The 56543-nt window shown below is 68.4% G+C and carries 53 protein-coding genes and 1 pseudogene (2 of these 54 cut by a window edge); 33 read left to right on the top strand and 21 right to left on the bottom strand.

Features of this window, described 5'->3' with window-relative positions:
• The 7 genes from J2W68_RS03900 to J2W68_RS03870 form a co-directional block, all read left to right on the top strand.
• Positions 1-83 carry the 3' portion of a ferredoxin--NADP reductase gene (locus J2W68_RS03900; protein ID WP_430539663.1) on the top strand. The gene continues 676 nt to the left of window position 1, outside the view, so the window shows 83 of its 759 coding nt (coding positions 677-759); the start codon falls outside the window, past its left edge; the stop codon is at positions 81-83.
• Between the two features lie 144 nt (positions 84-227).
• The gene (locus J2W68_RS03895; protein WP_310232966.1) at positions 228-1379 is read left to right on the top strand and encodes a site-2 protease family protein; all 1152 of its coding nucleotides are present in this window, start codon (positions 228-230) and stop codon (positions 1377-1379) included.
• Positions 1380-1535: 156 nt separating this feature from the next.
• Positions 1536-2102, top strand: coding sequence for a hypothetical protein (locus J2W68_RS03890; RefSeq protein ID WP_310232964.1), 567 nt, complete (start codon positions 1536-1538; stop codon positions 2100-2102).
• Between the two features lie 10 nt (positions 2103-2112).
• On the top strand, positions 2113-2313 hold the full coding sequence (locus J2W68_RS03885) for a helix-turn-helix transcriptional regulator (RefSeq protein ID WP_159681121.1): 201 nt from the start codon (positions 2113-2115) through the stop codon (positions 2311-2313).
• Positions 2310-3836: an alpha/beta hydrolase gene (locus J2W68_RS03880; protein WP_310232962.1), complete on the top strand. Its 1527-nt coding sequence runs from the start codon at positions 2310-2312 to the stop codon at positions 3834-3836. Before J2W68_RS03885 ends, J2W68_RS03880 begins: the two co-directional genes overlap by 4 nt.
• A 151-nt stretch (positions 3837-3987) precedes the next feature.
• Complete coding sequence (locus J2W68_RS03875) at positions 3988-4734, top strand: ATP-binding cassette domain-containing protein (protein ID WP_310232961.1); 747 nt, start codon at positions 3988-3990, stop codon at positions 4732-4734.
• Positions 4731-5912: an ABC transporter permease gene (locus tag J2W68_RS03870; RefSeq protein ID WP_310232958.1), complete on the top strand. Its 1182-nt coding sequence runs from the start codon at positions 4731-4733 to the stop codon at positions 5910-5912. The genes J2W68_RS03875 and J2W68_RS03870 overlap by 4 nt, the downstream gene beginning before the upstream one ends.
• A gap of 130 nt (positions 5913-6042) precedes the next feature.
• Here the strand turns inward: J2W68_RS03870 and J2W68_RS03865 are convergent, their stop codons facing one another.
• The gene (locus tag J2W68_RS03865) at positions 6043-7011 is read right to left on the bottom strand and encodes a LysR family transcriptional regulator (protein WP_310232957.1); all 969 of its coding nucleotides are present in this window, start codon (positions 7009-7011) and stop codon (positions 6043-6045) included.
• 168 nt (positions 7012-7179) lie between these two features.
• Between J2W68_RS03865 and aceB the strand changes: the two genes are divergently transcribed.
• Both aceB and aceA read left to right on the top strand, forming a co-directional pair.
• Entirely contained in the window at positions 7180-8751 is a 1572-nt protein-coding gene (gene aceB / locus J2W68_RS03860) for a malate synthase A (protein ID WP_430539662.1), read from the top strand.
• 120 nt (positions 8752-8871) lie between these two features.
• Positions 8872-10203: an isocitrate lyase gene (aceA, locus tag J2W68_RS03855; protein WP_310232955.1), complete on the top strand. Its 1332-nt coding sequence runs from the start codon at positions 8872-8874 to the stop codon at positions 10201-10203.
• A 75-nt stretch (positions 10204-10278) separates the two neighbouring features.
• On the opposite strand, the gene J2W68_RS03850 is transcribed toward aceA, so the two are convergent.
• Entirely contained in the window at positions 10279-12372 is a 2094-nt protein-coding gene (locus J2W68_RS03850) for a S9 family peptidase (RefSeq protein ID WP_310232953.1), read from the bottom strand.
• A 196-nt stretch (positions 12373-12568) separates the two neighbouring features.
• Between J2W68_RS03850 and J2W68_RS03845 the strand changes: the two genes are divergently transcribed.
• Positions 12569-13537 (top strand): DUF4349 domain-containing protein, encoded by a 969-nt coding sequence (locus J2W68_RS03845; RefSeq protein ID WP_310232952.1) that lies wholly within the window; start codon positions 12569-12571, stop codon positions 13535-13537.
• A 49-nt stretch (positions 13538-13586) separates the two neighbouring features.
• On the opposite strand, the gene J2W68_RS03840 is transcribed toward J2W68_RS03845, so the two are convergent.
• A complete protein-coding gene (locus tag J2W68_RS03840; protein ID WP_310232950.1) occupies positions 13587-15098 on the bottom strand; it encodes a YifB family Mg chelatase-like AAA ATPase in 1512 nt (503 codons plus the stop codon).
• Between the two features lie 10 nt (positions 15099-15108).
• On the bottom strand, positions 15109-15399 hold the full coding sequence (gene ubiK / locus J2W68_RS03835) for a ubiquinone biosynthesis accessory factor UbiK (RefSeq protein WP_310147716.1): 291 nt from the start codon (positions 15397-15399) through the stop codon (positions 15109-15111).
• Positions 15400-15617: 218 nt separating this feature from the next.
• Between ubiK and J2W68_RS03830 the strand changes: the two genes are divergently transcribed.
• Complete coding sequence (locus J2W68_RS03830) at positions 15618-15956, top strand: P-II family nitrogen regulator (RefSeq protein ID WP_310233002.1); 339 nt, start codon at positions 15618-15620, stop codon at positions 15954-15956.
• Positions 15957-16056: 100 nt separating this feature from the next.
• Here the strand turns inward: J2W68_RS03830 and speE are convergent, their stop codons facing one another.
• A complete protein-coding gene (gene speE / locus J2W68_RS03825) occupies positions 16057-16908 on the bottom strand; it encodes a polyamine aminopropyltransferase (RefSeq protein ID WP_310232947.1) in 852 nt (283 codons plus the stop codon).
• A gap of 154 nt (positions 16909-17062) precedes the next feature.
• On the opposite strand from speE, the gene J2W68_RS03820 reads away from it, so the two are divergent.
• On the top strand, positions 17063-18940 hold the full coding sequence (locus J2W68_RS03820; RefSeq protein WP_310232945.1) for a M48 family metalloprotease: 1878 nt from the start codon (positions 17063-17065) through the stop codon (positions 18938-18940).
• 83 nt (positions 18941-19023) lie between these two features.
• A complete protein-coding gene (gene speA, locus J2W68_RS03815; protein WP_310232943.1) occupies positions 19024-20913 on the top strand; it encodes an arginine decarboxylase in 1890 nt (629 codons plus the stop codon).
• 12 nt (positions 20914-20925) lie between these two features.
• On the opposite strand, the gene J2W68_RS03810 is transcribed toward speA, so the two are convergent.
• A complete protein-coding gene (locus J2W68_RS03810) occupies positions 20926-21372 on the bottom strand; it encodes an EF-hand domain-containing protein (protein ID WP_310232941.1) in 447 nt (148 codons plus the stop codon).
• Positions 21373-21591: 219 nt separating this feature from the next.
• Between J2W68_RS03810 and J2W68_RS03805 the strand changes: the two genes are divergently transcribed.
• Entirely contained in the window at positions 21592-22548 is a 957-nt protein-coding gene (locus tag J2W68_RS03805) for an MBL fold metallo-hydrolase (protein WP_310232939.1), read from the top strand.
• 17 nt (positions 22549-22565) lie between these two features.
• Here the strand turns inward: J2W68_RS03805 and J2W68_RS03800 are convergent, their stop codons facing one another.
• The 7 genes from J2W68_RS03800 to argS all read right to left on the bottom strand — a co-directional run bounded on the left by J2W68_RS03800 (position 22566) and on the right by argS (position 28821).
• Complete coding sequence (locus J2W68_RS03800) at positions 22566-23018, bottom strand: EF-hand domain-containing protein (protein ID WP_310232937.1); 453 nt, start codon at positions 23016-23018, stop codon at positions 22566-22568.
• An 83-nt stretch (positions 23019-23101) separates the two neighbouring features.
• Entirely contained in the window at positions 23102-23854 is a 753-nt protein-coding gene (locus tag J2W68_RS03795; protein WP_310232935.1) for an SDR family NAD(P)-dependent oxidoreductase, read from the bottom strand.
• A 97-nt stretch (positions 23855-23951) separates the two neighbouring features.
• Entirely contained in the window at positions 23952-24725 is a 774-nt protein-coding gene (locus J2W68_RS03790) for a UPF0149 family protein (RefSeq protein ID WP_310232933.1), read from the bottom strand.
• Between the two features lie 59 nt (positions 24726-24784).
• Positions 24785-25348: a methyltransferase family protein gene (locus tag J2W68_RS03785; protein ID WP_310232930.1), complete on the bottom strand. Its 564-nt coding sequence runs from the start codon at positions 25346-25348 to the stop codon at positions 24785-24787.
• A 39-nt stretch (positions 25349-25387) separates the two neighbouring features.
• A complete protein-coding gene (locus tag J2W68_RS03780) occupies positions 25388-25759 on the bottom strand; it encodes a hypothetical protein (RefSeq protein WP_310232928.1) in 372 nt (123 codons plus the stop codon).
• 573 nt (positions 25760-26332) lie between these two features.
• A complete protein-coding gene (locus J2W68_RS03775) occupies positions 26333-27121 on the bottom strand; it encodes an SPOR domain-containing protein (RefSeq protein WP_310232926.1) in 789 nt (262 codons plus the stop codon).
• Positions 27121-28821, bottom strand: a complete 1701-nt coding sequence (gene argS, locus J2W68_RS03770; protein WP_310232925.1) for an arginine--tRNA ligase — start codon at positions 28819-28821, stop codon at positions 27121-27123. The genes J2W68_RS03775 and argS overlap by 1 nt, the downstream gene beginning before the upstream one ends.
• Positions 28822-29151: 330 nt before the next feature.
• Here argS and J2W68_RS03765 point away from each other — a divergent pair, with 330 nt between their 5' ends.
• Positions 29152-29928 carry a sulfite exporter TauE/SafE family protein gene (locus J2W68_RS03765; protein WP_310232924.1) on the top strand — a complete coding sequence of 259 codons (777 nt, stop codon included), beginning with the start codon at positions 29152-29154 and terminating at the stop codon, positions 29926-29928.
• A 19-nt stretch (positions 29929-29947) separates the two neighbouring features.
• Here the strand turns inward: J2W68_RS03765 and folE are convergent, their stop codons facing one another.
• The 3 genes from folE to J2W68_RS03750 form a co-directional block, all read right to left on the bottom strand.
• On the bottom strand, positions 29948-30559 hold the full coding sequence (folE, locus tag J2W68_RS03760) for a GTP cyclohydrolase I FolE (RefSeq protein ID WP_310232922.1): 612 nt from the start codon (positions 30557-30559) through the stop codon (positions 29948-29950).
• A gap of 66 nt (positions 30560-30625) precedes the next feature.
• Positions 30626-31003, bottom strand: coding sequence for a hypothetical protein (locus tag J2W68_RS03755; RefSeq protein WP_310232920.1), 378 nt, complete (start codon positions 31001-31003; stop codon positions 30626-30628).
• 130 nt (positions 31004-31133) lie between these two features.
• Complete coding sequence (locus J2W68_RS03750) at positions 31134-32531, bottom strand: serine hydrolase domain-containing protein (protein ID WP_310232918.1); 1398 nt, start codon at positions 32529-32531, stop codon at positions 31134-31136.
• A gap of 136 nt (positions 32532-32667) precedes the next feature.
• Between J2W68_RS03750 and J2W68_RS03745 the strand changes: the two genes are divergently transcribed.
• The 3 genes and pseudogenes from J2W68_RS03745 to J2W68_RS03735 all read left to right on the top strand — a co-directional run bounded on the left by J2W68_RS03745 (position 32668) and on the right by J2W68_RS03735 (position 35174).
• Positions 32668-33201: a DUF1190 domain-containing protein gene (locus J2W68_RS03745; RefSeq protein ID WP_310148796.1), complete on the top strand. Its 534-nt coding sequence runs from the start codon at positions 32668-32670 to the stop codon at positions 33199-33201.
• 1 nt (position 33202) lies between these two features.
• Entirely contained in the window at positions 33203-34384 is a 1182-nt protein-coding gene (locus tag J2W68_RS03740) for a glutathionylspermidine synthase family protein (RefSeq protein ID WP_310232917.1), read from the top strand.
• A gap of 3 nt (positions 34385-34387) precedes the next feature.
• Positions 34388-35174: pseudogene (locus J2W68_RS03735) on the top strand (aminoglycoside adenylyltransferase family protein).
• Positions 35175-35243: 69 nt separating this feature from the next.
• Here J2W68_RS03735 and J2W68_RS03730 read toward each other — a convergent pair.
• Entirely contained in the window at positions 35244-35600 is a 357-nt protein-coding gene (locus tag J2W68_RS03730; protein WP_310232914.1) for an endonuclease domain-containing protein, read from the bottom strand.
• Between the two features lie 399 nt (positions 35601-35999).
• Here J2W68_RS03730 and dbpA point away from each other — a divergent pair, with 399 nt between their 5' ends.
• Positions 36000-37382 (top strand): ATP-dependent RNA helicase DbpA, encoded by a 1383-nt coding sequence (gene dbpA, locus J2W68_RS03725; protein ID WP_310232912.1) that lies wholly within the window; start codon positions 36000-36002, stop codon positions 37380-37382.
• Positions 37383-37514: 132 nt separating this feature from the next.
• Here dbpA and J2W68_RS03720 read toward each other — a convergent pair whose 3' ends face one another.
• Positions 37515-38498: a DUF3800 domain-containing protein gene (locus tag J2W68_RS03720; protein WP_310232910.1), complete on the bottom strand. Its 984-nt coding sequence runs from the start codon at positions 38496-38498 to the stop codon at positions 37515-37517.
• On the opposite strand from J2W68_RS03720, the gene J2W68_RS03715 reads away from it, so the two are divergent.
• Both J2W68_RS03715 and J2W68_RS03710 read left to right on the top strand, forming a co-directional pair.
• Entirely contained in the window at positions 38476-39693 is a 1218-nt protein-coding gene (locus tag J2W68_RS03715) for a glycosyltransferase (RefSeq protein WP_310232908.1), read from the top strand. The two genes, J2W68_RS03720 and J2W68_RS03715, sit on opposite strands and share 23 nt — an antisense overlap.
• Before the next feature lie 118 nt (positions 39694-39811).
• Positions 39812-40285, top strand: coding sequence for a hypothetical protein (locus J2W68_RS03710; protein ID WP_310232906.1), 474 nt, complete (start codon positions 39812-39814; stop codon positions 40283-40285).
• A gap of 683 nt (positions 40286-40968) precedes the next feature.
• Here J2W68_RS03710 and J2W68_RS03705 read toward each other — a convergent pair.
• On the bottom strand, positions 40969-41865 hold the full coding sequence (locus tag J2W68_RS03705; RefSeq protein ID WP_310232904.1) for a LysR family transcriptional regulator: 897 nt from the start codon (positions 41863-41865) through the stop codon (positions 40969-40971).
• 109 nt (positions 41866-41974) lie between these two features.
• On the opposite strand from J2W68_RS03705, the gene J2W68_RS03700 reads away from it, so the two are divergent.
• Together J2W68_RS03700 and J2W68_RS03695 are read left to right on the top strand one after the other, a co-directional pair.
• A complete protein-coding gene (locus J2W68_RS03700; protein ID WP_310232902.1) occupies positions 41975-42712 on the top strand; it encodes an SDR family oxidoreductase in 738 nt (245 codons plus the stop codon).
• Positions 42712-43218, top strand: a complete 507-nt coding sequence (locus J2W68_RS03695; protein ID WP_310232899.1) for a nuclear transport factor 2 family protein — start codon at positions 42712-42714, stop codon at positions 43216-43218. The genes J2W68_RS03700 and J2W68_RS03695 overlap by 1 nt, the downstream gene beginning before the upstream one ends.
• 144 nt (positions 43219-43362) lie before the next feature.
• Here the strand turns inward: J2W68_RS03695 and J2W68_RS03690 are convergent, their stop codons facing one another.
• The gene (locus tag J2W68_RS03690) at positions 43363-43755 is read right to left on the bottom strand and encodes a barstar family protein (RefSeq protein ID WP_310232897.1); all 393 of its coding nucleotides are present in this window, start codon (positions 43753-43755) and stop codon (positions 43363-43365) included.
• Positions 43756-43982: 227 nt separating this feature from the next.
• Positions 43983-44285: a hypothetical protein gene (locus tag J2W68_RS03685; RefSeq protein WP_310232896.1), complete on the bottom strand. Its 303-nt coding sequence runs from the start codon at positions 44283-44285 to the stop codon at positions 43983-43985.
• A gap of 179 nt (positions 44286-44464) precedes the next feature.
• On the opposite strand from J2W68_RS03685, the gene J2W68_RS03680 reads away from it, so the two are divergent.
• The 10 genes from J2W68_RS03680 to J2W68_RS03635 all read left to right on the top strand — a co-directional run.
• Positions 44465-44905, top strand: a complete 441-nt coding sequence (locus J2W68_RS03680) for a DUF3597 domain-containing protein (RefSeq protein ID WP_310232894.1) — start codon at positions 44465-44467, stop codon at positions 44903-44905.
• Positions 44906-45143: 238 nt separating this feature from the next.
• On the top strand, positions 45144-46013 hold the full coding sequence (locus J2W68_RS03675; protein ID WP_310232892.1) for a type II toxin-antitoxin system RelE/ParE family toxin: 870 nt from the start codon (positions 45144-45146) through the stop codon (positions 46011-46013).
• A gap of 218 nt (positions 46014-46231) precedes the next feature.
• Entirely contained in the window at positions 46232-47239 is a 1008-nt protein-coding gene (locus tag J2W68_RS03670; RefSeq protein WP_310232891.1) for an aldo/keto reductase, read from the top strand.
• A 297-nt stretch (positions 47240-47536) separates the two neighbouring features.
• Positions 47537-50368 (top strand): response regulator, encoded by a 2832-nt coding sequence (locus J2W68_RS03665; protein ID WP_310232889.1) that lies wholly within the window; start codon positions 47537-47539, stop codon positions 50366-50368.
• Positions 50365-50751 (top strand): response regulator transcription factor, encoded by a 387-nt coding sequence (locus tag J2W68_RS03660; protein WP_310232887.1) that lies wholly within the window; start codon positions 50365-50367, stop codon positions 50749-50751. Before J2W68_RS03665 ends, J2W68_RS03660 begins: the two co-directional genes overlap by 4 nt.
• Positions 50748-51878: a YaiO family outer membrane beta-barrel protein gene (locus J2W68_RS03655; RefSeq protein WP_310232885.1), complete on the top strand. Its 1131-nt coding sequence runs from the start codon at positions 50748-50750 to the stop codon at positions 51876-51878. Before J2W68_RS03660 ends, J2W68_RS03655 begins: the two co-directional genes overlap by 4 nt.
• Positions 51879-51881: 3 nt before the next feature.
• Complete coding sequence (locus tag J2W68_RS03650) at positions 51882-52955, top strand: HEAT repeat domain-containing protein (protein ID WP_310232883.1); 1074 nt, start codon at positions 51882-51884, stop codon at positions 52953-52955.
• Positions 52952-54352, top strand: a complete 1401-nt coding sequence (locus J2W68_RS03645) for a glycosyltransferase family 2 protein (protein WP_310232881.1) — start codon at positions 52952-52954, stop codon at positions 54350-54352. The genes J2W68_RS03650 and J2W68_RS03645 overlap by 4 nt, the downstream gene beginning before the upstream one ends.
• Positions 54353-54468: 116 nt before the next feature.
• Positions 54469-56211 (top strand): hypothetical protein, encoded by a 1743-nt coding sequence (locus J2W68_RS03640; RefSeq protein WP_310232879.1) that lies wholly within the window; start codon positions 54469-54471, stop codon positions 56209-56211.
• Positions 56212-56411: 200 nt separating this feature from the next.
• Positions 56412-56543, top strand: the 5' end (the start) of a protein-coding gene (locus J2W68_RS03635) for an ankyrin repeat domain-containing protein (RefSeq protein ID WP_310232877.1). It continues 513 nt past the right edge of the window; 132 of the gene's 645 nt are visible here — the first part of the coding sequence; it begins with the start codon at positions 56412-56414; its stop codon lies off the right edge, out of view.

Below are 56543 nucleotides of genomic sequence, written 5' to 3'. Positions count from 1 at the left end.
TCGACGCGACGTTCGAGGCACTGAAGGGCTTCGGTCTGCCGGTGCCGCTGATCCGTCGCGAGAAGTACGTCAGCAGCAAGTAGCCGTCGCGCCGGCCTCCGGCCACACGCGGGAGGCCGTTGCAGGCGCCCTGTTCGCACGGGCGCCGCCGAGCGCGATCCGGTCTCCAGGCGTGACGCCGGCAATCGGGAGTGGAGATGGAGACAGGGATGGAGACTGCGGTTCCCGTGACACAGGCCCCGGACATCGCCGCGCTGATGCCGCCCGCATCCGGCGCGGCACCGGCCAAGCGCCCCTGGTGGCGTCGCCTGTTGCCGGTGCTCGGCGGATTCGTCGGCGGTGGGGTGGTCGGTGCGGGCGTCGCGGCCATCGGCCTGCCACTGCTTGAAACGCTGCCGCCATCGACGGGGTTCGCGGTGCTGGCCGGCTTCTTCCTGTCGCTGTGGCCGCACATCGTCGTGCACGAGGCCGGTCATGCACTGGCCGGGCTGTTGCGGGGCATGCATGCGATCGCGTTCGGCGTGGGCCCGCTGCGCTGTGAGCGGGGTGGCGACGACCGTTGGCGCTGGCGCAACGGCGGCGGCATCCGCGGGGTCGGCGGATTCGCGGCGCTGGTGCCGCGGGGCACGCGCGGCCTGTCGCGGGTCGACCAGATGATGTTTCTGATCGGCGGGCCGCTGGCGAACCTGCTCACCGCTGCCGTTCTGGCCGCACTGGTCGCGTGGTTGCCGATGCCGGCCTGGCTGACCGGCACGCTGGCCGGCGTGGCGCTGGGCGCGGCGGCGCTGGGCCTGGGCAATCTCATCCCCCTGCAGGTGCAGGGCTGGCGCTCGGACGGGCGCGGCCTGCTCGACCTGCTGCGGCGCACGCCCGATGCGGCACTGCATTTACAGATCAACCAGCTGATGGCGTTGAGCCTGGCCGGCGTGCGTCCGCGCGACTGGCCGGAGGCCGCACTGCCAGCCGGCGACGCCGTCATCGCCAGCAGCAGCCTGCAGCAGACCGCACAGATATTGCGGCTGTCGCACGCGATCGATCGTCGCGATGCCGGGGCCGCCCGACCCGATGCCCTGGCACTGACCAGCACGTTCGCCACCGCGCCGCCGGTGTTCCAGAGCGCCATCGCGGTCGCGCTCGCCAGCCACGCCGCTTTGCTGATCGGGGATCGCAGGCTGGTGTCGGCCTGGCGCCTGCGCTGCGAGGGCGGATTGATGGATCTGTCGCCGTACCGCGCCTGGCTGGATGCGGAAATCGCCCGGCTGGACGGTGACGGCGCGGCGGCAAGCATGCACGTCGAGCGCGCGCGCGGACTGATTTCGCGGATTCCCGATGCGGCCAGCCGTCTCGTGTTCGAGGAACGGCTGGCCGCGCTGGCGTAGCGCGCGTCTGGCGGCAGGGGCGGTGACGCGACACGCAGGGTTCGCCAAGGTCTTCCTCACATCGACAACCACCGATCGTTGTGTCAAGGGTGCTTGACAGACTCCAAGTCAATCCAGGATGCTCCCTGTCAAGCTCACTTGACATACGGACACGCCATGCCGCGCTCCCGTCTCTTCTTCGGTCTTGCCCTGGGATTGGTCGGCGCCGCCATCGGTCTGCGGTTCGGCCTGCCCCAGCTGCCGCGCTGGCTGCCGTTGCTGGTCCTGCTCGGCGGCATGGGCCTCATCGCCGCGGCGGTGCTCGACGCGGAGCGGGACTGCTTGACCGCTTCCCCACAGGTGCAGCGCCGCTACACACGGGAGCTGCTGATCGGCATGGGCGCCTACGTGGGGCTGCTGATCGTCTCCCTGTTGCTGCTGCGGCACATCGAGGCACCGGCGCTGCGCGCGGTCATCGCCCTGCTGCCCATCCTGCCGATCGCGCTGGTGCTGCGGGCGATGGTGCGCTTCATCCGCGGCGTCGACGAGCTCCAGCAGCGCATCGAACTCGAAGCGGTCTGCATCGCGGCCGCGCTGGTGTCCTTCGGTTACATGACCGCCGGCTTCCTGCAGGCCGCGCGGGTCATCGACGTGCCGGCCAGCGCGGCGATGCTGTGGGTGTTCCCGCTGGTGTGCGGCACCTATGGCCTCGCGAAATCCGTCGTCGCGCGGCGGTACGGATGAGGCCGCCGGCATGAGGAGCCGGGTGCGCGAACTGCGCGAGGCCTGCGGTTGGTCACAAGCACAGCTGGGCGAACGTCTGGATGTATCGAGACAGACGATCAACGCGATCGAAACCGGGAAGTACGACCCCAGCCTGCCGCTGGCATTCCGGATCGCACGCGAGTTCGCCGAGCCCATCGAATCCATTTTCCTGTTCGAGGACGTTCCATGAGAGCAATCAGGTTTTCCCTGCTGGCGCTGGCCGCGAGCGCGATGCTCGCCGGCTGCAGTGGCGGTGCACCCGCGGCCACCGAAGGCGACGACGCACGACCGGCGCGCATGTTCGGGCAGATCCCGTTCCACGCCTGCACGCTCGACGGCGGCAATGCCGCCACGCGTGTCGAGGCGCAGTGCGCGACCTTCGAAGTGCCGGAGAACCCGGAGGCAGCGGATGGCCGCAAGATCGGCCTCAACATCGCCTGGCTGCCGGCAGACGCAAGCGACGGCGGCACCGCCGATCCGGTGTTCTTCCTCGCCGGCGGACCCGGCCAGGCAGCGGCCGAACTGGCCGCGCAGATCAACGCCGGCCTGCGCGAAGTGCGGCGCCAGCGCGACATCGTGCTCATCGACCAGCGCGGCACCGGCAGCTCGAACCCGCTCGACTGCGTGGATGCTTCCGGCGAGCCGTTGGAACTCGATGCACTCACGGCCCCGTCGGACGCCGACCTCGACGGCTACGTCGCCCGCTGCCTCGCCGGCCTCGAAGGCCGCGCCGATCCGCGCTTCTACACGACCGCGAATGCGATCCGCGATCTCGACACCGTGCGCGCCGCGCTCGGTGCGGACCAGGTGAATCTGGTCGGCGGCTCCTACGGCACCCGCGTCGCGCAGCAGTACGCGCTGGCGTATCCGCAGCACACGCGCAGCCTCGTGCTCGACGGCGTCGCGCCGAACGACCTGGTCGTCGGCGGCGAGTTCGCCCACACCTTCGAAGACGCACTCGCGCTGCAGTCGAAGCAGTGCGCGCAGGACGCTACTTGCCGCACGCGCTTCCCGGCCGATCTGCAGGCGCAACTGCGCAGCGTGCTGTCGACGCTGCAGGCCGCGTCGGTGCCGGTGACCTATGCCGACCCGACCACCGGCGCGCAGCGCGACGGCATGGTCACGCCGGACACGGTGACCGGTCTGGCGTTCATGTTCTCGTATGCACCGCAGACCGCCTCGCTGCTGCCGCTGATCCTCGACGAAGCGGCGCAGGGTCGCTACGCCCCGCTGATGTCGCTGTCGCAACTGATGGTCAGCAACGTCGGCGGGCAGATGACGCGCGGCATGCAGTGGTCGGTGATCTGCGCAGAAGACGCAGGCCGCTACCAGGAAGACGGTCGCGTCGCGGAGACGATCCTGGGCCCGGAGGTCGCGCGCATGTTCTTCGGTGCCTGCCGCACCTGGCCGACCGGCACACCGCCGGCCAACCACACCGCGGCGCTGCAGTCCGACGTGCCCGCGCTACTGCTGTCGGGCGAACTCGATCCGGTTACCCCGCCCGCATATGCGGAGCGCGTCGCCGCCGGCTTGAGCAACGGCCGTCATCTCGTGCTCAAGGGCCAGGGCCACGGCACGTTCGCCCTCGGCTGCGCGCCCAAGCTGCTCGCGCAGTTCATCGAATCGACGGATGCACAGGCACTCGACGTGACGTGCCTGGACGCGATGCGCCCGGTACCGCCGTTCACCAGTTTCAATGGGTGGGAGCCGTGAGGCGCGGGATTCGGGAATGGGGATTCGGGATTCGGCGTAGCCGGATTTCCAGGTCTTCCACCATTCACCCGAAGGCAGCCGCTCTTTCGAATCCCGACTCCCGGTTTTCAACGGACGAATGTCCGATCCTTCCCAATCCCGGATCGCACCCATGATCACTGCCCAGCAACTCCACAAGGCGTTCAAGACGAAGACCGGCACGGTCAACGCCGTCGATGGCGTCGATTTCATCGCCGAGGACGGCCGCATCACCGGCCTGCTCGGTCCCAACGGCGCCGGCAAGACGACGACGCTGCGCATGCTCTACACGCTGATGAAGCCCGACAGCGGCCGCGTACTGGTCGACGGCATCGATGCCGCGCAGGATCCGGCCGCAGTGCGCCGCGTGCTCGGCGTGCTGCCGGATGCGCGCGGCGTCTACAAGCGGCTGACCGCGCGCGAGAACATCCGCTACTTCGGCGAGCTGCATGGCCTCACGAAGGCGGAGATTCTTGAGCGCACCCGCGTGCTCAGCGAACAGCTCGACATGGGCGAGATTCTCGACCGTCAGACCGAAGGTTTCAGCCAGGGCCAGCGCACCAAGACCGCGATCGCCCGCGCGCTGGTGCACGACCCGCGCAACGTGATTCTCGACGAGCCGACCAACGGGCTGGACGTGATGACCACGCGCGCGATGCGCGAGTTCCTGTTCAAGCTGCGCGACGACGGCCGCTGCGTGATCTTCTCCAGCCACATCATGCAGGAGGTCGCTGCCCTGTGTGACCGCATCGTCATCATCGCCAAGGGCCGCGTGGTGGCCGACGGCACCGCCGACGAACTGCGCGAGCGTTTCGGCAAGCCGAATCTGGAAGACGCATTCGTCAGTGCGATCGGTTCCGAGGAGGGCCTGCTGGCATGAGCAACCTGAAATGGATGTGGTGCGTGGTGCGCAAGGAGCTGCTCGACATCGCGCGCGACCGGCGCACGTTGTTCATGGCGCTGCTGCTCGGCCCGCTGATGTATCCGCTGTTGATGCTGGGCATGAACTTCATGGCCGAGAAGCGCATGAAGACCGAGATGGACCGGGTGCTGGAAGTGCCGGTGATCGGCGCCGAACATGCGCCCAATCTCGTCGCGCACCTGGCGACGCTTGGCATCCAGGCGGTCGACGCACCGGCGGATCTCGACGCCGCAATCGCCGGGCAGGACATCGATGTCGCGATCGAGATTCCGTCGAGTTTCGCCGAGGACTGGCATGCCGGTCGCCCGGCGACGGTCGAGATCATCAGCGACAGCACGCGCCGCAACGCCGAGACGCCTACGCGCCGCGTACGCACCGCAATCGCGGCCTACGGTCAGCAGGTCGGCGCGCTGCGCCTGCTCGCCCGCGGTATCGATCCGGCGGTGGTGCAACCGGTCGCGGTCGGCACGCGTGACACGGCGAGCGAGGAAGCCAAACGCGGCATCATGCTGGCGATCCTGCTGCCCTACCTGCTGATCCTGTCGAGCTTCATCGGCGGCTCCTACCTGATCCTCGACGCGACTGCCGGCGAGCGCGAGCGCCAGTCGCTGGAACCGCTGCTGGCTACGCCGGCCTCGCGCGGTGCGATCGTCAGCGGCAAGATCGCCGCGGCCTGCATCATCGGCATGTGTTCGCTGCTGCTCACCCTGCTCGCGTTCAAGATCAGCGCGCAGATGGGCGGCGGTTCGGCGCGGCTGCTCGACGTCAGCTTCGGCGCGATCGGCAAGATGCTGCTGGTGCTGCTGCCGATGCTGTTCGTGGGCACTTCGCTGCTGACGTTCCTCGCCGCGACCGCCAAGAGCATGAAGGAGGCGCAGAGCCACATCGTCTGGCTGATGCTGCTGCCGATGGTTCCGAGCTTCGTGTTGATGGTCAACCCGATCAAGACCGAGCTGTGGCAGTTCGCGGTGCCGTTCCTTGCGCAGAACCAGCTGCTGCTGAAGATCATCCGCGCCGAACCGATCGCACCGGAGGTGTGGGGTGTGTATCTGGGCGCGAGCCTGGCGCTGGCTGCCGCGCTGTGGATGCTGGCGGTGTGGCGGTATGGGCAGGAGAAGCTGGCGGTTGCCGGCTGATCCGCTTCGTCTTTTCGATACATCGAAAGCCCGGCTTCGGCCGGGCTTTCCTGTCTTGGAGCGTCCAAGGCATCGCGACACGCAATTGCACTGTCAGGCGGCGCCGCGGAACGCACGGCCCAGGTAATCGTTACCGCTCCGAATGCCCCGCATCCTCATGATCCCGCCGCACGAACAGATCCGGCCGAATCAGTTCGATGAATGCCCGCGCCTGCGGTGACAGCACCTTGCCCTTGCGGACGACGACGCCATACGTGCGCGGGGGAAACCATTCCGAGACCGATCGCGTCGCCAGTCGGGCGCCGTCGCTGTCGTCGAGACAGATCGAGCTGACGATCGAAATGCCCATGCCCATCGCGACGTATTGCTTGATGACCTCCCAGCCGCCGACTTCCAGCGCCACGGTGTACGGCACGCGCGCCTGCTGGAAGACCTGGTCGACGAGGCGGTAGGTGATCTGGCGCTTGGGCGGGAGGATCAACCCGTAGCGGCCGATCTCTTCCAGCGTGAGTGTTTTCGCCCGGGCGAGGGCGTGGTCGGGCGGGGTCAGCAGGATCGGATCGAAGCGATAGACCGGCGCGTAGCTGAGGTCGCCGGGCACATCGACCATCGAACCCACCACGAGATCGACCGCATCGCTGCGCAGCAGGTCGGTGCCGTCCGCGGTGATCGCGTCCTGCAGCGTCAGGCGGACGTCCGGATGCTGGCGACGGAACAGGTCGACGATGCGCGGCAGCAGGTAGAGGATCGTCGAGCTGTTCGCTGCGACCGTCAGTTCGCCGGCATCGAGCCCACCGATCTCGCGGCGGAACGCTGCCGGCAGGCCGTCGAGGCCTTCCACCAGCGGCGTCGCCAGTGCATAGAGCACTTCACCCTCGCGGGTTGGCACCAGGCGCCGGCCGCTGCGCTCCAGCAACTTGACCCCCAGTTCGCGCTCCAACGCCTGCAGCTGCAGCGAAATCGCCGGCTGGCTGACGTAAAGCGCCTCTGCGGCCCGTGAGACTGAACCCAATCGCGTGGTCTGACAGAACGCACGCAGCGGTTTGAGGCGGTCGCTCTTGTACGGAAACCTGAGGTCTGACGGGGACTTGGCGGACATCGAAATGCTCGTATAAGCGCAGCTGATGATAGGCATTGACAGAACTCGGTTGTCAAATACACGGCTTGGGAGGACGGTCTGCTGCACCGCAATACCATCGCTGCCCGCGAAAGGACCACCCTCGTGAATGCCGTCATCAAGACCGCTCCGCCCGCCGAAGATCCACGCATCACCGTGCCCGCCGGCACCCCGGTCGACCTCCTGGACACGAATGCCCTCGCGTTCCTGACCGAGCTGCACGACTGCTTCGACGCCCGCAGACTCGACCTGCTGGCCGCGCGGGGGCACCGCCAGGAAGCGTTCGATGGCGGCGCGCTGCCGGACTTCCGGCGTGACACCCGGTCGATCCGCGAATCCGAGTGGCACGTGGCGAAGCTGCCGCCCGCGCTACGCGACCGCCGGGTCGAGATCACCGGCCCGGTCGATCCGAAGATGGTCATCAACGCGCTGAACTCGGGTGCGAACTGCTACATGGCCGACTTCGAGGATTCGACGTCGCCCACATGGGACAACCTGCTGACCGGCCAGCGCGCGCTGCGCGATGCGATCAGAGGCACGCTGGCATTCACCTCGCCCGCCGGCAAGCGCTATGCGCTCAAGCCGGAGGACCAGCGCGCGGTGCTGATCGTGCGTCCGCGCGGCTGGCATCTGGACGAGAAGCACGTCCGCATCGACGGCGCGCCGATGTCGGGCGCCCTGTTCGATGCCGGCCTGTTCGCTTTCCACAACGCGCATGCGCTGGCGGCGAAGGACCGCGGCCCCTACTTCTACATCCCCAAGCTGCAGTCGATGGAGGAAGCGCAGCTATGGGACGAGGTGCTGGCCCACATCGAACGCACGCTGGGCCTGCCGGCCGGGCAGATACGGGTGACGGTGCTGATCGAAACCTTGCCCGCGGTGTTCGAGATGGACGAGATCCTGTACGCGCTGCGGGACCGCATCGCCGGGCTCAACTGCGGCCGTTGGGACTACATCTTTTCCTACCTCAAGACCTTCCGCCGGCATCGCGACCGCGTGCTGCCCGAACGCGCACAGGTCACGATGACCCAGCCGTTCCTCAAGGCGTATTCGGAACTGCTGGTGCAGACCTGCCACCGCCGCGGCGCGCATGCGATGGGCGGCATGGCGGCGCAGATTCCAATCGCCGGCGACGCCGCCGCGAACGACGCGGCGATGGCGCGCGTGCGCGCCGACAAACTGCGCGAGGTCACCGCCGGTCACGACGGTACCTGGGTCGCGCATCCGGCGCTGATTCCGCTGGCGAAGCAGATCTTCGACGAGCGCATGCGGGGCCCGCACCAGCACGCGATGACGCGCGACGACGTGCTGGTCGACCGCGACGACCTGATCGAGCCGTCGATCGGCACGATCAGCCGCGCGGGTTTCGACGGCAATGTCGAAGTTTGCGTGCGCTACATCGCCGCCTGGCTCGACGGCAACGGCTGCGTGCCGATCCATCACATGATGGAAGACGCCGCGACCGCCGAGATCGCCCGCGCGCAACTCTGGCAGTGGATCCACTACGCCGACGACGGCCACGCGCCGCTGCATCTCGACGACGGCACCGCGATCGACGGCGCACTGCTCGACCGCGTGCTGCTGTCACTGCCGTCGAAGCTGGCCGGTCAGGACATCCCGGGCGCGACGCGCGTCGCCGAGGCCATCGCCCTGCTCGAAGACCTCACGCATCGCGACACGCTCGAGGACTTTCTGACACTGCCTGCGTACGGCCGTCTCTGACGGCGGGATTCGGGATTCGGAATTGGGGATTCGAAGCCGGATCCCTGGTCCTTCCCGATCACGCTGTCGCATCGAATCCCCAATCCCGAATTCCCAGTTCCGCTCCGAAGGAGATCCGCCATGACCACCCGCCAGCAACAGATCGACGCGTTGCAACAGGACTGGACCAACAACCCGCGCTGGAACGGCGTCCAGCGGCCGTATTCCGCTGCCGATGTCGTGCGCCTGCGCGGCAGCGTGCAGCCCGAGCACACGCTTGCAAAACGCGGCGCCGAGAAACTGTGGGCGCTGGTCAACGGCGACGCGAAGAAGGGCTACGTCAACGCCTTCGGCGCGATCAGTGCGGGTCAGGCGATGCAACAGGCCAAGGCCGGTCTGGAAGCGGTGTACCTGTCCGGCTGGCAGGTCGCGGCCGACGGCAACAGTTCCGAGACCATGTACCCGGACCAGTCGCTGTACGCCTACGACTCGGTGCCGACGATGGTCCGCCGGATCAACAACACCTTCCAGCGCGCCGACGAGATCCAGTGGAAGAACATCGCCGACGGCAAGCTCGACGAGCGTGATGCGATCGACTTCTTCCTGCCGATCGTCGCCGACGGCGAGGCCGGGTTCGGCGGCGTGCTCAATGCCTACGAGCTGATGAAGAACATGCTCGTCGCCGGCGCCGCGGGCGTGCATTTCGAAGACCAGCTGGCCGCGGTCAAGAAGTGCGGCCACATGGGCGGCAAGGTGCTGGTGCCCACGCAGGAGGCCGTGCAGAAGCTGGTCGCCGCACGCCTGGCGGCCGACGTGCTCGGCGTGCCGGCGATCGTGCTCGCGCGCACCGATGCCGAGGCTGCGAACCTGCTGACCTCCGACTTCGACGCCAACGACGCGCCTTTCGTCACCGGCGAGCGCACCGCAGAAGGGTTCTACAAGGTGCGCAACGGCCTGGAGCAGGCGATCAGCCGCGGCGTGGCCTATGCGCCGTACGCGGACCTGGTGTGGTGCGAGACCGGCACGCCTGACATCGGCTTCGCCCGCGAGTTCGCCCAGGCCGTGCATGCCAAGCACCCCGGCAAACTGCTGAGCTACAACTGCTCGCCGAGCTTCAACTGGAAGAAGAACCTCGACGACCGCCAGATCGCGAGCTTCCAGGAGGACCTGGCGTCGCTGGGCTACAAGTTCCAGTTCATCACCCTGGCCGGCATCCACATCAACTGGTTCAACAGCTTCCAGTTCGCTCACGACTACGCCCGCGGCGAAGGCATGAAGCACTACGTCGAACAGGTGCAGGAGCGAGAGTTCGCCGCGCGCGACAAGGGCTACACCTTCGTCTCGCACCAGCAGGAAGTCGGCGCGGGCTATTTCGACGACGTGACGACCGTGATCCAGGGCGGTGCGTCGAGCGTGACCGCGCTGACGGGCTCGACGGAGGAAGCGCAGTTCTACGGGACGAAGGCGGCCTGAGAACCGAGACTGCGGAAACGAAGAGGCCGGGCAATGCCCGGCCTCTTCATTCGCACGCGGGGTGACGATCCTCGGTTACTTGCGCACCTCCTGCGTATGCGACTTCAGCGCATCCGCCAGCCCCGGCACGCCGTCCGCGCCGGTGGGCACGGTGATGCTCGAGCCCTTGAACTCTTCGCCGATCGGCTGCGAACGCCCGCCGAGGCAGGTTTCGAGGAAGCCTTCGGCGACGGCGTTGAACGCCTTGCTGTTCTCGGGTCGCGCGAAACCGTGGCCTTCGTCGGGGAACAGCACATAGGTGACGGGAATGTTCTTCGCCGTCATCGCTTCGACGATCTGGTCGCTTTCGGCCTGCTTCACGCGCGGGTCGTTGGCGCCCTGGCCGATCAGCAGCGGCTTGGTGATCGCATCGGCGCGGCTCAGTGGTGAGCGCTCGGTCAGCCAGGCCTTGCCTTCCTCTGTACGCGGGTCGCCCATGCGCCGGGTCAGCTGCTCGAAGAAGCTGGCCCAGTACGGTGGCACCGTCGACAGCAGCGTGTTGAGGTTGGCCGGGCCGACGATGTCGACGCCGCAGGCGAAGGTCTCCGGCGTGAACGTCAGGCCGACCAGGGTGGCGTAGCCACCGTAGCTGCCGCCCATGATCGCGACCTTGTCGGACGTGGTGACGCCGCTGTCGACCGCCCACTGCACGGCGTCGATCAGATCGTCGTGCATCTTCGCCGCCCACTCGCCGTTGCCGGCGTTGGTGAAGTCCTTGCCGAAGCCGGTCGAGCCGCGAAAGTTCACGCTCAGCACCGCGTAGCCGCGATTCGCCAGCCACTGGTCCATCGAGCTGTAGCCATAGCCGTCGCGCGCCCAGGGGCCGCCGTGCACCAGCAGCACCATCGGCACCGGCGCATCGGCCTTGCCGTCGTTGTTGGCGTCGGCGTGCTTGGGCAGAGTGAGATAGCTGACGAGGGTCAGGCCGTCGCGCGACTTGAGTTCCAGCGGCCACATCGGCACCAGCGGCTTGCCGTCGAGCGCGGGGCGGCCGGAGAACAATTCCGTCAACGTGCCTTCGGCGCCGTTCTCGCCGCGGTCGTAACGGTAGTACTTCACCGGCGATTCGGCGGCCGAGTACGCCACCAGCCAATGCTTGTCGTCCAGAGTCCGGCTGTTGATCGAGACCTCGCCCGGGCCGATCGCTTCGAGCTTGGCGAGATCGGCCTTGATGCTGTCGTCGAGCGTCGTCCATTCCTCGCGCAGGTAATTCACCGACACGGCCTGCAACACGCCGGTGCGCGGGTCGCTCAGGCTGCCGCCGACATCGGCGCGTGGATCCTGATGCACCAGGGTCTTCTCGCCGCTGGTGGTATCGATCGCGTACAGCGCGGCCGTGTTGCGCTCGCGCGAGTCGGACATGTACAGCGTCCTGCCGTCTTCGGTCAGCCCGGCCGGCGCGGTGGTTAGCACATCTTCGAACGGGATGTCGTCCTGCACCTCCCAGGCGTCGCCGTTGCGACGCAGGACGTCCATGCCGCCATCGGGTCGGCTGCGCGATGCGAAACGCAGCGCGTAATCGGCATCGGCGATGTAGCCGGCGATCTGGTCGGTGTTCTCCTCGACCAGCGTGCGTTCTCCGCTAGCGAGATCGACCCTGTAGAGATCGTGCCACTGCGGGTCGCGATCGTTCATGCCGACCAGCAGCGTGTCGGGCTGGCGATGGCTCACCCCGACCACCTGCGCAGTGGTCTTCGGGAACGGGGTCAGGTCGCGTGCCTGCGCGCTTTCGACATCCACAGCGAACAGATGGAAATCCTCATCGCCGCCGGTGTCGCGCAGATACAGCAGCGTGCCGGGCTTGTAGGTCCAGAAGTAGCTCCGGATGCCGCGCGCGGTGTCTTGGGTGACCGCCTTCGCGGCGCCGGGATTGTCGGCCGGCGCGACCCAGACATTCATGGTGCCGTCGACCGGTGCGATCCAGCTCAGGTACTGGCCGTCCGGACTCAGTTGCACGCCGGCGCGTTCCGGATTGCCGAACAGCGCGTCGCGCGGAATGAGTTCGACATCGGCCAGCGTCGTCGGCGTGGCAGTGGCGGGTGCCTGCGCGGCGGAATCTGCATTGTCGGTACGACCGCCACAGGCGGTCAGCGCGACGGCGATGCCGGTCGCGAGCATGAGTTGACGCATTGGTGTTCCCCGGGTGAGTTGTGCCGCGTGAAGCTAGCGCGACGGTTTGCCGGGCGTGTTGTAAACCCGTTAATTCCGCGGGATGACCGATGGCAGGGTGGCGCATGAACGTGTGGGGGCCGATGCTCGACGGCACGCCGCGCCTTGCGGCACATCCAGCCTCATCCGGTTCCGCCGATTTCTTCTGGAGCGATTCATGCACGAATTCCGACGCGCCGCGTGGTTATCGACATGCGTGCTGATGATGCTGATGAGTGGCTGCGCGAAGCAGTCCGACGGTGCGGCGGAAATGGCGTCTGTTGCAGCCGAAACGCCGCAGGCTGACGCCGCCTCCGCGGAAGATGCGGCGGCTGCAGGAACGCCAGTCGACGCATCCACGCAGATGGCATCCGGCGCGATGACACAGGAGGTGCCGGGCCGCCGTTTCGTGCGGACCGCCGATGTGCGGTTCTCGGTCGATGATGTCTACCGGTCGGTGCTCGCCATCGAAGACCTTGCGGCCGGTCAGGGCGGCTTCGTGGTCTCCAACCGGATCCGATCCGATACCCAGAATGTGCAACGCCACAGCATCGGCGACGGACAACTGCTGGAGCTGACGGAGTACAGGACACAGGGCGAACTCATCGTCCGCGTGTCCAGCGATCGTGCGCAGGCGTTCCTGCGCGAACTCGCCAAGCAGATGACGTTCCTCGACAGCCGCGACTTCGAGGCCCGGGATGTGCAGTTCGATCTGCTGCGCCAGCAGCTCGCCCATGCGCGCTCAGAGGAGTTGCAGCAATCGCTTGCGCAAGCGGTCCGTGACGAGGATCGCCTGGACCGTAAGGGCGAGGCCTTCGCCGCACGCGCACAGGCGCTGGCCGCACGGGACGACGCCCGTGTCGCGCAGCGGGAGGTCGAGGACCGTATCGCGTTCGCGACGCTGTCATTGTCGCTGTACCAGCCGGCGCAGGTGCGGCGCAGCAAGCGAGCGGATCCGGATGCGGCGTTCGCGCAGCACCGGCCAGGATTCTTCGTACGGATCGGACAGGCACTGCGCGGCGGCTGGCAGGGCGCCCTCGATCTCACAGTCGCGCTGGTGGCGATCTGGCCGTTGTGGGTGTTCGTGATCGCTGCCGTGCTGAGTGCGCGTGCCTGGATGCGCTTGCGTACGCGAAAGCAAGGCTGACCAACGCGAGGCCGCGTCGTTCGGAAACCGCGTGGCGGGCTGTTCGGCCTCAGGCTGACGGCGAATGCGCTGCATGGGCGCCGCGATAACCCAGCGCCTCGGTGAGATGCGGCGTGGCAATTGCGTCGCTGCCATCGAGGTCGGCAATCGTGCGCGCGACGCGCAGGATGCGGTGCATCGAGCGGGCGGAGAGATGCAGGGCTTCAATCGCGCGTTCCAGCAACGCCTGGTCTTTCGGGATGAGCCGGCAGTCGCGCATGGTCGCGCTCTGGTCAAGCTGGGCATTGAGCGTACCGGCGCGTGCGTGCTGGCGTTCGCGTGCCGAGGCGACGCGCGCGGCGACATCGGCGCTCGGCTCGCCGCCAGGCGCATCAGGCCGCAATGCCGAGGGCGGCAGGCGCGGCACGTCGACGTGGAGATCGATGCGGTCCAGCAGCGGCCCCGAGATGCGCGCGCGGTAACGGGTGATCACGTCGCTGCTGCAGCGGCAGCGGCTGGAGACGTCGCCGGCCCAGCCGCACGGGCACGGATTCATGGCCGCGACCAGTTGGAAACGCGCCGGAAATTCGCTCTGGCGCGCCGCGCGGGAGATCGTGACGACGCCAGACTCCAGCGGCTCGCGCAGGACTTCCAGTGCATGGCGTTGCCATTCGGGAAGTTCGTCGAGAAAGAGCACGCCGTTGTGCGCCAGCGAGATTTCGCCGGGGCGCGGCTCGGCGCCACCGCCGACCAGCGCCACCGCGCTGGCCGTGTGGTGCGGATTGCGAAATGGGCGCGTCCGCCAGGCCGTCGGGTCCAGTCCACGGCCACTGACCGACAGGACCGCGGCGGTTTCGAGCGCCTCGGCTTCACTTGCGGGCGGCAGCAGGCCGGGGAGGCGCGAAGCCAGCAGCGTCTTGCCGCATCCTGGCGGGCCCACGAGCAGGAGGTGGTGTCCACCGGCGGCGGCAATCTCCAGCGCGCGCCGCGCCTGCGCCTGGCCGCGTACATCGCGCAAGTCGATCGTCGGCACCTCGCGTTGCGGTGGCGGTACCGCCTGCGGCAATGACTTTTGCCCGCCCAGCATGGCGCAGACTTCGAGCAACGTGCGGGCGGTATGGACGGCCACATCTGAGGCGAGCGCGGCTTCGGCGCCATTCGCGGCGGGCACCAGCAGCGCGCGTCCGGTGCCGGCGACCGCGAGTGCCGCCGGCAGCGCGCCATCGATCGCACGCAGCTCACCGGTCAGACCGAGCTCGCCGACGAATTCCCAGTCGCGCAATGGCTCGGCGGGAATCTGTCCGCTCGCCGCGAGGATGCCCAGCGCGATCGGCAGATCGAATCGGCCGCCGCCCTTCGGCAGATCGGCCGGTGCGAGATTGACGGTGATGCGGCGCGCGGGGAATTCGTACTGCGCGCACTGGATCGCGGCGCGTACCCGGTCCTTGGCTTCGCGTACCGCGGCTTCCGGCAACCCGACGATCGACATCGACGGCAGACCGCCGCCGAGATGCACTTCAACCTTGACCTCGGGGGCGCGGATGCCTGCGCGCGCACGTCCGTGCACGAGCGCAAGTCCCATGGCGTGTCCTCTAGTGGGCGGTATTGCTCGCGTTACCGGTCGACGCGCCGCTGGCGGGCGACGACTGGGCTTCGATCTGGCGCACCTGCGCTTCCAGCGCTTCGAGCTTCTCGCGTGTGCGCAGCAGCACCGCGCGCTGGACTTCGAATTCCTCTCGGGTCACCAGATCCAGCTTGGTCAGACCCGACTGCAGCACGGCCTTGAAGTTTTCCTGGATCTCTTCGCGGCTCTCACGCAGGCCCGGCGGCACCAGACTGCTGAGGCGGCGGGCGAGTTCGTCGACGGAGTTCAGATCGATCATCACAATGTCCTTGGTTGCATGGCCAGACTCGCCCGGCAGTTCTATGCATGCCGTCAGCGGCGGCCTTGGGGCGCGGTAGGGGAATCCCGGCGCCTCGCGGAGCGGCACTACAGCATGCAGATGGGGCCGCGGCAATCCGCGGTTGCAGCGATGGTGTGGGGCGCCGCGTGAGCGTGGCGTATCCTGTATCGGTATCCATACCCGGGGAGGCCCATGCGATGAAAATGGTCATGGCCATCATCAAACCGTTCAAGCTCGACGACGTGCGCGAAGCGCTTGCCGACGTCGGCGTCAACGGCATAACCGTCACCGAGGTGAAGGGCTTCGGCCGCCAGAAAGGCCACACCGAGCTTTATCGAGGCGCCGAGTACGTCGTCGATTTCCTGCCGAAGGTGAAGCTGGAAATCGTGGTGACCGACGACATCGTCGACAACGTCGTCGAGTCCATTCTCAAGTCGGCCGGCATGGGCAAGATCGGCGACGGCAAGATCTTCGTCTACGACCTCGAGCGCGCGGTGCGGATCCGGACCGGCGAGCTGGATTCCGACGCGATCTGACATCGCGCGGCAGATACCGAGAATCGCGACGCCGGAATGGAAGAGGCCCCGCAATGCGGGGCCTCGTCTTATCCGTAACGACTGGCCGAAGCCTGCGCGCTCAGCCCTCTCCCAGCGCCTTCGCCACGAACGGCGGCAGCGACTGCGCGCCCTTTTGGATGTCGGCGGTGTAGTAGAGCGTTTCGAACGGCTTGGCGCGGGCGTCGGCTTCTCGGAAGTCGAAGCCCTGGCCCTTGCGCGCCAGCGTGCAGCTCCACCAGCCGGTGGGATAGCACGGCTGCGGGAACGGCAGGGTCTGGAACGTGGTGAAGCCGGCCTTGCCCATCTCCGCGCGCATGGCCTGGATGAGATCCAGCAGCACCAGCGGCGATTCGGACTGCTGCACCAGGATGCCGTCATCCTTCAGTGCGCGGTGGCAGCTTTCGAAGAACGCCTTGTTGAACAGGCCCTCGGCCGGGCCCACGGGATCCGTCGAATCGACGATGACGATGTCGACGCTGCCGGGCGCGCAGTTCGCCATGTAGGCGATGCCGTCGTCGAACAGGATCTCGGCCCGCGGGTCGCCATTGGATTCGCACAGCTCCGGGAAATACTTTTCCGCCATGCGCGTGACCTGCTCGTCGATGTCGCACTGCACGGCCTTCTCGACGCCCGGGTGGCGCAGCACCTCGCGCAGCGTGCCGCAGTCGCCGCCGCCGATGATGACGACGGTCTTCGGCGCGGCGTGGGTGAACAGCGCCGGGTGCGACATCATCTCGTGATAGAGGAAGTTGTCGCGCGTGGTCACCATCATCGCGCCGTCGATGAGCATAACGTTGCCCCAGTCGGTCGACTCAAAGATCTCGATCTTCTGGAACGGCGACTGCACCTCGTCGAGCTTCTTCGTGACGCGGAAGCCGATCGCCGAGCCGGCGGTGTCGAAGTTTTCGTAGAGCCAGTCGGGCGCGGTCATGAGGTGTCCTGCGAAGCGGGTAAGGGGGAATCGTGCGGGCTGTTGGCAGCACAGACGCGCGCGAGGGGCGAAATTGTAGCGAAGTCCAGGTGTCTGCTTCGTGTCCAGAGCGGTGCGATACTGCGACGCACCCCTGCCAACACCGCCCGAGCCCATGGAAGATCGCCGCGCGGCGCAGGCCGCCACTGCCCGCCATCGCGCGCGGGTCCAGCGTCTCGAACGCTTCGCCGCCGCATCGCCGCGCGCCTATCTGGTCCGCGTGCTCCTGCTCGCGCTGTCGGGTTACGGCTTCCTGATCGGCCTGTTGCTGCTGCTTGCCGCCGCGCCGCTGGCGATTGCGTGGCGGGTGTTCGTACAGGGCGTGCGCTTCGAACCGCAGCTGGCGATCGTGCTGCTGATCGCCGGCGCCGGGATCGCCGCGCTGGTGCGGGCGCTGTGGGTGCGCTTCGAGGTGCCGGCCGGGCGATTGCTCGCACCGCACGAGGCGCCAGCGCTGCACGCGGAAGTCGAACGTCTCCGCGCGGCGACCGGTGCGCCGCCGCTTTCGGGCATCGTCATCGACACCCAGCTCAATGCGGCCGCGGCCAGTCTGCCGCGCCTGCTCGGCCTCGCCGGGCACCGGCATTACCTGGTGCTGGGGCTGCCCTTGCTGCAGCTGCTCGATCGCGACGAGGCCGCCGCGGTGATCGCCCACGAGTTCGGACACTTCGGCGAACAGCATGGCCGGCTCGCCGGCTGGCTCTACCGCGTGCGCTTCACTTGGTACCGCGCGGTCGAAGGTCTGTCGCGCAGCGGATTTTTGCTGTCGATGCCGATCGCCCGCTTTTATGGCTGGTACGCGCCGCTGTTCGATGCCTGGAGCTTCGTGCTCGCGCGGGCGCACGAGTTCCGCGCCGACGCGACCGCGGCGCGGGTGGTCGACAGGGACGCGATGACCAGCGCGCTGCTGCGGCTCGAGCACGGCAGCGGGCGCATGCAGTCGACCCTGTGGCCGCGCGTGCTGGCCCGTGCCCGCGTGCAGTCGCACCCGCCGGCGCAGTTGCTCGCGCCGTTGATCGACGGCCTGCGGGCGTCGCCCCATCCGGATCCGGCGCGCCTGCTCGCGATCGCCGATCGCGACGTCGATCCCTACGACACGCACCCGGTGCTGGCGCGGCGCCTCGACGCGCTGGGCGCGCCTGCGGTGCTGCGTCCGCGCGGCGAACCTGCAGCGGCGTGGCTGGGCGATGCGCTCGATGGGATCGAGCGCGAACTGGACCAGCACTGGCGTGCGCAGCTGAGAACCGAATGGCAGGCGCTGCACGCAGCGGCCGCGAACGAGCGTGCACGTTTCCGCGAGCTCGACAGCATGTCGGTGCGCTCTGCCGAGGAGGCCGTCGAACACGCGCGTCTGTTCGAAACCGTCGAGATCGATCGCGATCCGCTGCCGGTGCTGGCCCGTGCGCACGCCGCGCATCCGGACAGTGCGATGGCCGCGTTCCGGCTCGGACTGCGCCAGCTGCAGGCGGGGGATGTCGACGGCATGACGCATCTGCGTCAGGCCGTCGCGCGCGATGCGGGCGCGGTCGGGCCGATCGGCGATGCGCTGAAGGCGCTGCTGCGCGATCCCGACGTTGATGCCCACACGGCCGGCCAGATCGCCGAATTGCGCGACGCACTCGCCCCGCGCGCCGACGATCTGCGCGATCGCGATGCAGTCGTCGATGGCGATGCGCTGCAGCCGCACGATCTCGACACCGCCGCGCTGGGACGCCTGACCGCCACGCTCGCCGGCCACGAACGCGTCACGCGCGCCTGGCTGGCCTGCAAACAGGTCGCGATGGTCGAAGCGTCCGCGCACTACGTGCTGCTGCTGGACTGGCGCGGCTCGGTCGCCAGTGAGGCCGCCGGCCTGCGCGCGCTGTCGGAGGCGCTGCAGCTGCCGGGCAGCCACACCGTGTTCACCGGCAGCGAGGCTGCGGCAGTGGCGAAGCAGGTCCGGCGGCTGTGCGCGGAGCCGGTCTATCAGAAGGGGAAAGGACAGGCCCTCTGAGCGCGGCGCCGTCCGGTGTCACCACAGGTTCGGGCGGCAGACCCTAGACTATGCGGCCTCCACGCCCGCCCGGAATGCCGCCGATGACCGCCTGGTCCACCGACCTCGCCCGCAAGACCTACTCGATCCCGCACTGGAGCGAGGGGTATTTCGACGTCGACGACGCCGGCCGCATCGTGGTCTCGCCGCGCGGCAAGCACGGCCCGTCGATCGCGCTGCCCGAGGCGGTCGACGCCGCGCGCGCGAACGGCGCGCAGCTGCCGATGCTGGTGCGTTTCCCCGACATCCTCGGCGACCGCCTCGCGCGGCTGCAGGACGCGTTCGCGCAGGCCCAGGCCGAGTGGGAGTACCCGGGCGGGTACACGGCCGTCTATCCGATCAAGGTGAACCAGCACCAGGGCGTCGCCGGCACGCTGGCGTCGCACCATGGCGATGGCTTCGGCCTGGAGGCGGGCAGCAAGCCGGAGCTGATGGCGGTGCTGGCGCTGTCGCGGCCGGGCGGGCTGATCGTCTGCAACGGCTACAAGGACCGCGAATACATCCGCCTCGCGCTGATCGGCCGAAAGCTCGGCCTGCAGACCTTCATCGTCGTCGAGAAGCCGTCCGAACTCGCGCTGGTGATGGAAGAAGCCGCCGCGCTCGGCGTGAAGCCGGGCCTCGGCGTCCGCATGCGCCTGGCCTCGCTCGGCGCCGGCAAGTGGCAGAACAGCGGCGGCGACAAGGCCAAGTTCGGTCTCAATCCGCGCCAGCTGCTGGATCTGTGGAAGAAGTTGCGCGACGCCGGCATGGCCGACTGCCTGCAGCTGCTGCATTTCCACATGGGCTCGCAGATCTCCAACGTTCGCGACATCTCCAACGGCATGCGCGAGGCGGTGCGCTATTTCGTCGAACTGACCAAGCTCGGCGCCACGATCAGCCACGTCGACGTCGGCGGCGGTCTCGGCGTCGACTACGAAGGCACGCGTTCGCGCAGCTATAACTCGGTCAACTACGGCATCCGCCAGTACGCCGGCTCCATCGTGCAACCGCTGGCCCAGGCCTGCGCCGAGCACGGCCTCACGCCGCCGCGCATCGTCACCGAATGCGGCCGCGCGATGACCGCGCACCACGCGGTGCTGGTCGCCAACGTGTCCGAAGTCGAACGCGCGCCGGAAGGTCGCGTGCCCGACGTGCACGACGACGAGCCGGCCGTGGTCGCGAACCTGCGCGAGCTGCATGCCGAATTGATCTCGCGCCCGGCGGTCGAGCTGTTCCACGAGGCGCAGCACCACCACGCCGAAGGTCTGGCGCTGTACGCGCTCGGCCAGCTCGATCTGACCCATCGCGCGCGGATCGACGACCTGTTCTATGCGATCGCGCACGCGGTGCGCGCGCGGCTGAGCTACGACGAGAAGAGCCACCGGCCGCTGCTCGACGAACTCAACGAGCGTCTGGTCGACAAGTACTTCGTCAACTTCAGCGTGTTCGAATCGATGCCCGACGTCTGGGCGATCGACCAGGTGTTTCCGATCGTGCCGATCGAGCGCCTGGACGAGATGCCCGAGCGCCGCGGTGTGATCGCCGATCTGACCTGCGACTCCGACGGCAAGATCGACATCTACGTCGAGAACGAAGACCTCGACACCTCGCTGCCGCTGCATCCGCTGCGCAAGGGCGAGCAGTACCGGCTGGGCTTCTTCATGGTCGGTGCGTACCAGGAAATCCTCGGCGACATCCACAACCTGTTCGGCGACACCGACGCGGTGGAAGTGAAGATCCAGGGCGACGGCATCACGGTCGTGCAGCAGCGTCGCGGTGACACCACCGACGTGATGCTCGATTACGTGGGCTACAAGCTGGCCGACCTGCGCGCGCGCTACACCGCGCTGGTCGACGATGCCGCGCTGGCGGCGGACGAATCGCAGCGGCTCAAGGACGCGCTGGAAGCTGGGCTCACCGGCTACACCTATCTGGACGACACGCCGCTGGAGTGACGCGCCGGGGGTTCAGGGCGCGTCCACGCCATGCAGTTGGCGCGCTTCGCGCAGCGTCACCTGGCCATCCTTGTCGAAGTCGGCCTGCAGCAGGAAGGCCGTCTGTACCTGGCGGTAATTCGCGAGGGTGATACGTCGGTCGCCGTCCACATCGTAGCCGGCGAATACGCCGGCGATGACCTTCGCCTGCAGATCGGGCGGGAGCTGCGAGGCGCCAGCATCGAGCTGCTGCTTGCGCACTTCCGCATAACTCCACAGGCCGTCCTTGTCGAGATCGTGTCTGCGGAACTCCGCTTCGATCGCGACATCGCTCTCGGCGATCGTGATCACGCCATCACGATTCGTATCAATAGTGCGAAACATGGACTCGACATGGGCAGCACCGCGCGGGTTGGCCTGGGCCAGCGTCGTGCCGAGCAGCAACAGCGACGCGAACGTCGCGACACAGAGACGTTTCATGACGATGGCGTCCTGCCGTTGGTGTGGCGGACACATTAGCAATACGGTTGCGCGCGCAGGGTCGCGTCGTCGCATAGGAATTTTCTGCACGCATCGTCATGCCTTTGCGTCCTGATGGGATGCAGCAGCCCGTCGGAGCCGGCAATCAGGTGTCGATGTTGGGTCTATGCTGCGGCGCTATCGCGGCTTGCCGCGTTCCACGTCGACAGGAGATCCGCCATGCGTCGCTTCGACCCTACCCGCGCCGTTCTGACTCTTGCGCTCGCCGCCGTGCTCGCGGCCTGTGCCGACCCTGCGCCGCCACCGGCCACCGTCGATGCACCGCCGCCGCCGATGGCGACCGCCGACACCGCGCCTGCCAGTGACAGTGCCGATGTACATCGCTTCAGGATCGGCAGCCTCGACGCCGCGGTGCTACGCGATGGCGACATCCACGTGCCCAACGACGGCAAGACGCTCGCCGTCGGCATCCCCAAGCCCGAGGTCGATGCGGTGCTGACGCAGGCCGGCGAACCCACCGACACCGTGCACCTGGGCGTGCAGGCGCTGCTGGTGCGCAGCGGCGATCGGGTGCTGCTGTTCGACACCGGCGCCGGCGATGCCGACTTCGCCGATGCCGGCCGCCTGCCCGCGTCACTGCGCGCGGCGGGCGTCGAGCCGGCGCAGGTCACCGACATCTTCATCAGCCACGCGCATCCCGACCACGTCGGCGGTCTGACCGATGCCGCCGGCCAGACCCTGTTCGCCAACGCGAGCGTGCACCTGTCGGCGCCGGAGTGGCAGGCGGTGCAGGCCGAGTCTGCGAACGCCGCGCTGGTCGCGGCGATCTCACCGCGCGTCGATGCCTTCGCGCCGGGCGCCGAAGTCGTGCCCGGGGTGACCGCGATTCCGGTCGAAGGCCATACGCCGGGCCACAGCGCCTACGAGATCGTCGACGGCGACGCGCGCCTGCTCTACATCGGCGACGCCGCGCATCACTTCGCGGTGTCGGTGCAGCGCCCGCAGTGGACGATCGCCTTCGATGGCGACGCGCCGGTCGCCGAGGCCAGCCGCGAGGCCCTGCTGGCGCGCGCGGCGGACAGCGCGGTGACCATCGCCTCGCCGCATTTCCCGTATCCGGGTCTGGGTCGGATCGTGCGCCGCGAAGGCAGCTTCGTCTGGGCACCGTTGCAGTAAGACCGCCCCTGTTGTCTTCAACGCGCTGGCGCGACGACGCCCTGGTGCATGCGGATCAGTTCCGTCCGCGTGACCTTACCGTCGCCGTCGTGGTCCGCTTTCAGCAGGCCGTCCACGAAAGCCTGTTGAGTTTCGGCGAGCGTGATCCGGCCGTCGCCGTTGGCATCCCAGAGCTGCATCGTGGCCTGTCGCAGCACGACGTGGATGTCGGGCGGAAACCCGGCGCCACCGGGGCTGCCTTTGGCGATCTGCGGATCGAGCTCCGCGATCCCCAGCACCGCGTCCCGGTTCGTGTCGAGCTGCTGGAAGACCCGCGCCGCCTCCGCACGGGCTTCGGCCTGATCGATCACGCCATCGCGATTGGCGTCCTGCTCGGCGAACATGCGGTCTACCTCCGGGTTGGCCGACGCGGTCGTGGAGACAATCAGCAGCGGGACGAGCAGGGCAGTGGTGCAGAGGCTCCGGAACATGACGACTCCTTGTCAGGCAGGACGCGCGTGCGTGCGCATCGCGAGTGTAGCGAGGCCACGTGCACGCGCGACCTCACGTCGCCTCAGGCATCGCGATGAATCTGGAACCCCCCGAACGACTGGCTGACCGGCATCACCTCGAGCCGGTTGATGTTGAGATGCGGCGGCAGGTTCGCGACCCACCACAGCGTCTCGGCGATGTCGTCGGCGACGATCGGCTGGGTGCCGGCATAGAGCGTGTCGGAGGCGCCCTGGTCACCGCTGGTGCGCACCAGGGTGAATTCGGTCTCGGCCAAGCCTGGCTCGATCGAAGTCACGCGCACGCCGGTGCCGTGCAGGTCGCTGCGCAGGCCCAGCGAGAACTGGGTGACGAAGGCCTTGGTGCCGCCGTAGGTGTTGCCGCCGGGATACGGATAACTGCCGGCGATCGAGCTGACGTTGAGGATCGCACCGCGGCGTTCGATCAATGTAGGCAGCAATGCGTGCGTCAGCGTGACCAGGGCGGTGACGTTGGTATCGATCATCTGCCGCCACTGCGCGAGATCTGCGCGCTGCGCCGGCGCGGTGCCCAGGGCGAGGCCGGCGTTGTTGACCAGTGCGTCGATGCCGCGGAACTCCGCCGGCAGCGCATCGAGCGCGGCATGCATCGCGGCCTCGTCGCGGATGTCGAACGCGGCGGTGTGCAGACGTTCGCTGCCGTGCGCATCGACCAGCGCCTGCAGGCGCTCGGCGCGGCGTCCGGTCGCGATTACGCGCCAGCCGCCGGCGAGAAAACGCGAGACGGCGGCCGCGCCGAAACCGGAAGTACCGCCGGTGATGAGGATGGTGCGGGTCATGGCGGTCTCTCCTGGACGCAGTGTGCGCCGACATGCGGCGCGGGATCGAAGCGGGATGAAGCGATCTCGACGTGCGCGTTGCGCGTCGGACTGCGGCTTACTCGGACGCCTGGTCCGCGCAGCACTTCTTGTACTTCCTGCCGCTGCCGCAGCTGCAGGGATCATTGCGGCCGGGCACGTCGGCGCGCTTGGCCGGCGCCGGTCGACGGTCGTGCAGACGCTGCAGGTACATGTCGTAGAGCATGTCCGGCAGGTCGTAGGTCAGGTCGAAACGCTCGTCGAGCGTGAGCATGTCCTCGGCCTTCATCTCGGCATCGGCGAGCTGCGCGGGATCGACGATCGCCAGGCGCGTGATCACGCCCAGATCGTTGTCGATCGCCTCGTGATCTTCCATCCACTTCGCCCAGTCGTCTTCGAACTGCGCGGCGCCGCGCAGGAAGCCCGCGGCCCACGCGGCGGCGAACGGGAAATCCTCGGGGATGCCGTCGAGCGCATCGGCGCCGTCGGCCTTGTCCTCGTCGCCTTCGGATTCGGGCGGCAGACCCAGCAGCGGCATCAGCGCTTCGCGATCGGTCGCCTCGGAAGGATCGTGGCGGATGCGCTGTTCGACTTCCGCTGCCAGCCGGGTGATCAGCGCCTCGGCTTCGCGGGTCTGACGCTCGTCGCGGCGTGGCACCTCGCCCGTGCCCCAGATGGCCGGAAACACCGTCGGCAGTTCGACGTCGACCGGGCCGACCGCGAGCGCGGACAGGAACCCGTCGAGCATTTCCAGATTGCCGAGGCCGGTTTCGGGATCGGTGCAGCGGTCGAGCAGCACATCCAGCCGGTCGAGTTCGGAATCGCTGAGGGCGGTCGTGGGCTGGGTGGTCATGCGAGGTCGGCAACGTGCGGGTGGTACAGCTTACCCGGTGGCGTTCCCGCGCCGGCCGCTCACCAGATCACGGGCAGCAGCCGGCGCGTCGTGCGCGCGTACTCGGGATAGTCGACCGGGAACGCCGCTGAGAGCGCGGCTTCCTCGATGCGGATGCGCCCGCGCAGCGCGAACCACAACGGCGCGGCGACGACCAGCGGCGCCAGCCAGCTGCCGAGGACGCACAGAAACCCTGCGAACGTCATCAGCAGTCCGGTGTACGAGGGATGGCGCAGCTGCCGGTAGGGACCGCTGCGGATCAGCTTGTGGTCGGCGGCGATGGCGACATCGACCGTGAAGTGCTCGGCGAGCACGTGAATCGCCCACCAGCGGAACAGCATGCCGGCGAGCATCAGCGTGCAGCCGCCCCACAGCAGAGTGGGCTGCCAGGCCGGCGGAAACCGACCCGGTGGCCAGATCGACACGAGCATCGCCACGGTCACGCAACCGCCGATCACCAGCACCAGCCGCGCCAGCGTGCCGGCATCGCGCCTGCGATCCGACGCGCGATGACGCAGCCCGATCCAGAGTTCGCTCACGCACCACAACACACTCATTGCCGCGAACACGAGGACGCCGGCCATGGGCAGGCTCCGGAAAAGGGAGAGACGAGCCTTGCAGGCTCAGTGTGATGTCGGAGTGCCGGGCATGGGTGTCCCCGGCGGTTTGATCGCGGGTGTCTCGCTTTCGACCGGTTCACTCGGCACGCGCCGCCGGCCGGTCGTCGACTTGCCGCGTGTCCGCGCCCGGGTCGCGCGATGCTTCTGCAGCATGTCCTCGGCCAGCACCACGTCCTCGGACAGGATGCCGGCCGCACGCGCGATCGCGATGCGCGCCGCGGCCCGGTTCTCGTCCGGATTGGCCTGCAGCAGTTCGCGGATCGCCTCACGCACCGACGCCTGCGCGTTGTGCTTCAGCTTCAGATCGCTGCCCTGCTGGAACAGCGCCAGCAGCACGTCGACGACGGGTTTGATCAGTGCCGCTTCGATGGTCATGGCGCCCTTCCTCCCTTGAGCCTCCATTGTCCGCAGGCGGATCGCGTGGGCTGCGATCCGGATGGGACGGAAGGCACGGAATGGGGTGAGCGGATGCGCCGTCGCGGAAAGCTGAAGCGCTTTGAGCCCCTCTCCTTGGGGAGAGGGGTTGGGGTGAGGGGGGGACGCTCGCCGTACGCGGAACCCAGGCGCGGGAGCTCTGCCCTCACCCGACGCGCGCTGCGCGTCGACCCCGGATCAGGTCCGGGGCAGGCTCTCTCCCGGAGGGAGAGGTGCCACGCCGTCTGGGCGAAGGCAGCTTCTAGGCCCTCTCCCTTTGGGGTGAGGGCTGCACGGCTGCGAGCCATTGGCTCGCGTGCAGACAAACGCCCTCGCGTCAGCGCGAGGGTTGGGCGCGGCGCGGGGGCTGGGGTGAGGGGCGGGACTCTCGCGCCCGGTTCTGGAAAGGAGGCTATTGGGAATGAAGATCCCGCGAGCGTCGCCCTCACCCCACCATTTGCTTTGCAAATGGCCCCCCCTCTCCCGGAGGGAGAGGGGGGGCGGTGTCTTCCGCCGAAGGCGGAAGACGATTCTTTACTGCGCCTTGATCGCCAACGCCGGCAAACCGCCGTTGCCGAGCTTCTGCTTGGCTTCCGCCAGATCGGTCGCGGTGCCGTAGGGGCCCATGCGGACGCGATACACCGTGCGGCCTGCGGCTTCGCCGGATTCCACGCGGGCGGTAAGGCCGAGCAGGGCGATGCGCGCCTTGAGGGCTTCGGCGTCGCCGGAGGCGCTGAACGAGCCGGCCTGCAGGATGTAGCGGGCATCGCCGGCTGCGGCAGGCGTGGCGCTGGCTGCAGTGGCTGGCGCGGGGGTGGTCGGCTGCACGGGCGTCGTCGGACGTTGTTCCGGCAGCGGCTGCGGGCCGGTCGTCGTGCCGCCGGCCATATCGGCGGCGTCGGGATGCTGGGCCTGCAACGTCTGCTGCTGGGCTTCGGCGCGGCGCTGACGCTCGGCCTCGGCACGCGTGCTGGCGGCGAGTTCGGCGTCCGTCATCGGGACTTCCTGCTCGGGCAGCATCGTGTAGAAATCGTAGTCGGTCGACGCGCCCTGCTGGTTCGCAGCGGCACGCGGTCGCTGCCCGGCCGGCGTCGGCAGTTCGGGCTCGGCATCCGCGTCCGTGGTGCTGACCGCCGGCTGCGCATCGGGGTTGGGGCTCGGACGGAAGAAGCCGTCCTGGGAGTCGGGTTTGAGCAGGCGCGGCACCGCCAGCACGATGCCCAGTGCGAGCACGACCCCCATGATCATCCACGCCCAGCCCGGCAATCCGCCGGAACTGCCGCCGTTGCGTCGGGCCTGGGTCTTGCCGCGTCGTGCCGCCATTACATCGCCTCCGGGGCCTGCACGCCGAGCAGCGTGAGGCCGTTGCGCAGTACCTGTCGCACTGCAGTGGCCAGCGCCAGACGTGCATCGCGCACGTCGGCGCCGTCGACCAGGAACTGGTGATCGTTGTAGTACGTCTGGAAGCCCTGTGCCAGCTCCAGCAGGTAGGTTGCGATCAGGTGCGGTTCAAGCTGCGCGCCCGCGGCGGCGACGATTTCCGGCCAGCGCGACAGGTCGATCAGCACATCACGCAACGCGACATCCGCCATGTCCGGCAACTGCGCCAGACCGTTCTGCAGATCGAACGCCAGACCGGCTTCATCGAGCTTGCGCAGCAGGCCGCAGATGCGCGCGTGCGAGAGCTGCACGTAATAGACCGGGTTGTCGAGCGACTGGCTGCGCGCCAGGTCGATGTCGAACACCAGTTGCGAATCGGGCTTGCGTGCGACCAGGAACCAGCGCGTCGCATCGCGGCCGGCCTCGTCGATCAGATCGCGCAGCGTCAGATAGCTGCCGGCACGCTTGGAGAGTTTCACTTCCTCGCCGCCGCGCATCACCGTGACCATCTGGTGCAGCACGTATTCCGGCCAGCCCTGCGGAATGCCCGCGTCCAGCGCCTGCAGGCCGGCGCGCACACGCGCCAGCGAGCCATGGTGGTCGGCGCCGAGCTCGGTGATCGCACGCGTGTAGCCGCGCTGCCACTTCGACAGGTGGTAGGCCACGTCCGGCACGAAGTACGTGTAAGTGCCGTCGGACTTGCGCATCACGCGGTCCTTGTCGTCGCCGTAGTCGGTGCTGCGCAGCCACAGCGCGCCGCCCTCCTCGTAGGTATGGCCGTGGGCCACGAGCTCGCGCACGGTCTCCTCCACCTTGCCGTCGGCATACAGCGACGACTCGAGGAAATACACGTCGAAGCCGACGCCGAACGCAGCGAGGTCCTCGTTCTGCTCGCGACGCAGCCACGCCACGGCGAAGCGGCGGATCGCGTCGAGATCGTCGGCGTCGTTGACGCCCGCGACGGTGTGGCCGTCGACCTCGACCGTCGCGCCATCGAGATACGCGCGCGCGACATCGCCGATGTAGTCGCCGTTGTAGGCATCGGTCGGCCAGTCGGCATCGCCGGGCTTGCGGCCTTTGGCGCGCGCCTGGGTGGAGCGGGCGAGGTTTTCGATCTGCACGCCGGCGTCGTTGTAATAGAACTCGCGCTTGACGTGCCAGCCGTTGGCATCGAGCACGCGTGCGATGCAGTCGCCGATCACCGCCGCCCGGCCGTGGCCCACGTGCAACGGGCCGGTCGGATTCGCCGAGACGTATTCCACGCCCGCGGTCTGCGAGGCGCCACTGTCGTTGCGGCCGAAGGCATCACCCTGCGTGTGCACGGCGACCAGCTGGTCACGCCACACATTCGTGGTCAGGCGGAAGTTGAGAAAACCGGGGCCGGCGATCTCGACCGACGCGATCGAATCGTTGACCGGCAGCGCGTCGATCAGCGCCTGCGCGATCGCGCGCGGGTTCGACTTCGCCGGCTTGGCCAGCAGCATCGCCGCGTTGGTCGCTGCATCGCCATGGCTGCGGTCCTTCGGACGCTCGACGGTGAAGGCGGGCGTGGCGAAGTCGGCGGGCAGCGTGCCCCCGGCGCGCAGGGCGGCAATGGCCTGCTCGACGAGCGGCTCGATCAGGGCGCGGAGCTGGGATTTCACGGAATTTCGATCGCGGACAAACGGTCCGCCATTGTACGCGAGCGGCGTGGCGGACCCGGGCGGTCAAGGCACGCTGTGTGTTTCACGATGGACAGGGCTCAGGCGATCGAAGCCCTCCTCCGCGACGCGGGGGAGGGTTGGGAGGGGGCAAGCGCTTCGATCGCTTCAAGCTGATCCAGCGCGACGAGGGCCGTCGCACGAATCCGGTCGTTCCCACCGTTGACGATTCGCCCCCACCCAACCCTCCCCCGTACACGGGGGAGGACTTCAGGGCAGCGGCGATCGCCGCTTACGCCGTATGCTTTGCGCCCCCTGATATCGGCCGCCTGCGTGGACGCGCTGTTTCCCGAACTGGTCTGGCTGGTCTGCGTCGCCTTCATGGCGGGGCTGGTGGATGCCGCGGTCGGCGGGGGCGGCCTGGTGCAGCTGCCAGGGTTGTTCACCGCGCTGCCGCAGCACACGCCCGCGGCGTTGCTGGGGACCAACAAGTTCAGTTCCTTCTTCGGCACCGCCGCCGCCGGCTGGCGCTATGCGCGCAACGTGCGCTTTCCGTGGGCGCCGGTGCTGTTCGCCGCGGCCACCGCGTTCGTGTTCTCGTTTGCCGGCGCCACGGCGGTGACGCTGCTGCCGCGCGACGCGGTGCGGCCGCTGATCCTCGCGCTGCTGGTCGCGATGCTGGCCTACACGCTGCTGAAGAAGGATTTCGGCGCGCTGCACCGGCCGCGCGATGTCGGTCGCCGGGAGCTCGGGCTGGCGTTGCTGATGGGCGCGGCGATCGGCTTCTACGACGGCCTGTTCGGGCCCGGCACCGGCAGCTTCCTGATCTTTCTGTTCATCCGCTTCTTCGGACTCGACTTCCTGCGCGCCACCGCCGCATCGAAGATCGTCAACATCGCGACCAATCTGGCCGCGCTGTCGTTCTTCGTGCCGTCCGGCCATGTGCTGCTGGCGTTCGCGGTGCCCATGGCGGTGGCGAACGTGGCCGGCGCGTTCGCCGGCACCCGACTCGCGCTGCGCGGCGGCACGCCGGTCATCCGCAAGCTGTTCGTCACCCTGGTGGTCGTGCTGATCGCGAAGATGGGCTGGGACACGCTCGCCGGCGCCTGAGCATCGGACCGCGATGGGCTCAGCGGCGGGTGCCGCCCACTTCGATGAAGCGCAGGAATTCGGCGCGGGTACGCGCGTCTTCGCGGAAGCTGCCGAGCATGGTCGAGGTGATCATGCTCACGCCGCGCTTGTGCACGCCGCGAGTGGTCATGCACTCGTGCGCGCCTTCAACCACGACGCCCACGCCCAGCGGCGCCAGCGCGCGCTGGATGCAGCCGGCAATCTGCGCGGTCATCTTTTCCTGCACCTGGAAGCGCTTGGCATAGGCCTCGACCACGCGCGCCAGCTTGCTGATGCCCACGACCTTCCCGGCCGGCAGATAGCCCACGTGGACCTTGCCGATGATCGGCGCCATGTGGTGTTCGCAATGGCTTTCGTACTCGATGTCGCGCAGCACGATCATCTCGTCATAGCCGGCCACTTCCTCGAACGTCCGCGCCAGATAGGCATCGGCGTCGGTGGCGTAGCCGCTGAACCATTCGGTGTAGGCGTCCGCGACCCGGCGCGGCGTGTCGAGCAGGCCCTCGCGCGCGGGATCTTCGCCGGCCCAGCGCAGCAGGGTGCGCACTGCCGATTCGGCATCGTCGCGGCTGACGCCGTGGCGGGCGTCGGAATCAGAAGAAGAGGTCATGGGGCGGGCACCACGGCAAAGAGCGCCATGGTACCGCGTCGTATTCACCGGAGCGGCGGGCGGCGCTCAGCCGACCTTGGGGCCCGGCGAGTCGAGGGCGACATCGACGTCCGTCTCGGCGTCGGCGTCGAATTCCCAGCCGTCCTCGACCGCGCCACGGGCTTCGATCCAGCCGAGGCGGGACTTGTCGCGCGCCCGGTCCCATTCCTGCTGCAGCTGGCGCTCGACCTGGTCGAACCGGCAGCCGGTGAGGCGCTGGCGGCTGTCGCGGCCGAAGCGGTAGGCAGGCGCGTAATCGTTCCAGTGACGGCCGACCGAGTAGTACGACGCCTGGGCAAGACCGGCCTTGAACCGGGTCTCGAGCGCGTCCTGACCTTCCGTGGCGGCATCGGCCGGCGTGCGGGTGTCTGGAGGGTTGGCGCTGTCGTGCAGGTTGTGGGTCATGGCGGGTCCAGCGAGCACGCCAGCGCCGACAAGGCGTATGAGAGGGCGGGCTGCACACGCAACGCTAGGGGCGCCCTTGTCTGATACCGGTGAAAGACGCCTGTTGGCATGACGCATCCCCAGCTGCGATTCATCGCGGAGATGCGTCTTCTTCGAGGCTCGCGAGCACTGCAGCCGTGAACAGAGCCGGGTCGAAGCGCCGGCCGGTGGGGTCCTCGCCCCGGCGCACAAGCACCACGCCACGCGAGGGCACCACGATCACGTACTGCCCGCGGTTGCCCATCGCGGCGAACGTGTCGGCAGGCACGCCCGCCGCGCGCTGCATCAGCCACAAGGTCGCGCCATAGCCCAGATCGCCTTCCGGCTGTGGGCCGGATGGCGTCGTCGCCGCGCGCACCCAACCTTCGGGCAGCAGGCGCCGGCCGTCGAAGACGCCGTCGTGCTGCAGCAGCAGGCCGAAGCGGGCGAGATCGCGCGCCGTCGACCAGACCTGGCTCGACAGCACGAAACCGCCGCGCCAGTCGGTTTCGGCCACGGTGCGGGTCATGCCCAGCGGCCAGAACAGATCGGTGAATGGCCGCGACAGGGCGCGGGCCTCGCCATTGGTCGCCGCGCGCAGCCCATGCACGGCCAGCACGCTGTCGTTGTTGGCGTAGCGGAACTGCGTGCCAGGCGGGTGCGCCAGCGGCCAGCCGGTCGCGGACTCGGCCACGGTGACGCCGCCGAAATACAGCGCATCGGTGCGGTTGCCGGCAGTGTCGCTGTGCAGGCCGCTCGACATGCGCAGCAGCTGGTCGACGGTGATCGCGGCGCGCGGATCGCCCGGTGCCTGCCATTCGGGCACCGGCGCCGGCTGCGACGGATCGAGCTCGCCGGCCGCCTGGGCCACACCGATCAGCGCGCCGGCCAGGCTCTTGGCGACCGACCAGGTGCGCTGCGAGGTGTGCGGCCCGAAGCCGTCGCGGTAGCGCTCGGCGACGATGCGCCCGTCCTGCAGCACCAGCACGCCGGTGGTCGCATGGCCTTCGCCATAGTTCGGCGTGTCGAAGGCGGCAGCGATAGCTGCTTCGAGCGCGGCCGCATCGCCGCGGGGTGTGGCGCTCGCGTCGCGTTCGCCCAGGGGCCAGGGCTGGTGATCGAGATCCGGGGTCGCACTGTCGAAGCGCGGCAAGGCTGCGATTGCTTCGACGCCTGCGCCGATCGGCAGCTGCGCGCAACCGAGATTCGGGCGCCACGCGGCGATGCGCGGCGGCAGCGCGTCGTCGAACGCGACCGAGACCGTGCGCGCCTCGGAATCGACCACCGCGTCCAGCGCCAGCACATCGACCTGGTAATCGGGATAGATGCCGACGAGTTCGAGCGCCTGCGCGGGCGTGCGGCCGGCATTGAACTGCACGCTGCACAGCGTCAGTGCCTTGTAGCCGGCGGCGATCGCGCGTGCATGGGTCGCGCGTTCGCGCTCGGCCGCCGTCTGCGCGGCGGCGGACGTGGTGAGCAGCAGCAGCGGCAGCAGCAGGGCGAGACGCATCGGCATTCCAGGCGGCGGGACTGAACGCCAGTGTAGGCGTCGCGCTTTGCCGCGCGACCGGTGACGGGCATCATGTCCGGCCGGACCCACGCACGACACGGAGCAGGACATGACGGACACCACAGGCTCGCGGCGCATCAAGCGTTCGAAGACGACAGCCCTGCTGTTGATGGGCACCGCGCCGTTGCTGTTCAGTGCCTGCCAGCGCACTGCGCCGGTCGAAGTGCAGGACGGCCTCTACACCTCGGTCGAAAGCTGCGCGCAGGCGGTCGGTGACACCGCGACCTGCCGCATCGCGTTCGAGCAGGCCAAGCTGCAGGCCGCCGACACCGCGCCGCAGTACAGCAGCCGCGAAGCCTGCGAAGCGGAATTCCCGGCCGAGGAATGCGTCGAGCAGAAGACCTCGACCGGGCATTCCTTCATCGGTCCGCTGATGGCCGGTTTCTTCCTGTCGTCGATGTTGAACAACAACCGCGCGGGCGTGGCGCAGCGGGCGCCGCAGGCCTCGCCCGCGTTCCGCGACAACCGCCAAGGCTGGCTGCGCCCGAACGGCGCGCCGGGTGCGGGCCGCGCCGGCATGGCGCCGGTGTCGGCCACGCCGGACCGGGCGGTGACCGCGAACCGCGGCGGCTTCGGCCGCTCGGCCAACGGCCGCAGCACCGGCGGCTGAGGTGCGCCGCGTCGCGATCGTCGAGCGCGGCGACTGGCAGGCGCAGGCCGCCGAGTGCGGCTTCCGGTTCCACACCATCGACGGCGCCCGCTACTGGGACGAGCGCGCGTACTACGCGTTCTCGATGGCGCAGATCGAGCACGACCTCGAAGACCCGAGCGTCGAAGTGCACCAGATGGCGATGGGCCTGGTCGACGAGATCGTCGAGAGCGACACACTGATGCAGCGCCTCGCGATTCCCGAGGACTTCCGCGACTGGATCGCCGAGAGCTGGCGCCGCCGCGAACCGCATCTCTACGGCCGCCTGGATTTCGCCTACGACGGGAATGGGCCGGCCAAGCTGTACGAACTCAACTACGACACGCCGACGTCGTTGTTCGAGGCCGCGTTCTTCCAGTGGCAGTGGCTCGAAGACCAGCGCGCCAGCGGCCGCCTGCCGCGGGATGCCGACCAGTTCAACTCGATCCACGAAGCACTGGTCGACCGCTTCGCCGAGCTCACATCGAGCCTGCCACCGCCGCTGCTGTTCGCGGCCGTGCGCGAATCGGAAGAAGACCAGGGCACGATCGCCTACCTGCGCGACTGCGCGGCGCAGGCAGGGTTGTACGGCGATGCGATCGCGCTGGAAGACATCGGCCTGTCCGAGGACGGTCGCTACACCGATCTCGACGACGTGGTCATCGGATCGCTGTTCAAGCTGTATCCGCTCGAAGACCTGTTCAACGACGACTTCGGCCGCGCACTGCCCAAGTCCGGCCTGCGCCTGATCGAGCCGCCGTGGAAGGCCGTGCTGAGCAACAAGGGGCTGCTGCCGCTGCTGTGGGAGCGCCATCGCGGGCATCCGAACCTGCTCGCGGCCGAATTCGACACCGGCGGCGACCTGCCGATGGGCTGGGTGCGCAAACCGCTGCATTCGCGCGAGGGCGCGAACATCGAACTGCATCTCGCCGACGGCCAGCGCCTGCACAGCGACGGCCCCTACGCCGGCCCGAGCATCCGCCAGGCGGCGCATCCTCTGCCGGCGTTCGACGGGCATTACCCGATGGTCGGCAGCTGGATCGTCGGCGACACCGCGTGCGGCATCGGCATCCGCGAGGACGATTCACCGATCACCCGCGACAGCGCGCGCTTCGTGCCGCATGCGATTGTCGAGGACGCTGCGCGCAGCGTGATCTATCTCTGACACATGACCCGCGCGACTGCTGCCCCGGCCATGGATCGCGTCGTGCCAGTGCAGGCGCGGAGCGCGACGCGCGCCCTGCTCGGTCTGCTCGGGGATGCGCTGCGTGGCGTCGTGCTGTACGGCTCGCATGTCGCCGGTGGTCTGCGGCCCCGCAGCGACCTCGACCTGCTCGCAGTCCTGCGCGGGCCACTGGATGAAACGACGCGCCATGCGCTGATGCGCGCGCTGCTGGACCTGTCGGCGCCGCCGGGCGATCCGGACCACCGCGCACTGGAGGTAACCTGCGTTGTCGAGGCCGATATCAGGCCATGGCGATATCCGGCGCGGCGAGAACTGCAGTTCGGCGAGTGGCTGCGTGCGGATATCGAAGCCGGCTTCGTGGCATCGGCCGTCGAGGATCCGGATCTCGCACTGCTGCTGGCGCAGGCGCGCGCGCAGGGCATTCCGCTGCACGGCGATGCGCCGGACGTGCTGCTGCCCGAAGTGCCACAGGCCGACATCCGCGGCGCGATCCTCGCCATGCGCCCCGAGGTCGCGCGCAACCTCGTTGGTGAGGAACTGCACGCCCTGCTGACGCTCGCGCGTATGTGGGTCGCTGGAGACCGGAGAGATCGTCGGCAAGGATGTCGCCGCCGACCGTGTGCTGGCGCGGCTGCAGGACGCAGAGCGCGTACCGCTGATGCGTGCACGCGACGCGTACCTAGGGCGTTGCGCCGACGATTGGTCCGGCTGGCACTGCCGCGTCGAAGCCTGCGTCGATGCGATGTGCGCGGCGATGCCGGCTGACTGACGCGCCACCGGGGCCTGCGCAAGCCCGTCATCGCAGAATGCGGGCACCGATCCTGCGATCATGTACGACTCAATCCATGCGCACGCCCCGTGCTTCGATCCACGCATCCACTACACGACAGACGCCATCAGGATTCGACAGCACGTCGTTGTTCCAGAAGCGCAGGACGTGAAATCCGCAACGGTGTAGATAGACGTCGCGCGCGATGTCCGAACGGGATTCGTTGTGCTGTCCGCCATCTACTTCGATGACCAGCGCGGGTTGCAGGCACGCGAAGTCGACAACAAACGGACCGATTGGATGCTGCCTTCGGAACTTGAGATTGCAGCGCTGCCGGTCCCGTAGATGCCGCCAGAGGGCTTGCTCTGCAGGTGTCATCGCACGGCGCAGGCGCTTTGCGAGCAGAGTGCGTCGGCCGTCGCGCATCTGGAAAATCCTGAGCTGATGTGTTGGACAGGCTGCGTTCTAGACGCAGCGCGCTAGACGCAGCGCGTCGCCAGAAGCCCAGTCACCACGCGAGCGTGAGGTTTGCCCCCACCCAACCCTCCCCCGCGGGCGGGGGAGGGCTTGAAAGCGGCACGCCTCGCCCGGCGAGTTCGTTGCGCTCCGAGAGGCGGTCGGATCCGGCTGACATGCCAGGACGGCGCGTTGCTCAAGCCCTCCCCCGCCAGCGGGGGAGGGTTGGGTGGGGGCGGCCCGTCAGCCCCTGGAAATCTTGACCGAGCGCGCGATGACGGTTCACACCCGACCCACCACCGGAGCCCGGGATCCACATCAACGAGACCGCATCCGTTACACCAACCCCACTCCTGCGATCATGTACGCATGACCACGTCTCTCCCGTTCTCCGCGCTCGCGCTCTCGCCCGCCCTGTTGCAGGGCGTCGATGCCCTCGGCTACACGTCGATGACCCCGATCCAGGCGGAATCCCTGCCGCTGATCCTCGAAGGCCGCGATGTCATCGCCCAGGCGCCGACCGGCAGCGGCAAGACCGCGGCGTTCGGGCTCGGTCTGCTGCAGAAGATCGACACCGGCCTCATCGAGACCCAGGCGTTGGTGCTGTGCCCGACTCGCGAACTCGCCGACCAGGTCGGCAAGCAGCTGCGCAAGCTCGCGCTCGGCATTCCGAACCTGAAGCTGTCACTGCTGTGCGGCGGCATTCCGCTCGGCCCGCAGCTGGCTTCGCTGACGCATCCGCCGCATGTCGTCGTCGGCACGCCGGGCCGCATCCAGGAACTGGCGAAGAAGAAGGCGCTGCATCTGCGCCATGTGCGCACGCTGGTGCTCGACGAAGCCGACCGTATGCTCGACATGGGCTTCGAGGAGTCGATCCGCGACATCGTCAAGCGCGTGCCGCCGACGCGGCAGGGCCTGTTGTTCTCGGCGACGTTTCCCGACGGCATCCGCGATCTCGGCACTGCGATGCTGCGCGAACCGGTGCAGATCGGCGTCGAAGGCAATGCAGCCGCGCCGAAGATCGAACAGATCTTCCATGAAGTGGAACCGTCGCGCCGCGCGCCGCAGCTGGCCGCGCTGCTGTTGCGTCATCGCCCGGAATCGGCGGTGGTGTTCTGCAACACCCGCGCCGACGTCAACGAAGTCGCCGGTTCGCTCGCGCATTACGGTTTCGACGCGCTCGCGCTGCACGGCGACATGGAACAGCGCGACCGCGACGAAGTGCTGGTGCGTTTCGCCAACCGCAGCTGCAACGTGCTGGTGGCCAGCGACGTCGCCGCGCGCGGGCTCGATGTCGAGGACATCGGCGCGGTGGTGAACTACGAACTGCCGCACGACGCCGACACCTATGTGCACCGCATCGGCCGCACCGGTCGTGCAGGCCGCTCGGGCCTCGCGCTGAGCCTGGTCACGCCGCGCGAGATGCCACGCACCGCACTGGTCGAAGCGCAGTTCGGCGCGCCGCTGCGCTGGGACAAGCTGCTGCCGCTCAGCGGCAAGGGCAGCGACGTGCCGGCCGCGCCGATGGTCACGCTGCGCATCGATGCCGGACGCACCGACAAGCTGCGCCCCGGCGATATCGTCGGCGCGTTGACCGGCGAAGCCGGCCTGCACAAGGACGCGATCGGCAAGATCGATGTCTTCGCCACGCGCAGCTATGTCGCCATCACACGCGGCAAGGTGCAGCAGGCGGTCAACCACCTGCGCGACGGCAAGATCAAGGGCCGCCGCTTCCGCGTGCAGCCGCTTTGACATGCGCATTTCTCATGGGCTCATGAGAAATCGCGAAATACCTGATTGGTACTTGCAAGAATGACTGGTGGACTTCTAGACTCCCAGTCAAGTGGACTGGGGGTTCCCGGTCGGCGCTGGGCCTCGGTGAGTTCACCGGGGCCTTTCGCTTTCTGGGTCCGGATAAATCTTGAGTCCCCAGCCCTCATAGTCGCTACCTGTACGCTTTCGTCCGCCACGGCAAAAGAATTTGTGTCTGAGCACGCCAAAGGCGCGATTTTCCTGGCCCGGACGTAGGATTGAGAGACCGATCGGCCTCGCCACAAGGTCCGCGAGTTGCAGGCCTGATGAATTGGTTTTCTTGTCCGCCATGACGATCCGGAAAGGCAGGCGGCGGTTCCATCGATTCTCGCCATCGCAGATACGGCGAAACTCGAGCTCGAGATCGCGATCTTCTTTTGATCCCCTGCATTCCACGACAACATGTGTCGGAAAATCCTGTTGCCCTTTTTCGGTCATCAGTTCGTGGAGTGTCTCCAGACAAAACCCGAGCGCGAGATGATAGGGATTGCTGTCAGCCTGTTGACGCCCCCGCAACTTTCGCTTGTCGATGACGCAACTGATCAGAATGAAATGGCTTTCCTCGATGATGCCGGTGAGCTCGTCGAGAAATGCATGCTTGTGTGCGCGGTCGTTGAACTTGAATGCGCCAGTTTCTTTCCTGATTTCGTGTTCGTGCAGAACAATCGAGTCGTGTCCGAAATGGCGAAACTTGAACCGCTCGATCGAGGTAACGACCTTCTCTGTGTAGTGTCCTTTGTGGAATACGCAGAACGACAGCACGAAGACAGGATACTGGGCGTCCACTGAAGCGAGTCCGTGGTCGCCACTCTCATCGACGTACACGATGTAACTCCCGAACTGCTGTGCCTGTGCGGACAAACGAGGCGTGGGAGCCTCCGTTTCTATGCGATCGGCAAGCTGAAGCGAAAGTTGCCCCTCCTTGAGTAGATCGTCATTGGTTCCGGTCACACGCAGCTCCTTGGCGACGATGCAGGCTTGAAGGTCTCGATCCAGCGTAATCCGGGATGTATGTGACAGGAAGCATCGAACAATGCGCATGCGCCTGCTGATCATCACCTATGGCACCGAGGGCGACGCGCGACCGCTCGCCGCGCTCGGCTGTGCGTTGATGCGCGCCGGGCACACCGTGCATCTGCTCGGCGATGCCGACACGCTCGACAGTGCACGCGCACTCGGCGTGCCGGCCACTGCATTGGCCGGCGATATCCGCGGCACGCTGTCGCGCATGCGTGCGATGCGGCAGATCGAGCGCGCGCTGATCCGCATCGTCAACGCGCGCACGCCCGAATGGATGCAGCAGGCCATGGCACTCGGCGCGGACTGCGATGCGGTGATCGTGTCCGGCCTCACCGCCTTCGTCGGTCTGTCTGTCGCCGAAGCGCTGGGCAAGCCTGCGATCGGCGCGATGATGATTCCGATCAGTCCGACCGCGGCGTTCACCTCGCCGCTGTCGCCGCTGCGCCTGCCGCGCGCGCTCAACCGCAGCTGGCATGCGTTCGTGAACCATATGGTCTGGCGCACCTTCCGCGCGACGACGAACCGCGGACGCGTCGCGATCGGTCTGCCGCCGCGCACCGCGCCGTGGACGACGCATCCGGTGCTCTACGGCGTGTCGCCGGCGCTGCTGCCCGATGTTGCCGACTGGCCGGAGGACGCCATCGCCTGCGGCCAATGGGTGACACCTTCGGAGGACTGGACGCCACCGGCCACGCTCGTCGAGTGGATCGAGGCCGGTCCGCCGCCGATCTATGCCGGTTTCGGCAGCATGAGCGGCTTCGATGCGCCGCGGGTGCGCGATGCATTGCTGGAAGCGATCGGAGATCGACGTGTGCTGTTCAATCCGGGCTGGAGCGGCATCGAAACCACCGGCCTGCCGGAGAACATCCACGTCATCGGCAGCGTGCCGCACGACTGGCTGCTGCCGCGCTGCGCGCTGGCGATCCATCACGGCGGCTCGGGCACCACGCACTCCGCGTGCCGCGCCGGCATTCCGTCGGTGATCCTGCCGTTCGCCGGCGACCAGCCGTTCTGGGCGGGCCGTTTGCGTGCGTTGGGCATCGCTGATCGCGTGCTCTCGGGCCGGCGGCCTTCGGCATCCGGCCTGCGCGCCGCGATCGTGTTTGCCGAGCATCCGGAGACGCGCGCGCGGGCCGCTGCGCTCGGTGCGGTCATGCAGGCCGAGGATGGATGTGCGGTTGCCGTCGCGTGGATCGAGCGCTTCGTCGCACGCGGGGCACGTGGGATGTGACACCGGCCTCGCGGCCCACGATCGCTGAACGACCCGGGCGCACCTCGGGTCGACCCGAGGTGCCGACGCCGGATGCGTTGGAGACAATGAAATCCCCACTGCATCCAGATCGCAGCATATGAGCGACAACGCATCGGGCGTCTCGGGCGCCGACTCTTCGAACGGCGCCAACGACGCGCGCGGCGCTGCGGCTGAGGCCGCTGCCGAGCACGGCCTGGACGCCACCGCCAACGCGTCGAACGCAGCCGTGTCCGCCGCCGAGACCGGCAAGGCCGCCGCTGCTGCCGGTGACACCTGCACGGCCGAAGCCTCGGCCACCCGCGCGGAAGCGGCGGCTGCCGAAGCGGTCGAATCGGCTGCGGCATTGGCCGACATCGCGGCGAATAATCCGACGCCGGCGACCGAAGCGATGGCGGGTTTCGCTGCGAGCTATGCGCAGGCGGCGACCGAAGCCGCGGCGTCCGCGCGCAGTGCGCTCGACGGCATGCAGGAGTCGCAAGGACTGGGCGCCTGCGTATCGGAGGCGCCGACCTCGCCGACGCAGGGACTGGCGCTGTCCACGATCAACCAGCTGGTTGGCATCTGGTCGTAATCGCGTAGCGCTTGCAGGCCTTTCTGCCTTTGGTTTGACCAGTCTTCGGCCTGATTATCTCGAGCCGCTCAACCGGCCAGCAACGGGTGCCTCTCCCTCTGGGAGAGAGCCTGCCCCGGACCTGATCCGGGGTCGACGCGCGAAGCGCGTCGGGTGAGGGTTGCACCCAAGTAAGGCATTCAACAGCTCGCTTCCCTCCGCCGGAGCATTTCGCCCGGCGGGTGCCGGGCTCTGTCGAAGACGCGGATCGCGCGACCCGATCTCGACGTCTTATGGGGCGTCACGCGCTTCGGATCCCGTAGCGTGCCCAGCGGCTGCAGTAGATGTCGCACGGAAATCAGTTCGCGCTGAAGACCTTGCCTCACTCGACGCGCCGGGCGCGTCGATCTCTCCCGGAGAGAGAGATGCAGGTCGCGCGCGCTTCAAGGTCGCGAGGAAAGTGAGCGACGGGGATGCGGGGCTTGGCGCCGAGTACCCCAGCCCTTACGCGACGTGCGTCGCGCGTCGATTTCTACAGAGTGAGAGATGGAGGTCGCGCGCGCTTCAAGGTCGCGAGGAAAGTGAAGCGGGGGGCTTGCGGGGCTTGGCGCTGAAGTAGCCGGCCCTCACTCGACGCGCTTTGCGCGTCGATCTCTCCCGGAGGGAGAGATGTGGGCATCGCGCTGCGTCACCGCACCACCGCTTCAACCCGCCTCGCGAAACCCGCGCACGTGCTCGATCAATGCGCGCAGTTTCGGCGGCAGGTTGCGGCGGTCGGGGTAGTAGAGGAAGAAACCGGGGAACGGCGGCAGGAAGGCTTCGAGCACCGTCACCAGTTCGCCGCGCGCGATCCAAGGCGTGAACGTTTCCTCGATGCCGAACGTCAGGCCGCCGCCGGCTAGTGCGGTGCGCACCATCAGCAGCATGTCGTTGGTCGTGACCTGCGGCTGCACGGCGACATCGAAATCCTGCCCGTCCTGCACGAACTCCCAGCGATAGGGCGCCACACCCGGCGCGGGCCGCCAGCCGATGCAGCGGTGCGCGACCAGCTCGCGCGGATGCATCGGCGTGCCATGCGCTGCGAGATAGCCGGGCGTCGCCACCACCACTTGGCGCACCGGCCCGGTCAGCGGCACCGCGATCATGTCCTGCTCGATCACCTCGCCCAGCCGCACGCCGGCATCGAAACCTTCGGCGACGATGTCCGATTCGGCGTCGGTCACGGTCACGTCGAGCGTCACCTGTGGATAGGCCTGCGCGAAGCGCGCGACCAGTGGACCGGCGAGGAAGCGTTCGGCGATCGAGGTCACCGCGACGCGCAGCAGGCCACGCGGTGGCCCGTCATCGAGCGCGTCCTCGAGCGCGGCACCAATCTGCGCCAGTGGCTGCGCGAGTTGTTGATGCAGCCGGTGCCCGGCCTCGGTCAGCCGCACGCTGCGGGTGGAGCGTGTCACGAGGGCGACGCCCAGCCGGTCTTCCAGTTTGCGCATGGCCTGGCTGACGGCCGAGCGGGTCACGCCGAGGCGATCGGCGGCCGCGCGGAAGTTGTCGCCTTCGGCGACCGCGACGAACACCCGCAACAGGTTGAGGTCGATGTCCATTGGTTAGTCAATCTAACCACAGCATCCAGCACAGAGGTAATTCCCGCGACACCGGGCGGCTTCTACCGTGTCTGCACCGGGCCAAGACGCCCATCGCAGGAGTTTTCCCATGCAGCAGGACCTCGCCAACCGCATCGTGCTGATCACCGGCGCCAGCAGCGGCATCGGCGCCGCGACCGCGCGCGAACTCGCCGCCCGCGGCGCCACCGTCGTGCTCGGCGCGCGCCGTGTCGATCGCCTCGATGCACTGGTCGCGGAGATCACCGGGACCGGCGGCCGCGCCGAAGCGCGCGCGCTGGATGTCGTCTCGGCAGACGAGGTGCAGGCCTTCGCCGACCACGCGCTGGCCGCGCACGGCCGTATCGACGCCATCGTCAACAACGCCGGCGTCATGCCGCTCTCGCCGCTGTCGGCGCGCAAGCGCGACGAGTGGGACCGGATGATCGACGTCAACATCCGCGGCGTGCTGCACGGCATTGCCGCGGTGCTGCCGGCAATGGAGGCGCAGGGCTTCGGCCACGTCATCAACGTCGCGTCGATCGGCGCGCACCAGGTCTTCCCCACGTCGGCCGTCTATTGCGCCACCAAGTACGCGGTGTGGGCGATCTCGGAAGGCCTGCGGCAGGAGACCACCACGCTGCGCGTGACCGTGGTCAGCCCCGGCACCACGACCTCCGAACTCGCCGACACCATTACCCACGCCGGCGCCGCCGAAGGCATGCGTGATTTCCGCCGGATCACGATCGCACCCGAGGCCATCGCACTCGCCATTGCATTCGCGATGAGCCAGCCCGCCGATGTCGATGTCAGCGAGCTGATCGTGCGTCCCGTCGCGAGCCCCTACTGATGGCCGCCCGCACCTTGCCGCAGTGCTGCAGGCTCGCCGGCCTCGCGATTGCGATGGGACTCGCGGTGCCGGTGATGTCCGCGCACGCCGCCGATACGCCGGCGCGCACCACGGCCCACGACAACGCGGCGCAGATCCGCGCCGCGTTCGAAGCCTGGCGCGTCGGCCAGGGCAGCGTGTTCGACCTACTCGCCGACGATGTCGTGTGGACCGTCGCCGGCGACAGTCCGGTGTCGGGCACGTACCGCTCGAAGCAGGCGTTCCTCGACGAGGCGGTCATGCCGATCACCGCGCAGCTCGCAACGCCGATCGTCCCGCACGTGACGCGCATCGTCGCCGACGGCGCCCATGTGGTCGTGCTGTGGCAGGGCACCGCCACCGCGCGCAACGGCGACGCATACCGCAACCACTACGCCTGGCATCTCGAACTCGCTGACGGCCGCATCGTGCGCGCGACCGCCTTCCTCGACACCTGGGCGCTCGCGCAGCTGCTCGATGGCGCCTGAACCGCCCAAGGCTTTGTCCGGGACTGATCGATGACCGAAACACGGGCGAAGTCGCAGCTGCCACGCGTACCGCCATCGACTGCATGGCCGCGATATGGACCGTGACCCACCACGTTGCCGCGCGCGCGCAGCCGGGACGGGGCCTCAGCGCGCGTCGAGCGTAATGTTCGGATGCGCGGCGAGGATCTCCAGCACGAGATCGAAAAAAGTCGGCCCGCTGCCGGCCTCGAGCGCGTCGATGTCACGCCGCATGCGCGCCTTGTCGTAGCGGCCCGGCGTGTCGAGCTTGTCCTGCAGCCACGCGCGGGTGGCGTCGACGCCGAGCGCGTGGCGATTGCGCTCGAAGTCCGTCCAGACCAGGGTCACCGGTGCGTTGCCATCGAGCGCGCCGTAGCCGCCGTAGAGCATGTCGTCGAGCGCATCGAGACTGTGGCCCAGCGACCAGTCGGCGTCGGCCATGAACACCCGGTTGACCTCGTCGTAGAACGAAGCGAGGTCGTGGATGCGGCTGCCGTCGAGACTCAAGCTCTGGGACATGGATACGTGCAGGGCAACGTGGGGGTTGTGCGACGCCATCATCGCGGCGAGTGCGTGGCGGTGTGCTGTGGAATGGTCGGTCGGGGCGGAGCTAGGGAAGGTCTGAACAATTCCGCTTTTGGCCGTCATTCCCGCGAAGGCGGGAATCCAGCGTCTTTGGTTTTCAAAGGCTTGAAGTCACTGGATCCCCGCCTTCGCGGGGATGACGGCAGTTACTCAAACCATCCCTAGCTGGAAACGACCAGCGTCGACGCACACACGGCATGCGGGAAGCATTCGATGTGGAGCGAAGTCGAGGAATCGCTCCGCTGCGGCAGTTCGATTTCGATCGGGTACGCCGCCTTCGGCGCGAGCCACGCGAAGAGGATGCCGGCGGCAAACATCAGCACCAGAATGAAAACCAGGACGCCCAGCAGAACCTTGATGCCCCGGGACGATGACGCCACCCGCTTCGGGTCGCCACATTGCGGGCACGCGATCGCGCGGTCGCTGATCTCACGTTGACATTCCTTGCATCGAACCAGGGCCATCGGCTCATCCTTTCAAAAAGTCAGTTCGCGTCCGGCGTTCAGCGGCCGCGCCGCATTAGCCTAGCGCGTCATGCGCGCAGCGTTCGAGAAGCGTCATCACAACCGCACGCTTCTTTCATGCGGCCTTTGCGAGCGCGCGCCCACACTCGCGCTCCCTTCACCGCACCGGAGTCACCCGCATGGGCCTGTTCTCAAAGATCGCCGACCGCATCTTCGGTCGCAAAGACGCACCTGCACCGGCAGCCACGCCGGCCGCACCGGCCAAGCCGGCGGCGGTGATCTTCACCGGCAGCGAGCACGACCCCAAGGTGTCGCCGCCTTCGCACAACCCGGCCCCTGCAGCGTCGACGACGCCTGCCGAACCGGTCGACGTCGACGCCGTGCTCACTGCCATGGCGGCGGAGAAGGGCGGTGCGAGCGACTGGCGCCGGTCGATCGTCGATCTGCTGAAGCTGCTCGATCTCGACTCCAGCCTCGAGGCGCGCAAGGAACTCGCCGCGGAACTCGCCGTCAACGCCGGCGCGCACGGCAGCGCCGAGCAGAACCTCGCCCTGCACAAGGCAGTGATGCACAAGCTGGCCGAGAACGGCGGCAAGGTGCCGGACGACCTGAAGAACTGAGGCCGTCGAAGCGGCACGCATGACACCGGGCCGGCGCCTCGAAAGCGCTGGCCCGTTGCGTTGCGCGGTCGAGTGAGCGGAATGCCCGGCCTGTCATCCTGCGCCGCAGCTGCATGCCGGCTGGATCGCGGTGCGCATGCCCCGCGTTTGCCTGCCCGCGCGCGTTACGATGCCGGTCCCCACGCCGCACCTCCAGATTCCGCATGAAGGCCCGCACCTCCGACGCATTGCAGGCGGCATGAGCAAGGCGTTCCGCCGTCCGGAGGGACGTGCCCCATCCCGGAATGAACGCCTGCAGCCCTGGTTCGCCGCGCTCGTCAGTGCGGTGCTGCATGTGCTGTTCGCGTATCTGCTGCTGACCTCCCAACCCATCGTATTCAAGACACCGCAGGGGTCTTCGGCCGGCAGCCCGATGGCGGTCGAGTACATCGGCATCACCCCGCCGCAGCCGGTGACCGCGCCAATTCCGAGTCCGCCGCCGCAGACGCCGCCCACCCAGGCCGCGCCCGTGACGTCGCGTGTGGTGACCACACGCGTCGAGGAAGCCGCCGAACCGGTGCCGCCCGACGAGGTCGCGCCGGTCGAAGCCCTCACCGAAGTCCGTCCGCCGCGTCCCGCGCCCCCGGCGCCAGCGACACCGCCGCAACCGGTGCAGTCGCAGGCCGCGGCCAGCCCGCCCGATGCACAGCGTCGCTCGCGCACCTGGGGCCAACCGCCCGGCATGCTGCCCGAGGCCACCGCACCGGTGAACGCCGGCCGCGAACGCACCGCGCGCATCGGCCAGGGTCGCGGCAACGATTCCACGTCCGACCAGCCCAGCCTCGAAGTCGGCGGCTACCAGGTGATCTACGACACCACCAGCGAGACCCGCCTGCGCGAGTGGCGCGACGAGGGCGTCACCGAGCTCTTCATCCCGCTGCCGGGCACCCGCGATTACATGGTGTGCCCGCTCGAAACCGCGATACGCCGCGAGTCCAGCGATTGCCGCATGCTCGCCCCGGAAGATCCGGAGATGGCCAACATCCGCGACGCGCGCGAGGTCATCGGCTTCCACCGCGTGTACCGCCGCGGCGAAGTGGTCTGGCGCGGGCCGGGGCCGTACCGCTGACCCGACGCCGCCCCTGATCGGCATCGTCGCCGCCGCCACATCCGACTGTTGAACGACCGGTCGCGCGGACTGTGCAGAGGCGCGGACAGGCCCGCGCGAGCGCCGCCGAGGCCGCCGTCATGGATCCCCACACGCCGTCACGACGTTCCGTGAAGGTCGCCGGCGGCACGATGGCGCGTCCATGCGGCCTTGCCGCGACGCTTCCCCCAAGGAGACCCATGGCACTCACCGACATCCTGCCCGGCACGCTCGGCTTCGGCACCGCGCCGCTTGGCAACATGTTCCGCGACATTCCCGATGCCGAAGCTCGCGCCACGGTCGACGCCGCGTGGGACGACGGCATCCGCTACTTCGACACCGCGCCGCTCTACGGCGCCGGCCTGGCCGAACTGCGCCTTGGCGAGGCGCTGGCCGGGCGCCCGCGTGGCGACTACGTCATCAGCACCAAGGTCGGCCGGCTGATCCTCGACGAGAAAGAGGACGTCAGCGCCCGCGACCAGGGCGAGAAGGGCGGCCTGTTCGCACACGGCCGCGACAACCGCGTGGTCAACGACTACAGCTACGACGCCACGCTGCGCTCTATCGACGACAGCCTCAAGCGCCTGCGCACCGACCGCATCGATATCGCCTGGGTGCACGACGTGGCCCAGGATTTCTACGGCGACGACTGGCTGGAAAAGTTCGAGAGCGCGCGCACCGGTGCGTTCCGCGCGCTGGACCGTCTGCGCGACGAAGGCACGATCAAGGGCTGGGGCCTGGGCGTGAACCGCGTCGAAGCCATCGAGCTGCTGCTCGACCTCGACGAGCCGAAGCCGAACGGCTGCTTGCTCGCCGGCCGCTACACGTTGCTCGACCACGACCGCGCGCTGCAGCGGCTGATGCCGCAGGCGGCCGAGCAGGGCGTGGGCATCGTCGTCGGCGGGCCCTACAGTTCCGGCGCGCTGGTCGGCGGGCCGAACTTCGAATACGCGCCAGCGCCGCAGGCGATCCTCGACAAGGTCGCGCGCATCAGCGCCATCGCCGACCGCCACGGGGTCAGCATGAAGGCCGCCGGCCTGCAGTTCTCGCTGGCCAACCCGGCCGTCGCCGCGGTGATTCCTGGCGCCAGCCGTCCTGGCCGCATCGCCGAGGATCGCGCCGCGCTGGAGGAAACCGTGCCGGCTGCGTTCTGGCACGAGCTGCGCGAGGCGAAGCTCGTGCACCGGGATGCGCCACTGCCCGGCTGATTGACGCGCGACGGTCGCGCCGGCGCCTGTGCGCTGGCGTGGTCGCTGAAGATCGACGCACCCGGCAGAGGGGCGCCACTTGCGTCTTCAAGGCAGCGGATTCGGCCGTCGGCACGGCGGCAGTTTTCATGCAGTGATGTGCGCATCCATCGCGTCGGATGGCCCGCGTCGCATGCCCATGCGCCGCGTGTCCCACACCACAGGGTGCTGCGCGCGCAGCGGCGGATGTGGCTGCGCTCACGGTCGTGTTGTGCGGGCGCCGTTAGCATGACCCTTCGATCGCCTCGGAATTCCGCCTTGCGCCTTCTGTCCGGCACGACCCTGCACAACCTGGGCTTCGCCGCTGCTCTCGTGCTGCTGAGCCTGCTGGCCTGGCAGGGCAAACGCGCGCAGGACGTGCTGCTGGACGCCAACAATGCGGTCGCCGACAGCCTCGAACTGATCAACGTCGTACAGGGCATGCTCTCCGCGCTGCAGGACGTGGAAACCGGGTCACGTGGTTACATGCTGACCGCGGACCCGGAATACCTCGAGCCCTACCGAGACGGTCGAGAGCGCTTGAGCCACCTGCGCGCATTGCTCGGGCATATGCTCGCCGGGCCCGATCGCGCGGAGTGGCTGGCCGAACTCGACGCCAGTGTCGCCCGCCGCGTGGAGATCGCGGCGGCCAACATGGAGCGCCGCGATCAGCTGGGCCTCGAACAGGCGGCTGCCGCGATGGCCGGCTCGGGCGCGAAGGAGGCTATGGACGCGCTGCGCGCGCAGCTCGGCGAACTGGACGCCGAGGAGCGGCTTCGGCTGGCGGCCGATAGCGCGCTCGCTGAAAAAGTGCTGGAGCAGGGTCGGCTGCAGGCCGTCGGCGGCAGCATGATCATCGGGTTGCTGATGATCTGGTTCCTCGTGGCGATGAACCGCAACCTGCGCAGGCAGGCCCAGCTGGCGCAGATTGCGCGCGCGGGCGAAGCCAGGCAGAACGCGCTGCTGCGGGCGGTGCCCGATGAGCTGTATGAGCTGCACGCCGATGGCCGGGTCGACGTGCTCTCGCAATCGGAAGGCAGTCGCGCCGCGGCGCCGCCGGCGCTGTGTGCAGTGTTGGCTGAACACATGACGCGGCATCCCGATCGCAACTTGATCGTCCTCGACTGGAAGGATGGCCATGGGCACGATCACGAGGTGCGCATTGCACGCGCCGAAGGGGGCGAGAGTCTTGCCATTGTCCGCAACGTGACCGAAGCCGCCCGCGCGCGTCGGCGCCTGCGCGACCAGCAGGCATTCCTGCGCAGCGTGGTCGATGCCGACGAGAACCTGATCTTCGTGCGCGATGCGGCCGGGCGGGTGCTGTTGTGCAACGAGGCGTTCGCTGACCTGCTCGGCATGCGTCCGGGCCAGGTCGAGGGTCAGCGCGTACAGGACATCGTGGGCGGCGACCTGCTGGCGCCATTGCTCGACGGCGATACCGCCCTGCTCCGTGAACTGCCGGAATTTCCCGAACTGCGTCGCGCGCAGCTGGCGGTCAACGATGCCAGTGGACGCGAGCGCTGGTTCCAGTTGCTCAAGCGTCCGATGATCCTCTCCGATGGACAGCGGCTGGTGCTGGCGGTGGCGGTGGACATCTCCACCCGCCGTCAGGTCGAGCGCATGAAATCCGAGTTCATCTCCACCGTCAGCCACGAGCTGCGCACGCCGCTCACCGCGATCCGCGGCGGCCTGTCGATGGTGGTCGGTGGCATGGCCGGCGCAGTCCCCGAAACCCTGCGTCCACTACTCGACATCGCCTACAAGAACAGCGAGCGCCTGGTCCGGCTCATCAACGACATCCTCGACATCGAGAAGCTCGAAAGCGGCCGCATCGCCATGCACCTGCAGAGCGTCGCCCTGCGTCCGCTGGTCGCGCAGTCGATCGAGCACATCGCGGGCTATGCCGGCGAGTTCCAGGTCCGTGTCCGTCTGCAACCGGGCGAGGACGGCGACGTGGAGATCGACACCGACCGCTTCGCCCAGGTCATGGCCAACCTGCTGTCGAACGCGATCAAGCATTCGCCGCCGGGCGAGGAGGTCGTCGTCGAGGTCGCCAAGCGCGAGCGGGTCATGGAAGTCGTCGTCGCCGACCGGGGCGCGGGGATTCCGGAGGCCTTCCGGGCGCGCGTCTTCGAGCGTTTCGCGCAGGCGGACTCTTCCGACGTGCGCACCCGCGGCGGTACGGGCCTGGGCCTGGCGATCACCCGCTCGCTGGTCGAGCAACTGGGCGGCGAGATCGGCTTCGATACCCAGACCGATCACGGCACACGGTTCTTCGTGCACCTGCCGCTCGCGACACGCCGTGCACTGCCGCCAACCGGTCCGGAGGACCGCCAGCGCGTGCTGGTGCTCGACGGCGACACGGCCGCGGCAACGCAGCTGGCCGCCATGCTCGACCAGCGTGGCTATGCCGCGGTGGTGGCCGACTCCGCCGCGCAGGCCCGGCAGGTGCTCGCTGCCATGCCCGTGCACGCGCTGACCATCAATCTGGCGCTGCCGGACGAGGACGGTCTCGCCTTCGTGTACGCATTGCGCAGCCAGGCGGCCTACCGGCATCTGCCGGTGCTGGCGCTCGGTGTCGAGCCACCTTCCGCCGAGCGCGATGCCGTGGTCGGCGGGGCGGTGGGCCTGGTCGACTGGCTGTCCAAGCCGCTCGAGCCCACGCGCATCCTCGATGCGGTACGCGCCTGCCTGGGCGGCGCCGATATGCCGATCCACGTCCTGCATGTGGAAGACGACGCCGACCTGCGCGCGCTCGTGGCCACGCTGCTGGCGCAGGAGCGTTTGACGCTGCATGCGGCCGGGAGCCTGGTCGAAGCACGCAACGCGCTTGCCCAGCGCCACCATGATCTGGTCATCCTCGACCTGATGCTGCCCGACGGCGACGGCAGCGAACTGCTGGCCGAACTGGCCGCCGCCAGCCCGCCGACGCTGGTCATCATTTTTTCGGCGCTCGATGCCGACACCACCACGCCCGATGCCGACAGCGGCATCGTGCTCCGCCGACTGGTCAAGTCGCGCCACAGCGGCGCCACGCTGGCCGGCGTGATCGGCGATTACCTGCGCAACTGGCCACCGCGCACTGCATCACAGGGAGATCCATTGCCATGAACGAGCACGCCGCGCCCCGGGTCCTGGTGGTCGAGGACGAGGAGGACATCGCCTACATCCTGCGTTTCATGTTCGAGCGCGAGGGTTTCGTCGTCGACCACGCAGCCGACGGCCGCGAGGCGCTGGCGCGGTTGGAGCAGGATCCGCCGCACGGCGTGGTGCTCGACATCATGCTGCCGTACCACGACGGCATCGAGATCGTGGAGCGCCTGCGCGCTGTGCCGGCGTGGCGCACAGTGCCGGTGCTGATGCTTACGGCCAAGGCACGCGAGGTCGACATCGTGCGCGCGCTCGATCTGGGCGCCGACGACTACGTGACCAAGCCCTTCCAGCCCGACGAGGTGGTGGCGCGGATGCGGCGTCTGCTGCGGAGAGCCGCATGATCGCGTGTCGCATCGCGCTGCCTATGCTGCTGGTGTTGCTGTCCGCCCAGGCACCCGCGCAGGACCTCGCCGCGGTGCAGCCGCGTATCGACGCGGGGGACTACGCCGGCGCCGAGGTGCTGCTGCGCGCGCGCCTGGCCCAGGCACCCGGCGATGACGAGGCCCGCTTCCAGCTGGCCCGGGTGCTGGCCTGGCAGCAACGCGCGGCCGAGGCCGTACCGCTGTATCAGGACCTGCTCGCACGCGAACCGGGCAATGCCGACTACCTGTTCGGTCTGGCCCAGGCCCAACTGTGGTCGGGCGAGCGCGCGGGCAGCCAGGCCAGCGTGGCGCGCCTGGAAGGTCTCGCCCCGGCGCATCCGGGCCTGGACGGGCTGCGCCAGCAGGCGGCGCCGCAGCCGCCCGACGCCGGCGCCCTGCCGCAGGCACGCGGCACAGCACCCGGCAGTCGCGAGGTGGGCTACACGTTCCGCTACGACCGGCTCACGCAGGATCTCGCCGCGTGGCGCGGTGACCGGATCGAGGTCAACGGGCGCGACGGCGACGGACGCGCCTGGTATGCAGCCGCCGCGCGCGAACGCCGTTTCGGTCTGGCCGATACCGGTGTCGAAGCGGGTATCGCGCTGCCGCTGGCGCCGCGCTGGGCGCTGCAGCTCGATGGCGGCGGCTGGCCCGGATCGGATTTCCAGCCGCGCTGGTTCGGCGACGTGCGGCTGCAGCACGCCTTCGACAGCGGCACCGTGCTCGCGTCCAGCCTGCGCCGCACGCGCTATCCCGAAGTCACGGTCGACCGGCTCGCGGTGGCCGTGGAGCAGTACTGGGGCGACTGGCGGCTCGGCTACACCTTCAATCGCACCGACGTGGCCGGCAATCGCGTCAGCGGGCACGACGTCGCGCTCGACCGCTACTACGGTGACCGGGATGCCATCGGCCTGCGTCTGACCTCGGGCAGCGAGGACGCCCTGCAGGGCACGGATGTCGTGGCCACCGCCGTGCGCGCGCTGGCGGTGCAGGGGCGTCACGGGTTCGCCGACGACTGGGCCCTGCACTGGGGCGTCGGTTACGTGCGTCAGGGCGCGTTCTACGACCGGCGCTGGGTGCAGCTGGGCCTGCGGCGGGCGTTCTAGGCCATGCCTGCATGGCTCGCCATCGCGATGGAAGATCCGGTCCTGCGCTGGGCGCTGTACGTGGTGGCCGCGCTGACGGTGGTCACCCTGCTGACCATGGTCCAGGTGCTGGTGCTCGCGGAACTGGGCGCGCGACGGCTGGCGAGGCGCCGCGCGTTCGACGACGTCTGGCGGCCCCGTCTTGCGGAGGCGACGCTGCACAACGCGCCGCCGTCCTGGACGGCACCGGCAGCGGACGAGCGTCTGTGGTTCCTGCTGTTGTGGTGTCGCACCCAGCGCAAGTTGCGCGGCCAAGCCCATGCCCGCCTCAATCGCCTGCTGGTGGACTACGGCCTGCATCGCGCCGCGCTCGACCTGCTGGGGCGACGCCAGATCCATCTGCGGCTGGTCGCACTGGCGGTGCTGCGCCAGGTCGGCGGGCCGGAATCATGGGACGGGGTGGCGCACTTCCTCCAGCATCGCAATCCGCTGCTGGCGCTTGCGGCGGCCGAGGTGCTGGTGACCATCGATCCACACCGGGCCATGGCCGAGGTGTTGCCGGTGGTGGTGGTGCGGCGTGACTGGACGCCGCAGCGGATCTCGGCGCTCTGCCAGCTGGCCGGGCGTACGGCCGTCTCCAGCCCGTTGCTCGCCGCCCTGCGTGCGGCATCGCCCGAACAGGTGCACCGGCTGGCGACCCTGGCGCAGTGGGGAGATCCGGCGCGGATGGCCGGATGGGCGCGCGCCGCGCTGGGCACGTCACCCGATCCGCGCGTGCGCCAGGCCGGACTGCAGGTGCTGGGCGACCTGCGCGACGACGTCGATCGCCCCGTGTTGGAGGCCGCATTGGCAGATCCCGAGGCCGACGTGCGCCTCGCCGCGCTCAAGGCTTTGCGCAAGCAGGCCGCACCGGCCGGACGGGAGACCCTGCGCGCGCTGCTGACCGACCTGAGCTGGGCCGTGCGCCAGGAGGCGGCGGATGCCATTGCCGCGCAGCCCACCCTGGATCGGATCGCCCTGGAGCAGTTCCTGGACACGGTCGAGGACCGCTACGGACAGGACGCGTTGCGGCGCGCGATCGAGGAGCGCCACCCATGAACATCGACTGGTTGTGGTGGACCCAGGCGTTTTTCATCGGTTACTTCCTCGCCCTCAACGGCGGCTATCTCGGCCTCAACCTGCTGGCGATGCTCAGCCTGCGCGGTTACATGCGACAGCGCAGTGCGCTTGGCGACGAGGCCCCGTATCTCGGCGTCGAGCCGCCGATCTCGCTGCTGGTGCCCGGCTACAACGAAGAGGCGACCATCCGCACCTCGGTGCGTTCGATGCTGCAGCTGCAATACCCGGATTTCGAGGTGGTGGTCATCAACGACGGCTCGCGCGACGGCACCCTCGACGTGCTGCGCGAAGAGTTCGATCTGGTGCTGCAGCCGCAGCCCATGCGCCGCACCGTGGACCACAAGCCCATCCTCGGGGTCTACCGCTCCCGGCGCTACGCCAACCTGCGGGTGATCGACAAGGAGAACGGCGGCAAGGCCGATGCGCTCAATGCCGGCATCAACGCCGCCCGCCACATGCTGTTCTGCGCGGTCGATGCCGATTCCATCCTCCAGCGCGACAGCCTGCTGCGTGTGGTGCAGCCCTTTCTCGAGGACGAACGCACCGTGGCCGCGGGGGGCACCGTGCGCCTGGCCAACGGTTCGGAGGTGCGCGGCGGCTTCCTGGTGCGCGCCGGGCTGCCGCGCAACTGGGTGGCGCGCTTCCAGATCGTCGAATACCTGCGCGCGTTCCTGCTCGGGCGTCTGGGTTGGTCGCCGCTCAATGCGGTGCTGATCATTTCCGGGGCCTTCGGGCTGTTCAACCGCGAGCGCGTGATCGCTGCCGGCGGATACAGCACCACCACCGTGGGCGAGGACATGGAACTGGTCATGCGCCTGCACCGCTACCACCGCGAGCGCCGCATTCCGTATCGCATCTGTTACCTGCCCGATCCGATCTGCTGGACCGAGGCGCCGGAGGACCTGGGCACCCTGGGCCGCCAGCGCAGCCGATGGCAACGCGGCCTGGCCGAAAGTCTCACCCGCCACGTCCGCCTCGCCTTGAGCCCGCGCGCCGGCGCGGCGGGTCTGCTGGCCTGGCCTTTCATGACCCTGTTCGAACTGATCGGCCCGCTGATCGAACTCGTCGGCTACATCGTGATGGTGGGCGGCTTCGCGTTCGGCGTGATCTCGCCCACCGCCCTGGTGGTCTTTCTGCTGGTCGCCATCGGCATGGGCATCCTGCTGTCGGTCAATGGTCTACTTCTGGAGACGCTGTCGTTCCGGGTCTATGCGCGCAAGCGCGACATGCTGCTGATGTTCGCGATGGCGGTGCTGGAGAACTTCGGCTATCGCCAGCTCAACACGCTGTGGCGCTGCCGCGGCATGTGGCAGTGGTTCTCGCGGCGCAAGCACAACTGGGGGGTGATGCGACGCAGCGGCACCTGGGGGCAGTAGCCGGGCAGCCGCGGCGACGCGTCTGGTCTCCGACGCGGCGCTAGGGTTCGCCCGAGTGTCCCGGCCGCCGCGCGCGGGCTACCGTCGACGCTGACATCCCTGTGAATGGATTCAGCATGGTCATCCCCGTCACCGACACCGGCCGCGTCTACAGCGTTGCGCAACAGACCGCAGCGCCGCCGCCACCGCCGGTGGCCCACGACTACCGCGCTGGCGACCATCAGCTGAGCAACGACGTCCGCGGCACGACGCCCGGCGCCGACGACCAGCTGTTCGCGATGATGGCCAATGGCGCCTACGCGCCCGACAGCCCCGAATACCAGCAGGCGCTGCAGGATGCGGGCTGGACCGCGCTGGAGCCGCACGCCGACGGACTCAGCCTGACCGACCAGCACGGCAACCGCATTCCGATCGATCCGTCCCTGCTCAGCGACGACCGCTCCGGCTTCCACGCCGAGATCTACCAGCACGAGGACGGCGGCTACGTGGTCGCCTATCGCGGCTCGGAGCTCGGCACCGACCCGAGCCAGTACATGGACTGGGTCAACAACGGCCAGCAGGGCCTGGGCATGGATGCGTCCCAGTACAGCAGCGCTATCGAACTCGCCAAGCGCGCCGAGCACGTGCTCGGCGACGGCAATGTCGCACTCACCGGGCACTCGCTCGGCGGCGGTCTGGCGTCTGCCGCGTCGCTGGCCACCGGCGCATCCGCCGTCACCTTCAACAGCTCGGGCCTCAGCAACGAAACGCTCGAGAGCCTCGGCTTCAGCCCCAATGCGATCCGCGAGAGCGCTGCCGAACAAGGGCAGGTGCGCCGCTACGCGGTCAACGGCGATCCGCTGACCGGCGCGCAGGAAGACGTGCCGCTGCTGCCGATCGTCGGCTCGCCGCCCGATGCCGTGGGTTATGCGCTGCGCATCGATCCGCCGCCGGGCACCAGCTTCGGCGGCCTGCACGGCGGCGGCGGTCCAGATGCGGTGTATGTCGAAGCATTCGATCACGCCAGCCCCACCGATCCAGCACGCGGCCCCAGCAACGGCGACGTGCTGGGCGGTCTGGTCAACACCGGCATCGATACCGCGGGCGGCACTGTGGCCACCGGCATGGATGCACTGGGCGACCAGATGCGCAGCGGTCCCGGTGCGACGCCGCAGAGCTGGGTGGTCGGCAGCCTGCTCAACGGCGCCAGCCCGCTTGTCGAGCAGGGCAGCGATCTGATCGGCGACGTGGTCGGCGCCACCACCGGCTTCGCCAGCGATGCGGGCATCGCCGGTCTCGAAGCCTATGGCGATCTGCAGTTCAACACCCTGGCGTCGGGCATCCGCGAAGTCGTCGATCTCGGCGGCGATGTCGCCGGCACTTTCTCCGAACTCAAAGAGGGCGCCGGCGATTTCATGACCGATCTGTCCCAGGGCCGCGGCGTGGCGGCGGGCTTCGGTCTGCTGGGTGATGTCGCCGATGCCGGCGTCGGCACCCTGGGCGACATCGCCGACGGCGCCGTCAGCCTGATCGGCGATGGCGCGCAGAACAGTGCCAATGCCACCGGCGGCTTCGTGCGTGATCTCGGCCGCATCACCGGCTTCGAAACGCCGGCCAATGCCGTCGCGGGTGTCGTCGAAGGCACCGGCAGCGTGCTCAGCAACGTGGCCGACGGCGTCGGCACGGTGCTCGACGTGGGCAGCGACAAGCTCGGCGATGGTCTGGAAGCACTCGTCGATATCGCGGGCGATGTGGGCCAGGGCGTGAGCGACTTCGCGGGTGACGTCGCCCAGAGCGCCGCCGACGGCGCCCGTGACCTCGGGCGCGGCATCGCCAATGGCGCGGGTCGTGCGTTCGATGCACTGAACCCGTTCAACTGATGCCGCGTGCCTGACGCAATGCGCCAGCCGTATGTGGCGCACCGCATCTCCATGTGGCGTACGCACCCGACCACCGCAACGCGCTTAACGCGCGCTGCGGCATGCTGCCCGCCATGACCCGTCGCCCATTTCCGCTTCCGCACCTGGCACTGGCCGCGCTTATGCTGGCCGCTTCCGGTTGCACGCAAGGACACGAATCCATGACCACGGACGCGCGCATATTCGAAAATCCCGCGCAGGCGCAGTTCGTGACCGCGCTGCGCGCCGGCGATGACGCGCTCGCCCGCGAGCTGCTGGCCTCCGGCGCCAATCCCGATGCCATCGATGCAGAC

This window comes from Luteimonas terrae (assembly GCF_031457535.1).
Classification (GTDB): Bacteria; Pseudomonadota; Gammaproteobacteria; order Xanthomonadales; family Xanthomonadaceae; genus Luteimonas; species Luteimonas terrae_A.
Note: the sequence above shows the minus strand (reverse complement) of the source record. Positions and strands in the feature narration are given on the sequence as shown.

Excerpts from the sequence above, each read along its gene's own strand:
- J2W68_RS03890 (WP_310232964.1), top strand. The coding sequence starts at position 1,536 with ATGCCGCGCTCCCGTCTCTTCTTCGGTCTTGCCCTGGGATTGGTCGGC.
- J2W68_RS03885 (WP_159681121.1), top strand. The coding sequence starts at position 2,113 with ATGAGGAGCCGGGTGCGCGAACTGCGCGAGGCCTGCGGTTGGTCACAA.
- J2W68_RS03880 (WP_310232962.1), top strand. The coding sequence starts at position 2,310 with ATGAGAGCAATCAGGTTTTCCCTGCTGGCGCTGGCCGCGAGCGCGATG.
- J2W68_RS03875 (WP_310232961.1), top strand. The coding sequence starts at position 3,988 with ATGATCACTGCCCAGCAACTCCACAAGGCGTTCAAGACGAAGACCGGC.
- J2W68_RS03870 (WP_310232958.1), top strand. The coding sequence starts at position 4,731 with ATGAGCAACCTGAAATGGATGTGGTGCGTGGTGCGCAAGGAGCTGCTC.
- J2W68_RS03865 (WP_310232957.1), bottom strand. The coding sequence starts at position 7,011 with ATGTCCGCCAAGTCCCCGTCAGACCTCAGGTTTCCGTACAAGAGCGAC.
- aceA (WP_310232955.1), top strand. The coding sequence starts at position 8,872 with ATGACCACCCGCCAGCAACAGATCGACGCGTTGCAACAGGACTGGACC.
- J2W68_RS03850 (WP_310232953.1), bottom strand. The coding sequence starts at position 12,372 with ATGCGTCAACTCATGCTCGCGACCGGCATCGCCGTCGCGCTGACCGCC.
- J2W68_RS03845 (WP_310232952.1), top strand. The coding sequence starts at position 12,569 with ATGCACGAATTCCGACGCGCCGCGTGGTTATCGACATGCGTGCTGATG.
- J2W68_RS03840 (WP_310232950.1), bottom strand. The coding sequence starts at position 15,098 with ATGGGACTTGCGCTCGTGCACGGACGTGCGCGCGCAGGCATCCGCGCC.
- ubiK (WP_310147716.1), bottom strand. The coding sequence starts at position 15,399 with ATGATCGATCTGAACTCCGTCGACGAACTCGCCCGCCGCCTCAGCAGT.
- J2W68_RS03830 (WP_310233002.1), top strand. The coding sequence starts at position 15,618 with ATGAAAATGGTCATGGCCATCATCAAACCGTTCAAGCTCGACGACGTG.
- speE (WP_310232947.1), bottom strand. The coding sequence starts at position 16,908 with ATGACCGCGCCCGACTGGCTCTACGAAAACTTCGACACCGCCGGCTCG.
- J2W68_RS03820 (WP_310232945.1), top strand. The coding sequence starts at position 17,063 with ATGGAAGATCGCCGCGCGGCGCAGGCCGCCACTGCCCGCCATCGCGCG.
- speA (WP_310232943.1), top strand. The coding sequence starts at position 19,024 with ATGACCGCCTGGTCCACCGACCTCGCCCGCAAGACCTACTCGATCCCG.
- J2W68_RS03810 (WP_310232941.1), bottom strand. The coding sequence starts at position 21,372 with ATGAAACGTCTCTGTGTCGCGACGTTCGCGTCGCTGTTGCTGCTCGGC.
- J2W68_RS03805 (WP_310232939.1), top strand. The coding sequence starts at position 21,592 with ATGCGTCGCTTCGACCCTACCCGCGCCGTTCTGACTCTTGCGCTCGCC.
- J2W68_RS03800 (WP_310232937.1), bottom strand. The coding sequence starts at position 23,018 with ATGTTCCGGAGCCTCTGCACCACTGCCCTGCTCGTCCCGCTGCTGATT.
- J2W68_RS03795 (WP_310232935.1), bottom strand. The coding sequence starts at position 23,854 with ATGACCCGCACCATCCTCATCACCGGCGGTACTTCCGGTTTCGGCGCG.
- J2W68_RS03790 (WP_310232933.1), bottom strand. The coding sequence starts at position 24,725 with ATGACCACCCAGCCCACGACCGCCCTCAGCGATTCCGAACTCGACCGG.
- J2W68_RS03785 (WP_310232930.1), bottom strand. The coding sequence starts at position 25,348 with ATGGCCGGCGTCCTCGTGTTCGCGGCAATGAGTGTGTTGTGGTGCGTG.
- J2W68_RS03780 (WP_310232928.1), bottom strand. The coding sequence starts at position 25,759 with ATGACCATCGAAGCGGCACTGATCAAACCCGTCGTCGACGTGCTGCTG.
- J2W68_RS03775 (WP_310232926.1), bottom strand. The coding sequence starts at position 27,121 with ATGGCGGCACGACGCGGCAAGACCCAGGCCCGACGCAACGGCGGCAGT.
- folE (WP_310232922.1), bottom strand. The coding sequence starts at position 30,559 with ATGACCTCTTCTTCTGATTCCGACGCCCGCCACGGCGTCAGCCGCGAC.
- J2W68_RS03755 (WP_310232920.1), bottom strand. The coding sequence starts at position 31,003 with ATGACCCACAACCTGCACGACAGCGCCAACCCTCCAGACACCCGCACG.
- J2W68_RS03750 (WP_310232918.1), bottom strand. The coding sequence starts at position 32,531 with ATGCGTCTCGCCCTGCTGCTGCCGCTGCTGCTGCTCACCACGTCCGCC.
- J2W68_RS03730 (WP_310232914.1), bottom strand. The coding sequence starts at position 35,600 with ATGCGCGACGGCCGACGCACTCTGCTCGCAAAGCGCCTGCGCCGTGCG.
- dbpA (WP_310232912.1), top strand. The coding sequence starts at position 36,000 with ATGACCACGTCTCTCCCGTTCTCCGCGCTCGCGCTCTCGCCCGCCCTG.
- J2W68_RS03715 (WP_310232908.1), top strand. The coding sequence starts at position 38,476 with ATGCGCATGCGCCTGCTGATCATCACCTATGGCACCGAGGGCGACGCG.
- J2W68_RS03720 (WP_310232910.1), bottom strand. The coding sequence starts at position 38,498 with ATGATCAGCAGGCGCATGCGCATTGTTCGATGCTTCCTGTCACATACA.
- J2W68_RS03710 (WP_310232906.1), top strand. The coding sequence starts at position 39,812 with ATGAGCGACAACGCATCGGGCGTCTCGGGCGCCGACTCTTCGAACGGC.
- J2W68_RS03705 (WP_310232904.1), bottom strand. The coding sequence starts at position 41,865 with ATGGACATCGACCTCAACCTGTTGCGGGTGTTCGTCGCGGTCGCCGAA.
- J2W68_RS03700 (WP_310232902.1), top strand. The coding sequence starts at position 41,975 with ATGCAGCAGGACCTCGCCAACCGCATCGTGCTGATCACCGGCGCCAGC.
- J2W68_RS03695 (WP_310232899.1), top strand. The coding sequence starts at position 42,712 with ATGGCCGCCCGCACCTTGCCGCAGTGCTGCAGGCTCGCCGGCCTCGCG.
- J2W68_RS03690 (WP_310232897.1), bottom strand. The coding sequence starts at position 43,755 with ATGTCCCAGAGCTTGAGTCTCGACGGCAGCCGCATCCACGACCTCGCT.
- J2W68_RS03685 (WP_310232896.1), bottom strand. The coding sequence starts at position 44,285 with ATGGCCCTGGTTCGATGCAAGGAATGTCAACGTGAGATCAGCGACCGC.
- J2W68_RS03680 (WP_310232894.1), top strand. The coding sequence starts at position 44,465 with ATGGGCCTGTTCTCAAAGATCGCCGACCGCATCTTCGGTCGCAAAGAC.
- J2W68_RS03675 (WP_310232892.1), top strand. The coding sequence starts at position 45,144 with ATGAGCAAGGCGTTCCGCCGTCCGGAGGGACGTGCCCCATCCCGGAAT.
- J2W68_RS03670 (WP_310232891.1), top strand. The coding sequence starts at position 46,232 with ATGGCACTCACCGACATCCTGCCCGGCACGCTCGGCTTCGGCACCGCG.
- J2W68_RS03660 (WP_310232887.1), top strand. The coding sequence starts at position 50,365 with ATGAACGAGCACGCCGCGCCCCGGGTCCTGGTGGTCGAGGACGAGGAG.
- J2W68_RS03655 (WP_310232885.1), top strand. The coding sequence starts at position 50,748 with ATGATCGCGTGTCGCATCGCGCTGCCTATGCTGCTGGTGTTGCTGTCC.
- J2W68_RS03650 (WP_310232883.1), top strand. The coding sequence starts at position 51,882 with ATGCCTGCATGGCTCGCCATCGCGATGGAAGATCCGGTCCTGCGCTGG.
- J2W68_RS03645 (WP_310232881.1), top strand. The coding sequence starts at position 52,952 with ATGAACATCGACTGGTTGTGGTGGACCCAGGCGTTTTTCATCGGTTAC.
- J2W68_RS03640 (WP_310232879.1), top strand. The coding sequence starts at position 54,469 with ATGGTCATCCCCGTCACCGACACCGGCCGCGTCTACAGCGTTGCGCAA.